This is a genomic window from Pseudomonas sp. NPDC089530, assembly GCF_050280705.1.
In the GTDB taxonomy this organism is placed as follows: Bacteria; Pseudomonadota; Gammaproteobacteria; order Pseudomonadales; family Pseudomonadaceae; genus Aquipseudomonas.
This window is the reverse complement of record NZ_JBNNVU010000029.1, coordinates 1-57,671: the sequence shown is the minus strand read 5'-3', so window position 1 is coordinate 57,671 and position 57,671 is coordinate 1. Positions and strand designations below refer to the sequence as shown.

Annotated in this window: 45 protein-coding genes (1 of these 45 running past the window's edge); 18 read left to right on the top strand and 27 right to left on the bottom strand. The window is 65.3% G+C overall.

Translation table 11 applies throughout. From position 1 onward, the window contains the following. From ACQKQA_RS13725 to ACQKQA_RS13660, 14 genes are all read right to left on the bottom strand, one after another. Nucleotides 1-521, bottom strand: the 5' portion of a protein-coding gene (locus ACQKQA_RS13725) for a FecCD family ABC transporter permease (RefSeq protein ID WP_427558084.1). The gene continues 511 nt to the left of window position 1, outside the view; the window shows 521 of its 1,032 coding nt (coding positions 1-521); the start codon lies at nucleotides 519-521; its stop codon lies off the left edge, out of view. Then, the gene (locus ACQKQA_RS13720) at nucleotides 514-1,503 is read right to left on the bottom strand and encodes a FecCD family ABC transporter permease (RefSeq protein ID WP_427558081.1); all 990 of its coding nucleotides are present in this window, start codon (nucleotides 1,501-1,503) and stop codon (nucleotides 514-516) included. Before ACQKQA_RS13720 ends, ACQKQA_RS13725 begins: the two co-directional genes overlap by 8 nt. Further along, the gene (locus tag ACQKQA_RS13715; protein ID WP_427558078.1) at nucleotides 1,500-2,393 is read right to left on the bottom strand and encodes an ABC transporter substrate-binding protein; all 894 of its coding nucleotides are present in this window, start codon (nucleotides 2,391-2,393) and stop codon (nucleotides 1,500-1,502) included. Before ACQKQA_RS13715 ends, ACQKQA_RS13720 begins: the two co-directional genes overlap by 4 nt. After that, nucleotides 2,383-4,251 carry an IucA/IucC family protein gene (locus ACQKQA_RS13710; RefSeq protein WP_427558076.1) on the bottom strand — a complete coding sequence of 623 codons (1,869 nt, stop codon included), beginning with the start codon at nucleotides 4,249-4,251 and terminating at the stop codon, nucleotides 2,383-2,385. The genes ACQKQA_RS13715 and ACQKQA_RS13710 overlap by 11 nt, the downstream gene beginning before the upstream one ends. Before the next feature lie 4 nt (nucleotides 4,252-4,255). Next, a complete protein-coding gene (locus ACQKQA_RS13705) occupies nucleotides 4,256-5,029 on the bottom strand; it encodes an HpcH/HpaI aldolase family protein (protein ID WP_427558073.1) in 774 nt (257 codons plus the stop codon). Then, nucleotides 5,023-6,885 (bottom strand): IucA/IucC family protein, encoded by a 1,863-nt coding sequence (locus ACQKQA_RS13700; protein ID WP_427558070.1) that lies wholly within the window; start codon nucleotides 6,883-6,885, stop codon nucleotides 5,023-5,025. The genes ACQKQA_RS13705 and ACQKQA_RS13700 overlap by 7 nt, the downstream gene beginning before the upstream one ends. A gap of 24 nt (nucleotides 6,886-6,909) precedes the next feature. Beyond that, on the bottom strand, nucleotides 6,910-8,322 hold the full coding sequence (locus tag ACQKQA_RS13695) for a DHA2 family efflux MFS transporter permease subunit (protein WP_427558100.1): 1,413 nt from the start codon (nucleotides 8,320-8,322) through the stop codon (nucleotides 6,910-6,912). Continuing rightward, nucleotides 8,322-9,542, bottom strand: coding sequence for a type III PLP-dependent enzyme (locus ACQKQA_RS13690; RefSeq protein WP_427558067.1), 1,221 nt, complete (start codon nucleotides 9,540-9,542; stop codon nucleotides 8,322-8,324). The genes ACQKQA_RS13695 and ACQKQA_RS13690 overlap by 1 nt, the downstream gene beginning before the upstream one ends. Continuing rightward, nucleotides 9,535-11,334 (bottom strand): IucA/IucC family protein, encoded by a 1,800-nt coding sequence (locus tag ACQKQA_RS13685; RefSeq protein WP_427558064.1) that lies wholly within the window; start codon nucleotides 11,332-11,334, stop codon nucleotides 9,535-9,537. Before ACQKQA_RS13685 ends, ACQKQA_RS13690 begins: the two co-directional genes overlap by 8 nt. Nucleotides 11,335-11,568: 234 nt before the next feature. After that, nucleotides 11,569-12,945, bottom strand: a complete 1,377-nt coding sequence (locus tag ACQKQA_RS13680) for a diaminobutyrate--2-oxoglutarate transaminase (protein WP_427558061.1) — start codon at nucleotides 12,943-12,945, stop codon at nucleotides 11,569-11,571. Nucleotides 12,946-13,298: 353 nt separating this feature from the next. Continuing rightward, complete coding sequence (locus tag ACQKQA_RS13675) at nucleotides 13,299-15,722, bottom strand: TonB-dependent siderophore receptor (RefSeq protein ID WP_427558058.1); 2,424 nt, start codon at nucleotides 15,720-15,722, stop codon at nucleotides 13,299-13,301. 83 nt (nucleotides 15,723-15,805) lie between these two features. Next, nucleotides 15,806-16,765, bottom strand: a complete 960-nt coding sequence (locus ACQKQA_RS13670; protein ID WP_427558056.1) for a FecR domain-containing protein — start codon at nucleotides 16,763-16,765, stop codon at nucleotides 15,806-15,808. Continuing rightward, nucleotides 16,765-17,277, bottom strand: a complete 513-nt coding sequence (locus ACQKQA_RS13665; RefSeq protein WP_427558053.1) for a sigma-70 family RNA polymerase sigma factor — start codon at nucleotides 17,275-17,277, stop codon at nucleotides 16,765-16,767. The genes ACQKQA_RS13670 and ACQKQA_RS13665 overlap by 1 nt, the downstream gene beginning before the upstream one ends. Nucleotides 17,278-17,614: 337 nt before the next feature. Continuing rightward, complete coding sequence (locus tag ACQKQA_RS13660) at nucleotides 17,615-19,759, bottom strand: phosphocholine-specific phospholipase C (RefSeq protein WP_427558051.1); 2,145 nt, start codon at nucleotides 19,757-19,759, stop codon at nucleotides 17,615-17,617. Nucleotides 19,760-20,049: 290 nt separating this feature from the next. Between ACQKQA_RS13660 and ACQKQA_RS13655 the strand changes: the two genes are divergently transcribed. After that, entirely contained in the window at nucleotides 20,050-22,740 is a 2,691-nt protein-coding gene (locus tag ACQKQA_RS13655) for a hypothetical protein (RefSeq protein WP_427558048.1), read from the top strand. Nucleotides 22,741-22,791: 51 nt separating this feature from the next. On the opposite strand, the gene ACQKQA_RS13650 is transcribed toward ACQKQA_RS13655, so the two are convergent. Continuing rightward, nucleotides 22,792-23,691 (bottom strand): helix-turn-helix domain-containing protein, encoded by a 900-nt coding sequence (locus tag ACQKQA_RS13650; RefSeq protein ID WP_427558045.1) that lies wholly within the window; start codon nucleotides 23,689-23,691, stop codon nucleotides 22,792-22,794. Between the two features lie 144 nt (nucleotides 23,692-23,835). Here ACQKQA_RS13650 and ACQKQA_RS13645 point away from each other — a divergent pair, with 144 nt between their 5' ends. From ACQKQA_RS13645 to ACQKQA_RS13630, 4 genes are all read left to right on the top strand, one after another. Beyond that, nucleotides 23,836-25,194 (top strand): glutamine synthetase family protein, encoded by a 1,359-nt coding sequence (locus tag ACQKQA_RS13645; RefSeq protein WP_427558043.1) that lies wholly within the window; start codon nucleotides 23,836-23,838, stop codon nucleotides 25,192-25,194. A gap of 233 nt (nucleotides 25,195-25,427) precedes the next feature. Continuing rightward, nucleotides 25,428-26,516: a polyamine ABC transporter substrate-binding protein gene (locus ACQKQA_RS13640; protein WP_427558041.1), complete on the top strand. Its 1,089-nt coding sequence runs from the start codon at nucleotides 25,428-25,430 to the stop codon at nucleotides 26,514-26,516. Further along, nucleotides 26,513-27,814 carry an NAD(P)/FAD-dependent oxidoreductase gene (locus tag ACQKQA_RS13635; RefSeq protein WP_427558039.1) on the top strand — a complete coding sequence of 434 codons (1,302 nt, stop codon included), beginning with the start codon at nucleotides 26,513-26,515 and terminating at the stop codon, nucleotides 27,812-27,814. The genes ACQKQA_RS13640 and ACQKQA_RS13635 overlap by 4 nt, the downstream gene beginning before the upstream one ends. A gap of 224 nt (nucleotides 27,815-28,038) precedes the next feature. Beyond that, nucleotides 28,039-28,344 (top strand): YceK/YidQ family lipoprotein, encoded by a 306-nt coding sequence (locus ACQKQA_RS13630; protein ID WP_427558097.1) that lies wholly within the window; start codon nucleotides 28,039-28,041, stop codon nucleotides 28,342-28,344. Between the two features lie 63 nt (nucleotides 28,345-28,407). Here the strand turns inward: ACQKQA_RS13630 and ACQKQA_RS13625 are convergent, their stop codons facing one another. Continuing rightward, complete coding sequence (locus tag ACQKQA_RS13625) at nucleotides 28,408-28,932, bottom strand: SgcJ/EcaC family oxidoreductase (protein WP_427558036.1); 525 nt, start codon at nucleotides 28,930-28,932, stop codon at nucleotides 28,408-28,410. A gap of 170 nt (nucleotides 28,933-29,102) precedes the next feature. Here ACQKQA_RS13625 and ACQKQA_RS13620 point away from each other — a divergent pair, with 170 nt between their 5' ends. Genes ACQKQA_RS13620 through ACQKQA_RS13605 form a run of 4 tightly spaced genes read left to right on the top strand, consistent with a single transcriptional unit; the run spans nucleotide 29,103 to nucleotide 33,743 of the window. After that, nucleotides 29,103-30,287 (top strand): sensor histidine kinase, encoded by a 1,185-nt coding sequence (locus ACQKQA_RS13620; protein WP_427558033.1) that lies wholly within the window; start codon nucleotides 29,103-29,105, stop codon nucleotides 30,285-30,287. Continuing rightward, nucleotides 30,284-30,955, top strand: coding sequence for a response regulator (locus ACQKQA_RS13615; RefSeq protein WP_427558030.1), 672 nt, complete (start codon nucleotides 30,284-30,286; stop codon nucleotides 30,953-30,955). Before ACQKQA_RS13620 ends, ACQKQA_RS13615 begins: the two co-directional genes overlap by 4 nt. After that, nucleotides 30,952-33,294: an ATP-binding protein gene (locus ACQKQA_RS13610; RefSeq protein ID WP_427558027.1), complete on the top strand. Its 2,343-nt coding sequence runs from the start codon at nucleotides 30,952-30,954 to the stop codon at nucleotides 33,292-33,294. The genes ACQKQA_RS13615 and ACQKQA_RS13610 overlap by 4 nt, the downstream gene beginning before the upstream one ends. Beyond that, the gene (locus ACQKQA_RS13605; protein ID WP_427558024.1) at nucleotides 33,291-33,743 is read left to right on the top strand and encodes a response regulator; all 453 of its coding nucleotides are present in this window, start codon (nucleotides 33,291-33,293) and stop codon (nucleotides 33,741-33,743) included. Before ACQKQA_RS13610 ends, ACQKQA_RS13605 begins: the two co-directional genes overlap by 4 nt. Nucleotides 33,744-33,757: 14 nt before the next feature. Here ACQKQA_RS13605 and ACQKQA_RS13600 read toward each other — a convergent pair whose 3' ends face one another. From ACQKQA_RS13600 to ACQKQA_RS13550, 11 genes are all read right to left on the bottom strand, one after another. Beyond that, on the bottom strand, nucleotides 33,758-34,999 hold the full coding sequence (locus tag ACQKQA_RS13600; RefSeq protein WP_427558022.1) for a DUF2235 domain-containing protein: 1,242 nt from the start codon (nucleotides 34,997-34,999) through the stop codon (nucleotides 33,758-33,760). A 179-nt stretch (nucleotides 35,000-35,178) separates the two neighbouring features. Then, the gene (locus ACQKQA_RS13595; RefSeq protein WP_427558019.1) at nucleotides 35,179-36,384 is read right to left on the bottom strand and encodes a DUF1624 domain-containing protein; all 1,206 of its coding nucleotides are present in this window, start codon (nucleotides 36,382-36,384) and stop codon (nucleotides 35,179-35,181) included. Nucleotides 36,385-36,600: 216 nt separating this feature from the next. Then, nucleotides 36,601-36,822, bottom strand: a complete 222-nt coding sequence (locus ACQKQA_RS13590; RefSeq protein WP_427558017.1) for a hypothetical protein — start codon at nucleotides 36,820-36,822, stop codon at nucleotides 36,601-36,603. Nucleotides 36,823-36,956: 134 nt separating this feature from the next. Continuing rightward, the gene (locus ACQKQA_RS13585; RefSeq protein WP_427558014.1) at nucleotides 36,957-37,856 is read right to left on the bottom strand and encodes a polysaccharide deacetylase family protein; all 900 of its coding nucleotides are present in this window, start codon (nucleotides 37,854-37,856) and stop codon (nucleotides 36,957-36,959) included. Between the two features lie 154 nt (nucleotides 37,857-38,010). Continuing rightward, nucleotides 38,011-38,697, bottom strand: coding sequence for a phosphoribosyltransferase (locus tag ACQKQA_RS13580; protein WP_427558011.1), 687 nt, complete (start codon nucleotides 38,695-38,697; stop codon nucleotides 38,011-38,013). 20 nt (nucleotides 38,698-38,717) lie between these two features. Then, nucleotides 38,718-39,605, bottom strand: coding sequence for a universal stress protein (locus ACQKQA_RS13575; RefSeq protein ID WP_427558008.1), 888 nt, complete (start codon nucleotides 39,603-39,605; stop codon nucleotides 38,718-38,720). Between the two features lie 142 nt (nucleotides 39,606-39,747). Further along, on the bottom strand, nucleotides 39,748-40,494 hold the full coding sequence (locus ACQKQA_RS13570) for an ABC transporter permease (protein WP_427558005.1): 747 nt from the start codon (nucleotides 40,492-40,494) through the stop codon (nucleotides 39,748-39,750). A 35-nt stretch (nucleotides 40,495-40,529) separates the two neighbouring features. Continuing rightward, nucleotides 40,530-41,729, bottom strand: coding sequence for an ABC transporter substrate-binding protein (locus ACQKQA_RS13565; protein WP_427558002.1), 1,200 nt, complete (start codon nucleotides 41,727-41,729; stop codon nucleotides 40,530-40,532). 152 nt (nucleotides 41,730-41,881) lie between these two features. Further along, nucleotides 41,882-42,682: an ABC transporter ATP-binding protein gene (locus tag ACQKQA_RS13560; RefSeq protein WP_427557999.1), complete on the bottom strand. Its 801-nt coding sequence runs from the start codon at nucleotides 42,680-42,682 to the stop codon at nucleotides 41,882-41,884. After that, entirely contained in the window at nucleotides 42,679-43,749 is a 1,071-nt protein-coding gene (locus ACQKQA_RS13555) for an acyl-CoA dehydrogenase family protein (protein ID WP_427557996.1), read from the bottom strand. Before ACQKQA_RS13555 ends, ACQKQA_RS13560 begins: the two co-directional genes overlap by 4 nt. A 62-nt stretch (nucleotides 43,750-43,811) precedes the next feature. Then, nucleotides 43,812-44,372, bottom strand: a complete 561-nt coding sequence (locus ACQKQA_RS13550) for a carboxymuconolactone decarboxylase family protein (RefSeq protein WP_427557993.1) — start codon at nucleotides 44,370-44,372, stop codon at nucleotides 43,812-43,814. A gap of 103 nt (nucleotides 44,373-44,475) precedes the next feature. Here ACQKQA_RS13550 and ACQKQA_RS13545 point away from each other — a divergent pair, with 103 nt between their 5' ends. The 9 genes from ACQKQA_RS13545 to ACQKQA_RS13505 form a co-directional block, all read left to right on the top strand. After that, entirely contained in the window at nucleotides 44,476-45,387 is a 912-nt protein-coding gene (locus ACQKQA_RS13545) for a cupin domain-containing protein (RefSeq protein ID WP_427557990.1), read from the top strand. Nucleotides 45,388-46,007: 620 nt separating this feature from the next. Continuing rightward, nucleotides 46,008-46,727: a hypothetical protein gene (locus ACQKQA_RS13540; RefSeq protein WP_427557987.1), complete on the top strand. Its 720-nt coding sequence runs from the start codon at nucleotides 46,008-46,010 to the stop codon at nucleotides 46,725-46,727. Between the two features lie 618 nt (nucleotides 46,728-47,345). Further along, on the top strand, nucleotides 47,346-48,020 hold the full coding sequence (locus tag ACQKQA_RS13535; protein ID WP_427557984.1) for a hypothetical protein: 675 nt from the start codon (nucleotides 47,346-47,348) through the stop codon (nucleotides 48,018-48,020). Between the two features lie 11 nt (nucleotides 48,021-48,031). After that, on the top strand, nucleotides 48,032-48,607 hold the full coding sequence (locus tag ACQKQA_RS13530; RefSeq protein ID WP_427557981.1) for an N-acetylmuramidase family protein: 576 nt from the start codon (nucleotides 48,032-48,034) through the stop codon (nucleotides 48,605-48,607). A 319-nt stretch (nucleotides 48,608-48,926) separates the two neighbouring features. After that, nucleotides 48,927-52,826, top strand: a complete 3,900-nt coding sequence (locus tag ACQKQA_RS13525; protein WP_427557978.1) for a hypothetical protein — start codon at nucleotides 48,927-48,929, stop codon at nucleotides 52,824-52,826. A gap of 51 nt (nucleotides 52,827-52,877) precedes the next feature. Then, nucleotides 52,878-53,057: a transposase gene (locus tag ACQKQA_RS13520; RefSeq protein WP_427557975.1), complete on the top strand. Its 180-nt coding sequence runs from the start codon at nucleotides 52,878-52,880 to the stop codon at nucleotides 53,055-53,057. 75 nt (nucleotides 53,058-53,132) lie between these two features. Further along, nucleotides 53,133-53,954 carry an aldo/keto reductase gene (locus ACQKQA_RS13515; RefSeq protein WP_427557972.1) on the top strand — a complete coding sequence of 274 codons (822 nt, stop codon included), beginning with the start codon at nucleotides 53,133-53,135 and terminating at the stop codon, nucleotides 53,952-53,954. Nucleotides 53,955-54,102: 148 nt separating this feature from the next. Next, nucleotides 54,103-56,931 (top strand): response regulator, encoded by a 2,829-nt coding sequence (locus ACQKQA_RS13510; RefSeq protein ID WP_427557969.1) that lies wholly within the window; start codon nucleotides 54,103-54,105, stop codon nucleotides 56,929-56,931. Then, a partial coding sequence (locus tag ACQKQA_RS13505; protein ID WP_427557966.1) for an EAL domain-containing response regulator occupies nucleotides 56,918-57,671 on the top strand: 754 nt, incomplete at its 3' end. The genes ACQKQA_RS13510 and ACQKQA_RS13505, both read left to right, overlap by 14 nt.

Here is a 57,671-nt window from a genome sequence, read left to right as displayed (position 1 = left end):
GCCGTCAGCAGCGCCGACACGCCGACGCCGATCAGCACCAGGCGCAGCGGCGAGGTGCCCTGCTTCCAGGCCAGCAGGTAAATGGCCAGGGCCGCCAGCCCGGCGCCGAGCATCGCCGCCAGCGGCAGGAAGCGCGCCCCCCATGCCAGCGAAAAGAACGACAAGTACAACACCGCCGCCGCGCTGGCGCCGCTGGTGATGCCCAGCAGGTCGGGGGATGCCAGCGGGTTGCGGACGATGCTCTGCAGGATCAGCCCGGACACCGCCAGCGCCGCGCCGACCAGGGCCGCCAGCAGCAGGCGCGGCAGCCGCAGCTGCTCGACGATGAACACCAGGCGCGGATCGCCGCCGTGCCACAGCAGCTCCAGCACCTGCAACGGCGACAGCTCGAGCTTGCCCAGGGACAAGGCACCGAGCATCACCGACGCCGTTGCCAGCAACGCCAGCAAGAGCCGCCACAGGCTCGACAGGTCGATGCGCCGCGAGAAGCCGGCGCGGCGCAGGGTCAGGGTATTACTCATAACGCCCTCCGCGACGGGCCAGGAAAATGAAGAACGGTGCGCCGAACAGCGCGGTCATTACCCCCACCGGCACCTCCTGCGGCAGGATCACCAGGCGGCCCAGGGTGTCGGCCAGCAACAGCAGGATCGCCCCCAGCACCGCACACCCCGGCAACAACCAGCGATGGTCGATGGACAGGCCCTTGCGCACCATGTGCGGCACCAGCAGGCCGATGAAGCCGATGCTGCCGGCCAGGGCCACCGCACTGCCCGCCAGGCCGACGATCAGCACGCTCATCAGCCAGCGGACCCGCCCGGTGCGCTGCCCCAGGCCGATGGCGATGGCTTCGCCGGCGTTCAGCACATTGACCTGCGCCGCCAGCAGCCAGGCGCCGAGCAAAGCCAGCGCCACCCCGAGCAACAGCGGTGCGGCGGTTGCCAGCTCCCGCTCGGACAGCGAGCCGGCGAGCCAGAACAGCACCGTGTCCAGACCCTCCTCGTTGACCACCAGCAACGCCTGGCTGAAGGCAGAAAACAGCGCGCTGATCGCCGCCCCGGCGAGCACGATGCGCAACGGGTTGAGGCTGCCCTGGCCGCGATTGCCGATCAGCCACACCAGGCTGCCGGCCAGGGCGGCGCCGATAAAGGCGCACCACAGCCACAGGTTCATCGACGACAGGGCAAACAGCGACGAACTGAGGATGATCGCAAAGGTCGCCCCGGCATTGACCCCGAACAGGCCCGGGGATGCCAGCGGGTTGCGGGTCAGCGCCTGCATCAGCGCCCCGGCCACCGCCAGGCTCGCGCCCACCGCGACCGCCATCAGGGTCCGGGCCAGGCGGTTGCCGAAGATCAACTGCTGGCCGGCGCTCAGGCTGTCCGGCTGCAGCAGGCCCTGGAGCAGTTGCGCGGGTTCGAGCCAGGTGGCCCCGGCCGCCAGGCTCAAGCCCACGCACAGCAGCATCACCAGCAGCGCCACGCAAAGTTTCAGGCCACGACTCATACCGGCGACACCAGGCGCGCAATGTCGTCCAGCATCAGGTTGGCCCCCAGGATCCCGCCGGAGAAACTCCAGGCGATACCGTCGACCCGCCACACCTGGTCCTGGCGTACCGCGCGCAGCTGTTGCCAGAACGGGTAATGCACCAGCCGCTCGTAGTTGCGCTGCACCGCCGGGCTGTCGGCGCGCTGGAAAACGAAAAACAGGTCGGCATCGACCACGGGCAAGTTCTCCTTGCTGGTGAGTTTCAGGTAGGTGCCCCGGGCTTCACGGGCGATCGGGTTCCAGGCGAAGCCCAGCTCGCTGAGCACCGAACCGGCAAAGCTGTCTGGCAGGTAGCTGCGGATATGGTCTTCGCGCACATCCAGCACCGACACCGTCAGCGGCCAGCGCCCGCCCAGCTGCGCCTGCAATTGCTGGCGCAGCTGCGCTACACGACGCTGCCACTGCCCCAACAGGCTGGCGGCCTGCTGCTGCCGGTTCAGGGCCGCGCCCATCAACGCCAGGGTGCGCTTGAACTCGAAGACTTCCTCCAGCATCAGCACCGTGCCGATGCGCTGGAGCAAGGGCTCGATGCGCTGGTGGCGAAAGCGCGAAGCGACTATCACGTCCGGCTCGAGCAGCACGATGTCCTCCAGGCTCGGCTGGGTCTCCAGGCCGACATGGGGCACGCCCGGCAGTGCCTCGCGCAGGTAGCGGAAGGTCGGTTTCTCGCTCGAGGACTCCACCACCCCAACGGGCGTCACCCCCAGCGCCACGGCACTGTCGGTGGCGCCCTGGAACAGGGTCACCACCCGCGGCTGGCCAGCCCGGGCCAGGGCCGGCAACGCCAGCAGGCCCAGGGACAGGCGCAGCAGCGTGCGCCGGCAAGGATGCACGGGCTCAGGCTTCACGCTGCAACCTGTGGAACGGGTTGACCACTTCGCCCTTGCCGAACGGCATGCTGCCCGGGCCGCCGGCGCGTTCGATCATCGGCGTCAGCAGCAGCTTCTGCGGCCAGCGCGGGGCTTCGAACAGCTGGCGCCGGATCATCCCCCGCGCCTCGTCGTCGAACTCGATGCGGGTCAGCAGGCCGTCCAGCACCTGGCGCAAGGTGCCCCACAAGGTGGTCGCCGGCACGGCGTAGACCTGGGCCAGGGTGTCGATGATCGCCCGCACGTTGACCTGGATCGCCAGGGTCTGCAGCCAGAACAGCAGGTCTTCGGGGCGCTGGTGGTACAGGGTGTTGGCGTGGCCCTTCTTGATCCGGTACTCGGGGTCGGCCATGCCGTTGCGTTCCAGCCACGGCACGAAGATCCGCAGCGAATCGTGGTCGCGCAGCAGCAGGCCCTGGGCCTGGCCGGCCTTCCACACCAGCACCGCGTTCTGCCCGTGCACCTCGCCGAGCATGCCCAGGCGGAACATCCGCAGGTTGACGTCGAAGAAGCGCTGGCACAGCTCGCCGAACAGGGTCAGCACCGAGGCGGAGGTCGCCGGCAGCTGGCGGTACTGCAGCCACTCGTCGAAGAAGTGGCGGTCGCTGCCGGGCAACGGCGTGCCCAGGGCGGCCATCGGCAGCAGGCGGCATTCCGGGTCGTCGAGCAGCGCCTGCGGGTAGCCGCGGACCATCGCCGACAGGTGCCGCGGCGCTTCGTCGAACAGGGTCGCCTGGGGCGGCATGAAGGCCCACCACTTGCTCTCGTCGCACAGGTGCAGGCTCTGCTCCAGCACCGGGTCGAGGCGCCGCACCTGATGCAGCAACGCCTCGCTGAGGCCGCCGTTGATCATCTTCACCGCCGGCAGGTAGCGCGAGGCGCCCAGGGAATAGATGGCCATCGGCAGCTTCAGGTAGTCGGCGCTGGGGAAGCACGGGGTCATGGAACGCAACGACGAGGTGGCGAATACCGTGGCTTCGCTGAAGTCCAGGCGCTGGCAGTCGCCGCAGGCGAAGGCCTCCCCCAGTTGCGCCTGCAACACATGGTCGAACTGCCACGGATGCACCGGCAAGGCCACATGGCTGTCGCCGATGCCGCGTTCGCGCAGCTCGCCCGCCAGCCGCGCCTGCAAGGATTCGGGCAACAGGTAGCGCGCCGGGTAGACCTGCTCCAGGTCCGTCACGCCCTCGCCGCCGTGCAGCAGGTCCTTGCGCACCGCCACCCAGTTCAGCGCCAGCGGCTGGGCGAACTCGGCCTGGTACTGCTGGTACTCGGCCTGCAGCAAACCCTGCTTGGCTTTGGCCAGGGGGTGGTACGGCCGGTCGCGCAGCGAGGCCCACTGCTCCATGGTGCGGAAAAAGGTGGCGCCGTCCTGGGCCATCAAGTCCCGGTGGTCGACCCGGTGCTCCAGGGACAAAGCGGTCTGCCAGACACTGATGTGCAGCACTTCGAGAAACAGCGTCAGGCCCTTGTCATTGTCCTGGAAACGCGGGCCCAGGCCGGTGAACACCCGCTTCATGAAGTCCACCGGCCCCAGGGCGGCCCAGCGCTGCTCCTGGCGGGCCAACACCGGGCTGCCCGGTACCTTCTCCCATTGCTGGGTGATGCCCGGACGCAGGGCGATGCTGATGAAGCGCTGTTCCTGGGCATCGCAGCACCAGTCCCAGATGCGCTCGTCGGCAGCACCGCCTCCCAGGGCCGGGGCTTCGGGATGGGCCTGGCGCCATTGGCCGGCGGCCAGCAGCGGCAAGGGTTCGCGGCCGAAGAAGTCTTCGGCCAGCAGGCAATCGATCAGGTCCTGCATCACCAGGTCGGCGGCCACAGAGGTGAAAGTCATCGGATCAGTTTCCTTCTAGAGAAAGGGTGGCCAACCTGGCCTGGAGGGCACGAAAGGCGATACCGCGCTCGTCGCCGAGGACAAAGGCCCGGACCCCGCGCTCGCGCCAGCGGCCGAGGTCGCCGTTCTGCCGGGGAATCGCGCAGTACGGCACGCCGGCGTGATCGGCCGCCTGCCAAGCCTCGAACAGGGCCTGCTGCACCGCCGGCTGGTCGATCTGCCAGGGCATGCCGAGGGACTGCGACAGGTCCGCCGCGCCTTCGAGGAGCATGTCCAGGCCCGGCACCGCGGCGATCTGCGCGGCGTTGCGCACGCCGGCGGCGCTTTCGAGCATCGCCACCAGCATGATCTGCTCGTTGGCCTGCGCCACGTACTGCGCCAGGCTGTGCTTGCCGAAACTGCCGGGGCGGCCGGCGTTGAGGCTGCGCTGGCCCAGGGGGTGGTATTTGCAGGCGGCGATCGCCGCCGCCAGTTGCTCGGCGGATTCGATCATCGGCAGCACGATCCCTTGGGCGCCGCCGTCCAGCAGGCGCAGCAGGGTTTTCGGATTGAGGTCGGCGACCCGCACCAGGGGCGTCAGCTCGTAGGCCTCGGCGGTGCGGATCATGTGCTCGACGGTTTCCGGATTGATCAGCACGTGCTCCATGTCGATGATCACGAAGTCGAAGCCGGCTTCGGCGATCAGCTCGACGGAGGCCGGCGCCGGGATCGATGCAATCAGCCCGTACACCGTCTGCCCGGCCGCGAGTTTGCGTTTGAGCTGGTTGGTTCTCAGCATGCTTGCGGCCTGTAGGCATAGAGCGGGTTGGGCACCGACTTGAACCGCCGCTCGCCGTCGCCCAGCAGGCGGCGCTTGGTCAGCTCCTCGACTTCGTAGCTCGGGGCGAACACGTCGAACAGCCCGAAGCGGTCGCGGTGCTGCGGGTGGGCGGCCTGGTAGTCGAGGATCACCTGCGCGGTCATCCGCCAGAACCGGCCTTCGTCCAGCCGGTAGTGCTGGCGCAGGAAGATCGCCAGCTCCGCCAGGCAGATGAAGAAGAAGCAGTCGCAGGAGAAGTCCCGCACCGCGTTGACGTCATCGGTGAGGATGAACGAGTTGCGGTTGAGCTTGGCGTGGCTGGCCGGCAGCGGCACCAGCTGCGGGCACAGCTCGGGGCGCGCCAGGTGCGCCGGCGAGTAGCGCACGCCGTCGTGGAAGTCTTTCAGGGCGATGCGCTGCGGCCAGCCCTGTTTGACGATCAGCACGATGTTCTGGCCGTGGGATTCCATGCCGATGCCTTCGGCGTAGAGCATGTGGATGATCGGCGGCACCGTCACTTGCAGCAGTTGCCGGGTCCAGGCCTCGAGGCCGTACTGGCGGATCCAGGCGTCGATGAAGGGTTGCTGCGGCCCTGTGCCGTAGCGGTTCTCCACCTGGCTCAGGCCGTTGAACGGTACGGCCTGCTCGTCCGCTTTCAGGTACCGATGGATACTTTCGCGCCAGATCGCCCCCAGGGTGCCGTAGGCCTGGGGCCCGCGGGATTGCGGGAGGTGCTGGTAGTCGAAGCTGACCCCGGCCACTTCGCCGAGGATCACGAAGTCCAGCTGGCGCGCGGTGCTGTCGCTGGCGATCAGATCTTGCAGCCAGTCGGTGATGATCGGCCCGTTCATCACGGTGTGGCGGGCGAGGATGCGGGTGCTGGAGGTGTTGGTCATGCTCATGGCCAGCTTGACGTAGGGCCGCTCCTTGACCGTGGTGTTGGCCAGGGTGCGGATCGACTGCTGGGCCTTGTACTGGTCGTCCGAGGCGCCGAGGCAGATCAGCTCGCCGCTGAGCAGCTCCGGGTAGAAGGTCGGGACAATCACGTTTTCCCACTGCCACGGGTGCACCGGCAGCAGTTGGTAGTCGTCCAGTACCCTGCCCTGGCTGGCCAGTTGTTGCTTGACCTGCTGCCAGCGCTCGGCACCCAGCTCCTGCTGGATAAAGGCCGGGAAGTCGAGGTTCCGCGAATGGTTGAGCGCCGCGCGATGGCGCGCCACCGCCAACCACACCACGGCGATCGGCGTGGCGAATTCCGGGCCGTAGGCCTGATTGTCCGCCAGGGAAAAACCGATCCGCGACTTGTAGCACGGGTGATAGCTGTGGGCGTCCATGAAGTGCTGCTCCAGGGCGTCCACGTCCAGCTCATGGGCCGGCCCCGGGACCTGGTAGCCCTGGCTGCGGGCTTGCAGGTCCTTGAGCCGGGTCTGCTCCAGCTCCTGGATGAAGCGCCCCAGGTGCGGGCTGTCCTGGTAGTCGCCGAGCAGTTCGGCCAGGGCCTGGTGCAGGTCCAGCACGCTGCGCCGGCCCTGGCTGTCGATACGTTCGAGGCTGCTGGAATCGAGACGGATCAGCTCGAAGCTGGCGCTGAGCAGGCCGTCGCAGCGGTATTGCACCCGCTGCTGCCGGTCATCGACGCCAGGCACCACAAAACGCTGCTGGCCGTTGTCCAGGGGCGCGCTGTCGAACGCCAGCACGCCTTCGTACAGCAGGGTCTGCAATAGCTGGCCCACCACCCGTCGCTGCACTTTCTCGTCGATACTCGAATCCACCGTGGCCAGCCAGGCACCAGGGGTGGCGCTGTAGCTGGAGGTTGTCGGGATTGCAGTCGCCATGTTCATACCTTGTGTACGGAAGGGTTAACGGGGTTCGAGGGCGCCGGGCACTGCCTCGGCGCTCTCGTCGGAAAGGGGAAAACGCCAGGCACAGGGCAGTGCCAGGAGGATCAGCAGGCCGGTGATCACGAACACTTCGCCGATGGCGCCCGACAGGCCTGCCTGGGAGGCCTGCGCCCCATCGGCGGCGAGGCGGAACTCCAGCCACAGCGAGGCGATGACGATGGCCAGGGACGACACCAGGCGCCGGGAGATGTTGTTCATCGCCGCGCCCTGGGTGACCATCGGTTCGGGCAAGGCATTCAGCCCGGCGGTGGTCACCGGCATGTACGACAGCCCCAGGCCGGCGCCGCGCAGCATCATCAGCCCGAACACCAGGCCGATGCCGGCACTGGCCGGGAGCAGGCCCAGGGCCAGGGTCGACAGGCCGGTCAGCAGCAACCCGACGGACACCACCCGCCGCGGCCCGTGGCGGTCCAGGGCACTGCCGCCCAGGCGCCCGAACAGGCTGGCGAACACCGCGGTGCACAGCAGCGCCAGGCCGGTCCACACGGCGCTGTAGCCGAGCACCGTCTGCACCAGCAGCGGCAGCAGCACCAGGCACTCGAACATGCCCACCGACTGCACCACGGCGATGATCACGCTCAGGCGATAGCCGCGCAGGGCGAAGATCCGCAGGTTGAGCAGCGGCGCCTCGCGGCGCAGCTCGACTCGCACGAACGCCACCAGGCACAGCGCGCCCGCCAGTAACAGGCCCAGATTCAGCGGCTCCGTCAGAGCGGCGGCGTGGTGCAGGCGGCTGATGGCGACCATCAGCAGGCCGATGCCCGAGGCGATCAGCAGGTAGCCGGCCAGGTCGAACGGCTTGCGCTCGGCCGGCTCGGACGCCGGCAACACGGCCAGGCCCATCAGCAGCGCGACGACGCCGATCGGCACGTTCATCAAAAACAGCGAACGCCAGCTGAACCCCTCCAGCAGCAGGCTGCCGCACAGCGGCCCCACCGCCGGCGCGAGCATCACCGCCGCGCCCCACAGGCCGGTGACCCGGCCGCGCTCGTCCTTGGCGTACACCGCGAAGATGATCGCCAGGGACAGCGGGATCATCAGCCCGCTGGCAATGCCCTGCACCACCCGCGCGGCGATCACCAGGGCGATGGAATCCGCCAGGGCGCCGAGCAAGGAGCCGGCGATAAACAGCGCCACGCCCCACAGGTACAGGCGCCGGCGTCCCAGGCGCTGGGCGAGGAAACTGGTCAGGGGCATGGTCATGCCCATGCTGGTCATGAACGCCGCGACTATCCAGGTGGCCAGCAGCGGGCCGATGGCGAACGCCTGCATGAACGCCGGCAGCGCCGGGTTCAGCGAGCTGTTGTTGAGGCTGACGGTCAGGGTGCCCAGCAGCACGTTGACCACCACCCAGCGGCGCGGGGCCTGGATCACGGCAACGCTCCCGCGAGCAACTCGCCCCGGTGCAGGAAGTGCTGCGCCGGGCGTGGGTGGCAGAGAAAGTCGGCGTGGGAAATGTTGTAGCCGTAGGCCCCGGCCATGGGCAGCACCAGCAGGTCGCCGACCGCCACGCCCTTGAGCGGCTGGGCCCGGCTGAGCACATCCTTGGGCGTGCACAGCTGCCCGACCACGGTCCAGGCCCGCTCCGGCGCCTGGGCCTGGCGCGGGCCGCGCGGCAGGTGGATCAGCGGGTGGTCGTGGCTCTGCGCCGCCGGCAGGCGGAACTGGTGGGTGCCGCCGCGGCACACCAGGAAATGCTCGCCATGGCTGGTCTTGGTATCCAGCACCTCGATCACGTAGTAACCGCAGTAGGCGCTGATAAAACGCCCGGGCTCGAAACGCAGCACCGGCGCGGCACCGCCCTCCTCGGCCAGCCGCCGTTCCAGGTAGCGGCACAGGCGCAGCCAGTCGAAGCGCTGGCCGCTGAGGTAATCGACGCCGATGCCGCCGCCGACATTCAGGTGGGTCAGGTGTTCGGGGTGCGCCGCCAGGGCTTTCCAGTGCGACCAGCGTTGCAGGTAGAAATCCAGCAACTGCTCATGGCGTTCCACCGACTGCTGGTGGGACATCGCGTGCACATGGAAACCCTTGAGGCGCAGATGGCTGGCCCGGTCCACCCGCGCCACCGCCTCGGCCAGCTCCGCTTCGTCGATACCGAACGGCGTGGCGGTGCCGGCCATGGCCAGCCGGCTCGACTGGTTCTGCGGCAGCTGCGGGTTGATGCGGATAAACACCGGCTGCACCCGCCCTGCTTCCGCGGCCAGGCGTTGCAGGCGCTCGATCTCGTTGAGGCTTTCCAGGTGCACCGCCTCTACCTGATTGGCCAGGGCCGCGCGCAGGTCGGAATCGAGCTTGCCGGGGCCGGAAAACACATAGGGCTTGCGGGTCGGGCAGGCCATCACCCGCCCGATCTCGCCTCCCGAGGAAATCTCGAAACCAGTGACCAGCGGCGCCAGCGCGGCCAGCACCGGGGCTTCGCTGTTGGCCTTGATCGCGTAATACAGCTCGACCCCGGCCGGCAGCGCCGCCATCACTTGGCGCACATGGTCCTGCAAGGCGTCCAGGTCGTAGATAAAGGCCGCCAGCGGGTCGGCGCTGCCGGCCCGGGCCTGGCCGATGGCACACAGCAGTGCCTGGGACAACTCAGCCATAACGGGCCTCCTCGCTCCAGGGCGAACACAGGTTGACGTAGCCGGCCTGGCGATCGGCCTTGGCTGCCAGGCGCACCTTGAGGTTGGTCTTGCAGGCGATCGGCTGGCCGGCGATCAGCGCATCCAGCTCCGGCGCCGGACGCACCAGCTCTTCGCGGATGGCGCGCAACTGCCGCTCGACCCTTTGCCACATGGCCGGCGCCAGGTGCGGGCGTTCCCAACTCAGGGCCAGCACCGCTTCCGACAGGTTGTTGATCAGCAGGCAATAGGTGATGCGGCTCCAGCCCTGCGCCCGGGAATACAGCAGCGACTGGCGCACCCGCGGGTGCAGACCGACCTCGATCTGCGCCATGCCCAGTTCGTCGGTGAGCTTGACCCCCTCGAAATCCCTGAGCAGCAGTTGTTGCGGCCGGCCCTGGTCGTGGATCAGCACGCTGTTCTGCAGGTGCGGTTCCATCACCACGCCGTGGTTGAAGAACAGCGCCAGCACCGGCCGCAGCAGCAGCGCCTGGTACTGGTCGAACCAGTCCAGCAGTTGCTCGTCGGCCAGCTCATGGGCGTTGAAGCCTTGCAGGAAGTCATGCACCAGCGGCCGCGAATGGATGTCCCGGGCAAACAGGGTGCCGGCCATCACGCTGCGCTCGGCGCCGGCGCGACGGCAGAAGTTCTCCCGCAGGATGGCTCCGGTCTGCTCGCGGAACCAGTGGGCATCGGCTTCGCCGGCCTGGGCCGGGGCCCAGCTCATGGAACCCGGTTCGGCCACCGCCGACAGGCCGCCCAGGGTCGCGGCCTGGGTCTGCTGCAAGCGCTGGAACAACTGGTCGATGATCAGCGTGCTTTCCAGCTCGTACCAGGCGTTCTTGCGCACGCAGTTGGTGATGCGCACGTTCAGCGAACCCTTGATAAAGAAGTCGTGGTCCTCGATGTACCAGGTGCGCATCGACGCCGTCGGGCTGGCCAGCGGCCCGCTCGCCCCGTGATCCACCACCTCGCCCAGTTCCAGCAGGCGCTGCACGCGGCGGTCCTGCATGAACAGCTCGGCCTGCACCGGGTGCATGCAGATCATCGCGTGGCCCGGGCGGGCCTGGCCCTGGTCGGCGAAACCGGCCATGACCTGCTCCTCGCTGAGGCCGTTGGCGGTGACCCGCAGGCCCTGGCGCGGCACTTCGAACAGGTGCAGCGCGGTCTGTGCCTGGAATTCCGGGGCGTAGGTTTCCTGGGCCAGGTGCGCCGGCCACAGCCGCGCCTTGGGCGCCGGGTGGTTGGGATGGCCGAACCACAGCCCCTGCTCGCTGGCCAGGTAGCCGCTCAACGGCGCCGGGCCTTGGCCGTCCATGTTGTGGGCGACGATGGCGGCGGTCAGCAGCTGGCTTTGCAGCACCTGGTCCAGCAGTTCGTCGTTGCTGGCCCGGGTCATGTGCTCGCAGGCGCCGAGCAACTGCTCGACGAACTCGGCGAAGGCCAGGCAGCGCCAGCTTTCCCCCTCGCGCCGGGCGTACACGTCCGACAGGTAGCGGTGGCTGCCCAGCTGGTCGCGGCGGTCCACCATGACGAAGAACTGCTGCCGGTTGGGCAGGTCGATGGTCAGCGGGATGCCCTTCCATTCCAGGCCGTCCAGGTAACTGCCGGGGGGAATGCCCTGCATCTGTGCCGGCCAGTGATAACCGAGGCAGTTTTCCGGCAAGGCGAACTCTTTGATCAGGCAATTGAGCAAGGCCCGGGTAGTTGCCAGTTCACTGACCATCTTCGATAAAACATTCTTCGATAAAGAATTGCGCTCTGAATAATTCATGGATGCTCCACAGTAGCCATGCACGCCTTGGTCACGTCATATCGCGACAAATAGTGAGTTGCTTGCCAGCCACACTGAAAAGCCGACAGATACCCGTCAGGCGAACTCGCCCGATTGCACTTGCAAATAAAATCCCTGCTGCCGGAAGTTGCTCAGCCGATAATTAAAAGTGTCAAAACCGACACACCTTCATCGACAGCTGTTATTTCTCCGGGACAACTTGCCCGCTCAACGTCAGGGGCGCGTCTGCAATAACGCCTCGGCCACCGCACGGCTGAACCGTGCAACCACTTGCTGGCACTGCTCGTCGTCGATCACCAGCGGCGGCAACAGGCGCATCACGTTGCCCCGGCGCCCGCCGCGCTCCAGCAACAGGCCCTGTTTGAAGCAGTGCTGCTGAATGGCCACGGCCAGGGCCGGGTCGCTCGGGAAATGCCCGTGGCGGTCGGCCGGCTGGCGTTCGTCGACGATCTCGATGCCGAGCATCAGGCCGCGCCCGCGCACCTGGCCCAGGGCCGGATAGTCCGGTTGCAGGGCGCTCAGCTGCTCCTTGAGCCACTGCCCGCGGCGCTCGGCCAGGGCCGCGATATTCTGCTCGCGCAACACGTGCAGGGTCGCCAGGCCCGCGGCCATGGCCATCTGGTTGCCGCGGAAGGTGCCGGCGTGGTTGCCCGGCTCCCAGGCGTCGAACTCGCGCTTGATGCCCAGCACCGCCATCGGCAGGCCGCCGCCCACCGCCTTGGACATGACGATCATGTCCGGCTCGATGCCGGCGTGCTCGAAGGCGAACATCTTGCCGGTGCGGGCAAAACCGGCCTGCACTTCGTCGAGGATCAGCACGATCCCGTGCTTGCGGGTCACCTCGCGGATCGCCCGCAGCCAGCTATTCGGCGCGCAGTTGACCCCGCCCTCGCCCTGCACCGCCTCGAGAATCACCGCCGCCGGCAGCGACACGCCGCTTTCCACGTCTTCGATGAACTGGGTGAAGTAATGGCTCAGCGCCTCGACCCCCGCCGCGCCGCCGATGCCCAGGGGGCAGCGGTACTCGTGGGGGTACGGCATGAACTGCACCCCCGGCATCAGGCCGGCGATGGCGTGTTTGGGCGCGGTGTTGCCGGTCAGCGCCAGGGCGCCGTGGGTCATGCCGTGGTAGGCGCCGGAGAAGCTGATGACGTTGTGCCGCCCGGTGTGGGTCTTGGCCAGTTTCAGCGCCGCTTCCACCGCGTCCGCCCCGGACGGCCCGCAGAACTGCAGGCAGTAGTCGCGGCCCTGGCCCGGCAACAGGCTGAGCAGGGTTTCGCTGAAGGCGTCCTTGACCGCGGTGGTCAGGTCCAGGGTGTGCATTGGCAGGCCCGAGGCGAGGAAGCTGTCGAGGCTGGCCATGATCGCCGGGTGGTTGTGCCCCAGGGCCAGGGTGCCGGCGCCGGCCAGGCAGTCCAGGTAGGTCTTGCCTTCGACGTCGGTGACCCAGACCCCATGGGCCTTGGCGATGGCCAAGGGCAACTTTCGCGGATAACTGCGCACATTGGATTCGAACTTGCCTTGCCGGGCCAGATAGTCGGCATTGGTTTTTTGCAGAGGACTAGTGAGCAATACGCCATCATTTAACATCTGTTCACCCTCGTTAAATTCGACATGCAAATTATTATCATTAGCAGGGCTGCGCAACTACTTATTCAAACTTATTCGGGATATTTACATAGCGCCTTTATAAACAAGTTAAATCTCGCGCGCAGGCCAATACCCCGACTTAAAAAAACCCGGAATAAAAGTTTAAACACACCATGCCATCGCCATCTTTATGACAACTTTCTTAGTTGCCATTAAATGGCCAGTTGCCTCATACAAGAGACGGCACGTTCTTCAGGTAATAACGGGCATGCATCCTTCCTCGACCGAGAGCCGGTCATGGTCGATCGACAGAGGATCGCGCCCTTCCCTGCGGCGCGTATCCGGGTGCTACTTCAGAACCCCACGGTGGCCGAGAGCAGCAAGGTCCGCGGCGTCGCCAGGGTCAGGCCGGGTTCGCTGTCGTCCGAGGCCCCGGCCGAACTCCAGTAACGCTTGTCCAGCACGTTTTCGACGTTGGCGCGCAGGGTGATGTCCTTCTCGTCGAGCTTGAAGGCATAGCGGGCGCCCAGGTCGAAACGCTCCCAGGAATCGATTTCCTTGCTGTTGGCCTGGTCCAGGTACTGCGAGCTGGAGTAAATGCCGCGGGCGGTCAGGGTCAGGCCCTGGACTTTCGGCACGTCCCACTCGGCCCCCAGGTTGACGTTGTACTTCGGCGTGGCCGGCGCGCGGTTGCCGTCGAAGGTGCCACCGACGGTGTCCTTCAGCTCACTGTCGATGTACATCACCCCGCCCAGCAGGCGGAAACCCTTGAGCGGTTCGCCGAACACACTCAGCTCCACGCCGTCGTTCTGGCGCTTGCCGTTGGGGCCGAAGACCCGGGTGGTGGCGTTGGTCTCGTAAGCCGGCTGCTTGATGCGGAACACCGCGGCGGTCAGGGCGAAGGCGCCGGCGTCGTACTTGGCGCCGGCCTCCACCTGGCGGCTGATGAACGGCGGGAAGATCTCGTCCTCGTTGATCGAGGTCGACGGCGCGATCTTGCCCTGGCTCAAGCCTTCCATGTAGTTGACGTACAGCGACAGCCGGTCGGTGGCCTTGAACAGCAGGCCGCCCGACGGCGAGACCTTTTCCTCGTCATAGGCGGTGTCGCCCTTGATGCCGTCGCTCCAGTCGTCGACCTTGACCCGCTGCCAGCGCGCGCCCAGGGTCAGCAGCAAGCGGTCGTCGAAGAAGCCCAGGGTGTCGGACAGCGCCACGCCGCTGAAGCGGTTCTCGGTGTAGACCTTGGGGTCGAAACGCGTCGGCCGCGATGGAGTCGGCGTCGGCCGCGGGTTGTAGAGGTTGCTCGGGGACGCGGCATAGCGCGCGCCGCCGTTTTCGAAGTCCATGTAGAAGTAGCTGGCGGCCAGGTTGACCTCATGGCTCACCGGGCCGGTGTGGAACCAGCTGCGCACGCCCGCGGTGGTGGTGCGGACATTTTCGTCCCGGGTGAAGTCCCGGGGCTGCACGCTGAAATCCCCAGCGTCGTTGGTGATCGACACGGCGTGACGCAGGAAGTCGTGGTTGCTTTTGCGCGCGCCGACGCCGCCGTAGAGCATCACCGAATCGCTGAGGTCGTATTCGGCATTCACCGTGCCGAAAGTGTCCTTGGTCCGCGCCTTGCTCCAGGCCTGCGCATAGTTGTGGCGCACGTCGTCGGCGTCCGGCACCTTGGCGTTGGCGCCGATCTGCACCCGCTCCTGGGGCGCGTCGGTATCGCGCTCGGTGTGGCCGATGTCCGTCGACAGGCGCAGGCGCTCGCCACGGAAATCCAGGCCCAGCACGGCCATCTCACGGTCGACGCTCTGGTGATCCCATTTGGTGTCGCCGGACTGCTTGACCGCGTTCAGGCGCACGCCGAACTTGTTGTCCTCGCCGAAGCGCCGGCCCACATCCACCGCACCGCCGAGCTGGCTTTCGGAGGCGTAGCTGCCGGTGAACTCGGTGATCGGCTTGTCGGTGGCGCGCTTGGGCACCACGTTGATGCCGCCGCCCACGCTGCCCCGGGGCGAGATGCCGTTGATCAGCTGGGTCGGGCCCTTGAGGATGTCCACCCGGTCGGCCATTTCCATGTCGATGGTGTAGGTCGGCAGCACGCCGTACAGGCCGTTGTAGGCCACATCGCTGTTGAACAGGCTGAAGCCGCGGATGGTGAACTGCTCGTAGCGCCCGCCCGCCGGGTTGGTGGCCCGCACCGAGGGGTCGCTGGCGATCAGGTCGCCCAAGGTCCGGGCCTGCTGGTTCTTCACCGCCTCGCTGGTGTAGGTGGTCATGCTGAACGGGGTTTCCATGAAGTCCTTCGAGCCCAGCAGGCCCTGGGAGCCACGGCGCGCGACCTGGCCGCCGGCGTAGACGTCGCCATCGCTGGCGGTACTGGCGCCCTGGATCGAGGTCGGCGCCAGTTGCAGGCTGCCGCCTTCGGGTGCCGGGGCCAGGATATAAGCCTGTTCCCCCACCGCTTGCAGTTGCAGGCCGGACCCTTGCAGCAGACGGGCAAAACCCTCCTCCACCCCGTACTCGCCGGACAGGCCGCTGCTGTTGCGGCCGCTGACCAGCTGCGGGTCCACCGACAGGTTGACCCCCGCCAGGCCGGCGAAACGGGTCAGCGCGGCGCTCAGCGGGCCGGCCGGCACCTGGTAGCTGCGCCGGGCGGCGTCGGCCGCCCAGCTGGACGGGATCAGCAACGGGCTGGAACTCAGGGTCAGCATGAGGCCCAAATGCAACAACGGACGCAGGCCCGGCGACACCGGGCGCAAACGGAAAGGCAATACTGCGGGCATGGGAGGAAGCTCTCGTTTTTTGTTCACTTACCTGGAATGACCGGCGAGGCGAAAAAAAGGGACAGGCTTCAGGCACTATTTTTTTACGCGGTGTTTTTGGACGGGTTTTTCTGTGGGACCAAGGTCACCCAATAGCGGGTGCGCGAGTGCACTTCCAGCGGCAGGCTGGCGGCCAGCAGCGCGAGCACGCGATCGGTGTTGTCGAGGCGGAAGCTGCCGGTCACCCGCAAGGTTTCCAGCTCCGGCTCCCAGCGCAGCAGGCCCGGGCGATAGCGGCTCAGCTCGCGCAAAAAATCCCCCAGGGGCTGGTTCTGCGCCATCAGCACGCCGTCGCGCCAGCCCGGCAGCAGGACGTCGAAAGCGTCGATCTCGCCGGCGCCGTCCGCCCGCAGCCGCACCCGCTGGCCTTCGCGCAGCACCAGCTGCGGCCCCTGCAAGGGGTGCAACTGCACCGAGCCGCTGACCACCGACACCCGGCAATCGCGCTCGTTGAGACGCACGCAGACTTCACAGCGGCTGACGACGATCCGGCCATAGGGCCCGTGGATGGTCAGGGGCGCGCTGCCGCCGACCTTGAGCGCCATTTCGCCGCGGACCAGGGTCACCTGCCGCGCGCCGAGGTCGATGTTCACCGCGCTGGCGGTGTTCAGTTGCAAGAAGCTGCCGTCGGCCAGAGACAGTTTGCGGTGCTCACCGGTGCCGGTCTGCAGGTCGGCGCGCCACACCTCCAGGGGCAGCTGGCGACTCAGTAGCCAGGCGCTCGGCACCAGCGCCGCGACGCCCAGGGCGCGCTTGAGCACCGCGCGGCGCGACGGGTCGGGACGGTCCAGGGTGGCCAGCGCCAGGGCCGAGGGCAAGGCGGAAAAGCGTTGGCGCAGCAACTGCGCCTTCTGCCAGGCGCTCTCGTGCTGGCTATGGCTGTTGCGCCAGTGCTGCAACCGCGCATGGTCGTCGGCATCGGCCGCGCCGGACTCCAAGAGCGCCAGCCACTGCGCCGCGGCGCGGGCCACTTCGCGGGTTTCGCTGGACGGCGCGGCGCGCATCACAGCAGTTCCGCCAGCAGGCAATGTTCGTAGGCCTGGGCCATGTAGCGCTTGACGGTGCGTTCCGATACGTCGAGGCGCTCGGCAATCTCGCGATAACCCAGGCCTTCCAGCTGGCTCCAGAGAAACGCCCGGCGCACCACGGGTTGCAGGCCGTCGAGCAGCTCGTCCAGGGCTTGCAGGGTTTCCAGCAGCACCCAGCGCTGTTCGGGGGACGGCACGCTGTCTTCGGGCAGGCTGGCCAGGGCGTCCAGGTAGGCCTGCTCCAGCTTGCGCCGGGTGTGGAAGTTGCTCAGCAGGCGCTTGCCCACGGTCACCAGGTAGGCCCGGGGTTCGCGCAGGTCGACGATCTGCTGGGAATTGGTCAGCACCCGCAGGAAGGTGTCCTGGCTCAGGTCCGCCGCATCCCAGGCGTTGCCCATGCGCCGGCGCAACCAGCTTTCGAGCCAGCTTCGATGATCGCGGTACAGGGCATGTAGGCTGTGCTCCGGTGGCGTCGCTGCGTCAATCATGTCAAGAGGCCCTGTGCGAAGGGTGGCTTAAATGAGACTGATTCTAATTAATATTCATATCGCAAACCAAGCCCTTTCGTGTAATCCGCTGCGGGTTTTCATGTGGCTGGAAGAATCGGCGGGCGCCCTGGAACCAGGGTCCCAGGGCGTGTAGCCAGCCAGGCGCAAGGTCCTGGCTGTGTCTGAAAGCAGTGCCCGGCCCACGGATTGGCGACCGCTGCGCGGTCGAGCGCAGCCTCGCTGTCACTCGGCAGCGAGGCTGCGAACGGCAACGCAGTTGCCGCAACGATCGGCCTGGAGAAACGCAGTGTCTTGCGGGCCGGGCACCCCGGCCTCGTTACACGCCCATCAACGGGTCGCTGATGCTGTGGGCACCGGTCTCCAGGCGCCCGGCCAGGCGCCGCAACCAGCCGCCCTCGGCGCGCACGGTGAGGTCGTACCAGCCGCCGCTGGCGTGGCAGGCGAACATCTGCTGCACCTCGCTGCGCCCGGGCACCTCCAGATGCCATGGCCCCTGCTGGGTATAGGGGCAACGCTCGATGGTGACCGACACCGCTTCCCTGGCCGGGTTGCTCAGGGTCAGCTGCAGGTTGTTGCCACGGCTGAACAGCGACACCTCGGGCTGACGCAGCAGCAGGTTGCCGTGGAAGCTGCGGTGGAAACCGTTCGGGCCCAGTAGCCACAGCTTGTAGTGCCCGGCGGTCTGCCAGCTGTCCTTGAGCTGCTTGCCTGCCTCCACCGTGTAGCGCCGGGGCACGTCCAGCAGGTGCAGGCGATCGTAGACGTGGAACACCGCGCCCTGCTCCCCCGTGTTCTGCAGGTTCAGGGTCAGGGACAGGGCCTTGCGCTTGGCCTTGGCCTCGACATTCAGCCGGTACGGCAAGGCCCGGGACGGCCGGGCCACGCGCTGTTGCTGCGGCAATTGCTGGCGGCTCGGGTCCGGCAGCGGCACCTGGGCCAGTTGTTCCTGGCGCTGGCGCAGCAGGTCCGCGGCCTGGCGGGTGGTGGTATGCAGCGGCGGGAGGATTTCGCTGTTGGGATTGACGAAGTTGAAGGCCGAGGTCAGGTCGCCGCAGACCGCGCGACGCCAGGCGCTGATGTTCGGCTCGCGCACGCCGAAGCGCTTCTCGAGAAATTGCAGAACCGAGGTGTGGTCAAAGGCCTGGGAGTTGACCCAGCCGCCGCGGCTCCAGGGCGACAGCACCAGCATCGGCACCCGTGGGCCGGGGCCGTAGATACCGCCGTCCGGACGGGGTTGCTGGGTGGTGCCCGGCGGCGCCAGGTGGGTGAACACCTCGGTGTCGAAGTCCACCGTGGACTTGCCGGCGAAGCTGCCGTCCAGGCGCCGCGACGGCGCCGAGGGCGACGGCACATGGTCGAAGAAGCCGTCGTTCTCGTCGTAGTTGACCAGCAGCACGGTCTTGCTCCAGACCTCGGGATTGTCGGTCAGGGCCTTGAGGATTTCCTGGGTGAACCAGCCGCCCTGCACCGGGCTCGACGGCCCCGGGTGCTCGGAATAGGCGGCCGGTGCGACGATCCAGCTGACCTTGGGCAGCTTGCCCTGCTGCACGTCGTTGCGAAACCCGGCGAGCATGCCCTCCAGGTCGCTGCCGCCGCGGGCCGGCAAGGTGTTGCCATTGCCCTTGTACAGCGGCACCCGGGCATTGAGCGCATCGCTGTAGGGCACGAAGGCGGTGAAGTCTTCCGGCGGCTGCGCAGGGTTGCCGGCCTGCACGCTGGCGCGGCGGTACTGGCGGAAACCGGCCAGGGGGTTGTCGCCGAAGTTGTCCGGCAGGTACTGGTAGATCTTCCAGCTGACGCCCCGCTCTTCCAGGCGCTCGGGGTAGGTCTTCCAGGTGTAGCCGACGTCCACCGCGCCCGGGCCGTCCCATTCGTTGACCACCGCGGCCACGTTGGCGCCGGTCGGGCCGTTGGTGCCGGTCCAGTGGAACAGGCGGTTGGGGTTGGTCCCGGCGTGCACCGAACAGTGGTACGCATCGCACAGGGTGAAGGTGTTGGCCAGGGCGAACTGGAACGGCAGCTCCTGCTCGCGGTAGTAGCCCATGGAGGTGTTGGTCTTGAAGGTCGGCCAGGCCGCCATGCGCCCGCTGGCCCAGGCCGCGTGCTCGTCGATCCACGAATGGGGCGTGCCGTTGACGCGCTGGGCGTTGCCCCGCGAACTGTCCAGGTGATACGGCAGCACCACGCGCCCGATGCCCTGCTGCTCCCACACCGAGCGTTTGCCGGGCAGCGGGATGGTGAAGCGGTCGCTGAAGCCGCGCACCCCGGGCAAGGTGCCGAAGTAGTGGTCGAAGGAGCGGTTTTCCTGCATCAGGATCACCACGTGCTCGACGTCGCGGAGGGTCCCGGTGCGGTTGTTGGCGGGGATCGCCAGGGCCTGGCGGATGGAGTCTGGCAGCAAGGTAAAGGCCGATCCGATAGCTGCGGCCTGCATCAGCTTCCTGCGGGTAAGAGTAGGCATACGCGGTTGAATTCCTTGAAGTTACAGAGCGGGAAAAAACGCCCCACGCAAAGTAGTGACCTCAAGTAACAGGCAAGTTACACCGCGATTGCAGGCCAGGGTCAAACCATAGATGACGATTGATATAACGTCATTAACGCCATAAGCACATGATTTTTAATAACATTTCAAAATAAATAATATTTCGTGAACTTCACTTTCGATTGAGCCCGGCCATCGCAGAAATGTGACGCCGTTCTGCTTTAATCCAATAAGCAGATTGCCACTACTTCCCATGCAAGGAGCGCATCATGGAACCGACCCAGCACTACGAGGGAGAAAGGCAACGTATCGAACAGCGTCGTGCAGTCCTGGGCCTCGAACCCGCGCCTGCTGCCCAGGGCCAGCCCCGCAAGCCCTGGGGCCTGGCGTTGTCCGGAGGCGGTATCCGCAGCGCCACCTTCTGCTTCGGCGTGCTGCAGGCGATGGCGCGGGCCAGGGCGGCCGCAGCCCCGGCCGAGAAGCTGGAACAGGAGCAGAAGCAGCCCGACACCCTCGCCACCACCCTGCTGCCGCGCTTCGACTACCTGTCCACGGTCAGCGGCGGCGGTTATATCGGCAGTTTTTTCTCCAGCCTGTTCATGCCCAATCGCCTGCGCAAGGAGCCGCCACCCGGCTACGCCGCAGCCCCGGGCGGCAGCCATCCACAATCGCCCTCGCAGCACGCCGCCTGGGTCGCGGCGGCCAATGCCTATGAGGTCCTGCGCTACGAGCCGCCGGGGCGCATCAGCACCAGCATCGACTACTCCAGGGAAGACGTCGGCATGGCGTCCACCGCCTGGCTGCGGGAAAACGGCCGCTACCTGACCCCGACCGGCTCGGGGGACACCCTCTACGCCCTGGCGATCACCTGGCGCAACTGGCTGTCGCTGCACTTCGTGATCGGCATGCCGATCATCCTCACCCTGTCGTTGCTGATGCTGCTGCAACTGCTGTGGGTGCCCAACCTGTACGTGCTGCCCGTGGCGGTGTTCATCCTCGGGCTGTTGCCCTGCTGCCTGGCGTACTGGCTGGTCTTGCCGACCAGCAGCCTGGGCAGTCCCCCGGCCCTGGGCAACCTGGCGGCCCTGGCCTGCGGCGTGGCGGCCCTGGGGTTCTTCGTCACCTCGCTGATCGTGGGCCAGGGCCACAACGCGCCGAACGTGGGCGACCTGTTCCTCGGGTTCGCCGCGATCGCGGTCCTGGGCCTCGTCTATGCCAGGGCCTTGATCCACATCCTGGGAGACCGCAACCGCAAGGCCAACGAGCAGGATGGCATCTTCACCGTGCGCAACTACCGGGTCGAGGTCACCCGCCTGCTGGCGCGGATCATCATGTGCCTGGCCGGGTTGCTGTTCGCCGCATTCCTGGTGTCGCTCTCCGAAGAGATCTACTTGCACCTCAAGATCCTGACCCAGGGCGCCGTGGGCACCCTGCCGGTACTGATCTGGCTGGTGCGGCGCCTGGCCCTGTTGCGCGACGAGAAAACCCTTCCGGCCTGGCTGCGGCTGCTGCCCCTGGAAATCATGATGCTGATCGGTGGCATCCTGCTGCTGGCGGTGGTCTGCCTGGTGTGGATGCTGTTCGTGGTCTGGGTCAGCGCCGACGGCAGCATCCGCCTCGAGGAAAGCGGCCATCTCTCCCGGCTGCTCCTGCTGGTGGCAGTGGCGGCAGGGCTGACCTGGGTCAGCAGCCTCTTCGTCGGCTTCCTCAATACCTCGTCGTTGCAGTCCTACTACAGCGCCCGCCTGGTCCGCGCCTACATGGGCGCGTCCAACGGCAAGCGCTTCAACGGCACCCCCGAGCAGCGGCGCAAGCACATGAGCGTGGCCGAGCCGCTGGGCAACGACGACATCAGCGTCGAGCACTACTACGACACGCCGAACGCCGGCCCGCTGCACCTGATCAACGTGACCATGAACCTCACGGTGGACCCCGCCGAGCAACTGGTGCAGCGCGACCGCAAGGGCAAGCCGCTGTGCCTGGCGCCGGGCAGCGTCAAGGGTGAAGGCACTTTCATCCTCGATGGCAAGATCTACCCGCGCCAGCCGGATGGCCAGCTCAAATCGGAAATCTCCTACCCCCTGACCATCGGCCAGTGGATCGGTGTTTCCGGCGCCGCGTTCACCACCGGCCTGGGGCGCGCCACCAGCCTGGGGACCTCGCTGTTGCTGGGCCTGGCCAACATCCGCCTGGGCAACTGGTGGCCCAGCCGTTTTGTCGACCCCGGGCACCAGGGACTCCAGGAGACCCAAGAGCCCCAGGAAAACCTGGGAGCGAAAATGTCGCGCTGGCTGCCGACCCAGACCTACCTGTTCTATGAATTGAGCGCGCATTTCCATGGCCTGCGGCGCGCCTACCAGTACCTCTCCGACGGCGGTCACTTCGAGAACACCGCCGCCTATGAGCTGCTGCGCCAGGAACGCCAGGTCGAGCTGATCGTGCTGTGCGACTGCGGCTGCGATCCCGATTACCAGTTCGACGACCTGAGCAACCTGATCCGTCTGGCGCGCATCGACCATGGCCTGGAAATCCGCGAGGACACGGCCATCGTCAAGCAGAAGGTACTGGACAAGGTGTTCGCGCCCATGGCGCAGTTCAAGACCCAACCTTCGGCCACCGACCAGCATTGCGCGCTGTTGCTCAACGTCTACGCTGGCGATGCTGCCGACACCCCGGTCAGCCGCATCCTGGTGCTCAAGCCGCGGCTGATCGGCTCGGTGTCGCTGGACGTCCAGAACTACGCCCAGGCCAACACGGCCTTTCCCAACCAGACCACCATCGACCAGTTCTTCGACGAGGCCCAGTTCGAAAGCTATCGCCAGCTCGGCCTGAGCATCGGCCAGCAGGTGTTCGGCGGCGGCCCCGACGGCGATGCCGTGGCCCGGGCGCTGTGGGCTTATCTCGAGGGGTCGAAGGCAAAGGTCAGGACCGCCGAAGCGCCCACGAGCGAGGACGGCTGAGCCCGCTGACGCCCGCGGGCAACGCCGCGCCGTCCACCGGACTGCTCAGCGTTACCCGCGTTTCAGGGTCTCGCTGGGCAGTTCCTTGAACAACGCCCGGTAGCTGCTGGAAAACCGCCCCAGGTGCCAGAACGACCAGCGCATCGCCACCTCGGCCACGGTGGTGTCGTCCGGGCCCCGAGCCAGCAGTTCGCGGTGCGCGCTGTTCAGCCGGCGCAGGCGCAGCCACTGGGTCGGCGCCATGCCGGCGAAGGCCTTGAAGGCGCTCTGCAACTGGCGCAGGGAGACTCCGGCCACCTGGGACAGTTCTAGCAGGTTGAGGCTGTCTTCCGGCTCATCCGCCGCCCATTGCGCGACCCGCTGCATGATCGCCCGCTCCTCGGCGCGCCGGCGCAGGCTGCCGCCGTCGAGGCGCGCGCAGGCGTTGTCGAGGATGAACAGGCAATCGTCGAGCAACTGCTGGGTCAGGGCCTCGCGGCTGGGCGGATCGAGGGTCTGGGACAGCTGGGTCAAAGTGCTGCTGAGCCAGCGACTGAACAAGGCGTTCTGCCGGCAACTGAGGGGTGCCAGGAACAGGCCGTCCAGGCGCTGCGCCTCGAGGCCATGGCCGCGGACGAACTCCGGGCCGAACACCACGGCGATTTCCTGGTAGTTCTCCGGGGTGATCCAGATGTTGCGGCTTTCGCCGTTGAGCAGGTACAGGGCGTTGTCGCTGCGGTCGAAACAGAACGCCAGGGAATCCCGCGGCGCGCTGAAATTCTGCTCGACCCGGGTATTCATGCATTCCTCGTAGACCTGCACCCCCTGCAGGTCCAGATAACGCACCTGCCCGGCGAAATGCCCGGGCGACATCTGCTGGTAATGCTGGACCCAACCCGGGGTGGCACGGATCTGATCGGCCACATCGAAGGTGTTGAAGGCCTGGACCTGAAGAGCTGTCGACGCTGTCATGGGAGAACCTTGCGCACTCTTTTGGTGCGCTCCGGTGCTGCTGAAAGTGGATAGATGGAACCGCAAGGCTTGCCCAAGATAGTCGCCAACGCGCCACAGAGGAAGCGGCTGGGCGCGTCATCGACAATCATTTACGAGGTCTTTATGAATGCCCCTTTCGATCAGCTGTCAGCCTGGCTGAAAGAACACCAGATTACCGAAGTGGAATGCGTGGTCAGCGACCTGACCGGCGTCGCCCGCGGCAAGATCGCGCCCACCAACAAGTTCCTGCATGAGCGAGGCATGCGCCTGCCGGAAAGTGTGCTGCTGCAAACGGTAACGGGGGACTTCGTCGACGACGATGTTTATTACGACCTGCTGGACCCGGCCGACATCGACATGATCTGCCGGCCGGACGCCACCGGCATCTACCTGGTGCCCTGGGCCATCGAGCCGACCGCCATCGTCATCCACGACACCTTCGACAAACAAGGCAACCCCATCGAGCTGTCGCCGCGCAACGTGTTGAAAAAAGTCCTGCAGCTGTACGCCGACAAGGGCTGGCAGCCGATCGTCGCGCCGGAGATGGAGTTCTACCTGACCCAGCGCTGCGAAGACCCGGACCTGCCGCTGAAGGCGCCGCTGGGCCGCTCCGGCCGCGCCGAAAGCGGTCGCCAGTCGTTCTCCATCGACGCCGCCAACGAATTCGATCCGCTGTTCGAGGACGTCTACGACTGGTGCGAGGCCCAGGGCCTGGACCTCGACACGCTGATCCACGAAGACGGCCCGGCGCAGATGGAAATCAACTTCCGCCACGGCGACGCCCTGGACCTGGCCGACCAGATCACCGTGTTCAAGCGCACCCTGCGCGAGGCCGCGCTCAAGCACGACGTCACCGCCACCTTCATGGCCAAGCCGGTGGCCGACGAGCCCGGCAGCGCCATGCATTTGCACCAGAGCGTGGTCGACAGCGCCACCGGCAAGCCGGTCTTCGCCGACGCCGAGGGACGCATGAGCGAGCTGTTCCGCCATCACATCGGCGGCCTGCAGAAGTACATCCCCCAGGTGCTGCCGATGTTCGCGCCCAACGTCAATTCGTTCCGCCGTTTCCTGCCGGACACCTCGGCGCCGGTCAACGTCGAATGGGGCGAAGAGAACCGCACCGTCGGCCTGCGCGTGCCGACCTCCGGCCCGGAAGCCATGCGCGTGGAAAACCGCCTGCCCGGCGCCGACGCCAACCCTTACCTGGCGATCGCCGCCAGCCTGCTGTGTGGCTACCTGGGCATGGTCGAAGGCATCGAGCCGAGCGCGCCGGTGGAAGGCCGGGCCTATGAGCGGCGCAACCTGCGCCTGCCGATCACCATCGAAGACGCCCTGACCCGCATGGAAGAGAGCCCGACCATCGAGCGTTACCTGGGCCGCAAATTCGTGCGCGGCTACGTGGCGGTCAAGCGCGCCGAACACGAGAACTTCAAGCGCGTGATCAGCTCCTGGGAACGGGAATTCCTGTTGCTCAGCGTCTGAGGCTTGCACAGTTCCTGTAGCCGCTGCCGAGCAGCGCGAGGCTGCGATCGGCGGCGAAGCCGTCGTAAACCCAGCCCCCCGTTGCATCAGGAACACCGCGTGCGCTGGTTTGGCGATGGCTGCGCCATCGATCGCAGCCTCGCTGGCGCTCGGCAGCGGCTACAGGGCTACAGGGCAGCGCCACAGGGCTACACCCGCAGTTCACAATAAAAACCGAAACAAGGGGTATCGCTATGCGTCCATGGAAATCAGTGGCTCCTCTGGCTCTGACGGTGCTGTTCGGCGCCACGGCCCAGGCGGAATCGAAAGTCAGCGTGTACAACTGGACCGACTATATCGGCGAGACCACCCTCGCCGACTTCCAGGCCACGACCGGCACCCGGGTGATCTACGACGTCTTCGACTCCAACGAGACCCTGGAAGGCAAGCTGCTGGCCGGACGCACCGGCTACGACGTGGTGGTGCCGTCCAACCACTTCCTGGCGCGCCAGGTCAAGGCCGGGGCCTTCCTCAAGCTGGACCGCGAGCAGTTGCCCAACTGGAAAAACCTCGATCCGAAACTGCTGGCCCTGCTGGAGCAGAACGACCCGGGCAATCAGTACTCGGTGCCCTACCTGTGGGGCACCAACGGCATCGGCTACAACGTCGACAAGGTCAAGCAGGTGCTGGGCGTCGACCGGATCGACTCCTGGGCGGTGTTCTTCGAGCCGCAGAACCTGAAAAAGCTCAGCCAATGCGGGGTATCGATGATGGACTCGCCGGACGAGGTGTTCCCGGCGGTGCTCAACTACATGGGCCTGGACCCGCGCAGCGAAAACCAGGAGGACTACAAGAAAGCCGAAGCCAAGCTGCTGGCGATCCGGCCTTACATCACCTACTTCCACTCCTCCAAGTACGTCTCGGACCTGGCCAACGGCAATATCTGCGTGGCCTTCGGTTATTCCGGCGACGTGTTCCAGGCCGCCAATCGCGCCAAGGAAGCCAGGAACGGGGTGAAGATCGCCTACTCGATTCCCAAGGAAGGCAGCAACCTGTGGTTCGACCTGCTGGCGATTCCGGCGGATGCCGGCAATGCCAAGGAGGCCCATGCCTTTATCAACTACCTGCTGGACCCGCAGGTGATCGCCAAGGTCAGCGCCTCTGTCGGCTACGCCAACCCCAACCCGGCGTCGCAGCCGTACATGGAGCCCGGGCTGGTGAGCAACCCCGAGGTCTATCCACCCCAGGCGGTGCTCGACAAGCTGTACATCTCCAGCACCCAGAGCCCGCAGATCATGCGCCTGATGACCCGTTCCTGGAGCAAAGTGAAGTCCAACCAATGAACCAGCACAGCCATGCGCAACACACCCGCTCCTACTACGCCGCCTCGGCCAATGCGCTGCCGGACTACCCACCATTGAGCGCCGATCTGGACGCCGATGTCTGCGTGATCGGCGGCGGTTTCACCGGGGTCAACAGCGCCATCGAACTGGCCCAGCGCGGTCTCTCGGTGATCCTGCTGGAGGCCCGGCGCATCGGCTGGGGCGCCAGCGGGCGCAACGGCGGGCAACTGATCCGTGGCATCGGCCACGACGTCAGCGGCTTTACCCGCTACGTCGGCGCCGAAGGCGTGCGTTACCTGGAACGGGCCGGCATCGACTCGGTGGCCCTGGTCGGCCAGCGCGTGCGCGAACAGGGCATCGACTGCGACCTGCGCTGGGGCTTCTGCGAGCTGGCCAATACCCCGGCGCAGTTCGCCGCGTTCCAGGCCGAGCAGGAACATCTGGCGGCCCTGGGCTACGTGCATGAAACCCGCCTGGTCGCGCCCCGGGACATGGCCCAGGTGGTGGCGTCCCCGGTGTATGCCGGGGGCCTGGTGGACATGGGTTCCGGGCACCTGCACCCGCTCAACCTGGTGCTCGGCGAGGCGGCTGTAGCCCGCAGGCTGGGGGTGCGGATCTTCGAACAGAGCCCGGTACTGGAACTGCTCCACGGCGACCGCGTGCAGGTGCGCTGCGCCAACGGCAGGGTGCGCGCCGGGAGCCTGGTGCTGGCCTGCAACGCCCACCTCGACGACCTGGAGCCGCGCCTCGGTGGCAAGGTGCTGCCGGCGGGCAGCTACATCGTCGCCACCGAGCCCCTGGCGCCGGCCCTGGCCGCCGAGCTGATCCCGCAGAACCTGGCGCTGTGCGACCAGAAGGTCGGCCTCGACTACTACCGGCTCTCGGCGGACCGGCGCCTGCTGTTCGGCGGCGCCTGCCATTACTCCGGGCGCGACCCGGCGGATATCGGCGCCTATATGCGGCCGAAGCTGCTCAAGGTGTTCCCGCAGCTGGCCGATGTGCGCATCGACTACCAATGGGGCGGCAAGATCGGCATCACCGCCAACCGCTTCCCCCAGGTCGGGCGCCTGCGCCAGTACCCCAACGTGTATTACGCCCAGGGTTATTCCGGGCATGGGGTCAACGTCACCCACTGGACCGCGCGCCTGCTGGCCGAAGCCATCCACGCCGGGCACAGCCAGGGCCTGGATATCTTCAGCGCGGTCCCCCACCTGACCTTCCCCGGCGGCCCGGCCCTGCGCGCGCCGCTGCTGGCGCTGGGCATGTTGTGGCATCGGTTGCGCGAGGTGCTGGGCTGACAGCGAGAACGCAGGTGAACGGACCACCGCTATCGCCGGCAAGCCTGGCTCCTACAGGTTCGCGGGTCCCGTGGCATCGGCACCTGGCACCGGCCTTTGTAGGAGCCAGCGGGCGGCGATCCGACTTGCCGGCGATGGCGTTCTCGAATGCACCACCGGCACCGGCAGCAAAAGCAGCTGGCCCACAGCCGCCACCGATGCGAACATGCGCGCCGCAAATCGGCTTGCTAAGGAATGGCATCATCAAAGCGCTCACCTCCCTCGTCCTGCTCGGGACACTCGCCCTCTCGGGCTGCGGCACCCTGATGGCCCGGGCCAACGATCAGTACATCTCTTACGATTTCTATAAAGGCACCCAGCAAAATATCCAGCTGCTGACCATGCGCGGCGCCAGAGGTTATGACGGCTATGCCACGATTTATTGCTGGATGAGCATCGTCTGCCCTGTAGTGGCGGTGGTGAGCCTGCCGGTGGACGCAGCGGTCGATACCGTACTGCTGCCCTACGACGCCAAGGGCATCTATTACTGACGCCGCCATCGCAAGACCGCAAAACCTGTAGGAGCGAGCACGCTCGCTCCTACAAGACCGTCCTCAGCGATGGCTGGCCTGCAGTTGCGGCTGCGCCTGGGGCATGGCCGAAGAGTGGTGGTTGAGGATCTTCCACTGACCGTCAACGCGCTCGTAAAGGAAGGTGTAGCGCGCCTGGACCTGGCGGGTCGCGCCGTTGGCCTCGTGCAGGGTGAAGGTGTAGACGCCGCTGTCCATGGCCGCGTCCGGGCCCAGGTGGCGGATTTCCCGGTAGTTGATCTGGCCCACCGGCTTGCCTGCGAGGAAATGCTCGAAGTAGTCCTGGATCTGCGCCGGGGTGGTGCGCACCTGGTTCGACACGGTCGGCTGCAGGATCGCGTCGGCGGCGTAAAGACTGGTTACGTTTTTCGCGCTGCCGGTTTGCAGGGCCGCGTTCCAGCGGTCGAACAGGCCGGCGATCTCCCGGTCGCCCTGGTTCTGCGGCTGTTCGGCGACGGTGCGATACACATAAGGCGTGGCGTCCAAGGCCTGAGCCAGCGGGGCCGTCAGGGCCAGCAACAAGGCGATGGCGGTGGTTTGCAGTTTCATCCGGATGCTCCAGTGGGTTTCAATGCGCCCACTTTGCCCACCCGCCCGCGCCTCGCCATCGGCCAACCGGTGCCCGCGGCCTATGCCATTCGGCAGATAGGCCAGCGGCCGGCAACCGGGTCTAATGCCCGCTCGCGAGCGCACGCCCTTCAACGCTGGAGCCTTCTTTCATGCCAAGCCCGACCCACGATCCCGGCAGCGCCCTGGCCATCCGCACCCAGTACCGCCAGGCGCAAAGCCGGGCGGCGCGCCTGCGCCTGCTGGTGGACACCGGCCAGGAACTGACCCAGCTGCCGCCTTGCGCCATGCGCCGCCGCGCCCTGCAACGGGCCTGTGCCTTCATGGCAATGGACCACGGCCTGCTGCTGGAATGGCGCGCCGCCGAGCCGCCCCGGGCCACCGCCGAGCACGGCGGCAGCGAACGCCTGGCGGCCCTGCACGGCCTGGGCCGGGCCACGACCCTGCACCCCGAATGGCTGGCGCAACCGGAGAGCGCCCTGCCCCAGGTGCTGCGCATTCCCCTGCCCGGGGCCGACGGCCAGGCCTTCGGCGCCCTGCTGCTGGCCAACAGCATGCCCCTGGCCGCCGCCGACAGCGAGGACCTGGAGTCCCTGCAACTGCTGGCCACCCTGCTGGCGGCGCACCTGGAAAACCAGCGCCTGCTGGAGGCCTTGCTAGCCCGGGAGCGCACCATGTCGGAGCTGGTGCACCGCCTGTTCACCGCCCAGGAAGACGAGCGCAAGCGGGTGGCCTACGACCTGCACGACGGCCTGGCGCAAACCCTGGCTGGGCTGCATCAGCGCCTGCAGGGGTTCGCCGGGCGCTGCCCGCAACTGCCCGAGGCGCTGCACGGCGAACTGCAGGCCATCCTCCACCTGGCCCAGGGCTGCGTCGGCGAAGGCCGGCAACTGATCGGCGGCCTGCGCCCCAACGTGCTGGACGACTTCGGCCTGTTCAAGGCCATCGACAAGGAAGCCGACCGCCTGCGCGACGCCGGCATCCAGGTGCACTGGCGGCAACAGTCCGACGCGCGGCTGCCGGGGGCCAGGGAAATCGCCCTGTTCCGCATTGCCCAGGAAGGCATCAACAACATCCTCAAGCATGCCCGGGCCAGCCACGCCCAACTGAGCCTGGAAGTGACGGACGCCCAGGCCATGCTGGCCCTGGAAGACGACGGCGTCGGCTGCACCCTGGACCACCTGCCACCCGACGGCGACAACCAGCACCTGGGCCTGGCGGCGATGCGCGAGCGCGCCAGCCTGCTGGGGGGCGAACTGTCCTGGCGCAGCGCCCCCGGCAGCGGTACCCGGTTGCTGGCTCGGGTGCCGCTGGGCCTGGTCGGAGAGCAACCATGAGCCCTGCCCTGCGCCTGGTCCTGGCGGACGATCATGAAGTCACCCGCACCGGCTTCGTCGCCCTGCTGGCCGGCCACCCGGAATTCGAGGTGGTCGGCCAGGCCCGCGACGGCCAGGAAGCCCTGGAACTCTGCGAGCGCCTGCAACCGGACATCGCCATCCTCGATATCCGCATGCCGCGGCTCAACGGCCTCGGCGCCGCGCGCCTGCTGCACCAGCGGCAACCGGCGATCAAGGTGGTGATCTTCACCATGGACGACAGCCCCGACCACCTGGAAGCGGCGATTGCCGCCGGCGCGGTGGGCTACCTGCTCAAGGATGCCAGCCTCGGCGAAGTGCTTGACGCCCTGCAACGGGTGGCCCGGGGCGAGGAAGCCCTCAACAGCGCGGTCAGCGCCCGGCTGCTGCGGCGCATCGCCGAGCGCAACGCCAACGGCAGCGGCACCCAGGCCGCGGCCCTGACCGCCCGCGAACGCCAGGTGCTGGGCCTGGTGGCCGGCGGTTTCAGCAACCGCGAGATCGGCGAAAAGCTCGGCATCACCACCGGCACCGCCAAGGCCCATGTGGAGCGGGTGATCGGCAAGCTCGGCGCGGCGGACCGCACCCAGGCCGCGGTGCGCGGCATCGCCCTGGGGCTGGTGGCGCAACCCGCGGGAGAATGGCCATGAGGCTCCTGGCCAGCCGGCATTGGCTCGACCTGCCCCTGCGCGGCAAGGCCCTGGTGGTGATTTCCCTGCCCCTGGTGATCCTGCTGCTGTCCCTGGTGCTGATCTACATCACCGAACGCCAGACCGCCCGCGCCGAGGAAGACGTGCGCCGGGTGCTGCTGGTGCAGGGCGATATCCAGACCGTGCACACCCTGCTGGCCGAAGCGGCGGCCAGCGTGCGCGGCTACCTGCTGACCCGCCGCGAAGACTTCCTGCCCAGCTACGAGCGCGCCCAGCCGCTGATCCGGGCCGCGCTGCAACGCCTGGACAGCAATATCCGCGACGCGCGGATGCGCGATCACCTCAAGGCCATCACCCCGCTGATCGGCAACAAGCTCGACGGCCTGGTGGCCCTGCGCAACGGCCGGCCCGACGACAGCGCGCGCATCACCGCGATCCTGATCGAGAACAAGCAGGTGCTGGACGTATTGCGCGAGCAGATCAGCGCCATGCGCATCCGCGAGGACGCCTTGCTCGCCGAGCGCAGCGCCGCGGCCTCGGCGACCCGCATGCGCCTGCTGCTGGCCACGCTGCTGGCGGCGGTCTGCGGCCTGTTCGGGGCAATCGTCGCGGTGTTGTTCCTGTCCAAGGGCATAGTCGCCCGGGTGCAGCAGGTGCAAGGCAACGCCCAGCGCCTGGCCCTGGGCCAGCCGCTGCGGCCCCAGGCCCCGGAACAGGACGAGATCGGCCAGCTCGGCACCCGCCTGGTGGAGGCCGGGCAACTGCTGGCCGAACGCGAACGGGCCCTGCGCGACAACGAGGAACGCCTGCGGCTGATCATCGACGGGGTCAAGGACTACGGGATCTTCGCCCTCGACACCCAAGGCCGGGTGACCACCTGGAACGCCGGCGCCGAGCGCATCAAGGGCTACACCGAACAGGAAATCATCGGCCGCCACTTCTCGCTGTTCTACCTGGCCGAAGAATGCCCGGCGCACCCGGACATGGCCCTGCGCGAAGCCACCCGCGACGGCCATTACATGGAAGAAGCCTGGCGCTGCCGCAAGGACGGCAGCCGCTTCTGGGCCAGCGTGGTGATCACCGCGCAATACGACGCCAGCGGCGCGCTGCGGGGGTTTTCCAAGATCACCCGGGACATCACCGACCGCCGCGCCGCGGAAATCGCCCTGCGCACCGCCCGGGAAGAAGCCGAAAGCGCCAGCCGCGCCAAGAGCGAATTCCTCTCGCGCATGAGCCATGAGCTGCGCACCCCGCTCAACGCCATCCTCGGTTTCGCCCAGCTGCTGGACATGGACTCGCCCAGCGGCCAGAGCCCCCAGGTCGGGCATATCCTGCGCGCCGGCCAGCACCTGCTGACGCTGATCAACGAGGTGCTGGACATCGCCCGCATCGAGGCCGGGCATTTGCCGTTGAACGTCGAGCCGATCGCCCTGGGCTCGGTGCTGCACGAGGCCCTGACCCTGGTTTCGCCGATGGCCACCGACGCCGGCATCCGCCTGGCCGCCCTGCCCGCGCTGGGCGAGCACAGCGGGGTGATCGCCGACCGCCAGCGGCTGATCCAGGTGCTGCTCAACCTGCTGTCCAACGCCATCAAGTACAACCGGCCCCAGGGCCAGGTGCGCATTACCGTGAACGTGCTCGATACCCGGGTCGAGGTGGCAGTCAGCGATACCGGCAGCGGCATTCCCCTGGAGCGTCTGGACCAGCTGTTCCGGCCTTTCGAACGCCTGGGCGCCGACCCGCGGGTGGAAGGCACCGGCCTGGGCCTGGCCCTGAGCAAGAGCCTGCTGGAAATGATGGACGGCAGCCTGCGGGTGCACAGCACCCCGGGCCAGGGTTGCTGCTTTACCCTGCAACTGCCGTTCGTGCAGGTTGCCACTGCCGGTGCGCGCCTGGCGCTGGAACAACAGGCGCTCGAGCAGCCGGTGTCGGCCCTGCCGCCCCGCGTCGAGGCCGTGGAGTACCGTGGCCAGGTGCTGTGCATCGAAGACAACCTGTCGAGCCTGGCGCTGATCGAAACCCTGCTGCAGCGCCGCCCGGGCATTCGTCTGCTGTCGAGCATGCAGGGCCAGATGGGCCTGGACCTGGCGCGCCAGCACGGGCCGCAACTGATCCTGCTGGATGTCAGCCTGCCGGATCTTACCGGCCTGGAAGTACTGCGCCGGCTGCGGGAATCGCCGACCACCGCCGGCACCCCGGTGCTGATGATCACCGCCGACGCCAGCGCCCTGACCCACCGCGACCTGCTCCAGGCCGGGGCCACGGCGATCCTGACCAAGCCGATCCATATCCCGGCGTTTCTCGCCCACCTTGAGCAACATTTACCGGAGCCTGCATGAACCACGATCTGCGCATCCTGATCATCGACGACCAGCGCCCCAACCTCGATCTGCTGGAACAACTGCTGGCCCGCGAAGGCCTGCACAACGTGCTGAGCAGCACCCAGCCGCTGCGCACCCTGGACCTGTTCAACAGCTTCGAACCGGACCTGGTGATCCTCGACCTGCACATGCCCGAGTTCGACGGTTTCGCCGTGCTCGAACAGCTCAACCGGCGCATCCCGGTCAACGACTACCTGCCGATCCTGGTACTGACCGCCGACGCCACCCGGGACACCCGCCTGCGCGCCCTGGCCCTGGGCGCCCGCGACTTCATCAGCAAACCCCTGGACGCCCTGGAAACCCTGCTGCGGATCTGGAACCTGCTGGAAACCCGGGCCCTGTACAAAGCCCTGCGCCAGCAGGTGCCGGCGCAACAGATCGAGTGGCTGCGCCGGCATCGGCAGTGAGTCGGCTGGCCACCTTACAAGTTGTGCTCGGCCAGCCTGGGCGAGTCGGCAACCGGCTCGATCAGCGCGGAATCGATGCCCAGCAGGTTTTCCGGCCGGTAACTCAGCTGGCGGCCCCAGGGCTGGTCGCTGCTTAGCGGCCCCTTCAGCCGCACGACCACGGAGTGGTGCACCCGGACTTTCTGCCCGGCTTCAGGCGTGGGAATCACCCGCGACCGGGCTTCGCCGAACGGCGGCCGTGAACCCTGCTTGAGGGTTCGACGGTGGGTCTGCGGGTCCCACACCAGGCGTGGCACCCACTCGGCGATCAGCCAGTTGCGGGTCAGGGAATCGTGGGCCTGGGCCAGCGGATCCTGGAGCACGGAGGATGCGGGATAGAGTTCAGCGCGACAGGCTTCGACATCGATCCGCAACCCGGCTTCCAGGCACTCGCCGATCATCCAGCGCAAGGCAATCAGCGCCAGCTGCGATTCACTGGCCGGGTAACCGCCGCCCACATCCGCATGCACACCGGCGAACCAGACCTGCTTCAGGTTCACGCCTTCGCCTGCTGTCCAGAGGTTCTGCCGGAAAAAGCTGCGGCGTTCGTCCAGGGACACTGCATGGCGGATGATCTTCACGTCCTTGTTCCTCCGGGTGTAAGGCACGATCAGCGGGTCATACACCCAGCCCACAGAACTGACGGTATCGAACAGCCCCAGGAAGTGAACGCCCACCGACCGTGAAAAACTGGCCTTGAAGCTGCCCATCAGGTCGAAGTCCGGCTTTTTGTCCCCGCTCATGCGCCACCAGGCGTAGCTCAGGACGCGTTTGCGATCGGGTTGGGCGCTACCGCCGGGTTGCAGGCGAGCGGTCAGCAACGACCAGGCAAAATCCATCAGCTGGGTCTGATGGGCCGGCAACAAACCTATGGTATGCAGCAGCGCCGCCAGGACCCGCACCGCATAGGAACCGCGGGAGAAACCGAAGAGGAAGATCTGGTCGCCTTTGCGGTAGTTCTCCATCAGGAAACGATAGGCATTGAGCACATTGCGCTTGATCCCCCAGCCAAACATCAGCCCGGCGACTCGCGACGGCACCTTTTGCCATTCGAACAGGGTTTCGCTGAGCCCGAACGTGCCCACGCCCTGATCGTAATAGGCCAGCAACGTGTCGCTGTCCTTGGGCAAGGAGCGAAACAGGCGAACCACGTTGGTCGGTTCATCGCTGAAACGGTTGTTGGTGCCATCGATACACACAATCAGTTGGCGCGCCATGATCTTTGTCTTCTCCACAATCCTGTTGCCCGAATAGCTGTCCAGTGGGGTTCCTGCGCAAGGCAAAAACCGGTGTCACCCTGCGTCCGTGTCATGACAACGTGCGGTAAATCGTGGAGGGTTCTTCAAGGCATAGCAGCATTCATGGCGCCTGGCCATGAAGGCCCCCGGGATCAGCGTCAGAGGTACTTGAGGATCGCGATATCCCGGCGGCGCTGCTTGAGGCCCGCGAACCAGCGGGTCGGGAAGAACAGCAAGACGCCGAGGATCAGGCTCCACAGCCAGACCCCGGACAGGTGGTCGAAACCGTAGTAGGCGCCCTGGTTGGTGCCCCAGACGGCCACGGCCAGCAGGTACAGGGCCTTGAGCACGTACAGGTGCAGCAGGTAGAAGAACATCGGCGCACCGCCGTAGATCGCCAGTTGCGCGGTGGACCAGCGTTGCTGGGCCTTCTCGAAATACGCCAGGAGGATCAGCCCCAGGCCCAGGGTTGGCATCAGGAACATCAGCGACGGCGGGTACTTTTTCGCGCTCATGAAGCTCATGAAGGTGCGCAGTGCATCGCCGGTCTGCACCCAGGGTTGCTCGCCGTAGACGTTCAGGTAGCGGATGAACACGAAGGCCAGCAGCAGGCCCACACCGAGCTTGAGCAGGCGGGACATGCGCGCCGCCGGCGCCACGCCCTTGCCGAACCAGGGGCCTATGGCCCAACCCAAAAGGATCACGCCGATCCACGGCAGCACCGGATAGGTAGTGCGCGCCCGGGTGAACTCGGTGATGTCGATGAACACCCGCTGATGGAGGATCGACCAGGGCACATAGAACGGCGACTCGGGGCCCAGCACCACGTCATCCAGCAGGTTGTGCCCGGCGACTATGGCCACCCCCAGCACGATCAGCCAACCGCGCTTGAAATGCAGCAGGCCGGCCAGCACGATCATGCAGAGACCGATGCACCAGATCACCTGCAGCCACAGGGTCCTGGGCGGGAATTCGGCGTTCCAGGCAAAACACACGAAAGTCAGCTCGAGGAACACCAGGAACAACCCGCGCTTGAGCAGGAACACCGAGGTCTCCCCGAGGCTGTGTTTCTGGCTGTAGAGCCAGGCCGACAGGCCGGTGAGGAAGATGAACACCGGGGCGCAGATCGCGCTGAGCAGGCGGGTGAAATACAAGTCCGGGGTCACGCTCAGGGCGTCGATCGGGTCGCTGACCTGACGATGCAGCAGGAAGGTCTCACGCACGTGGTCCAGCAGCATGCACAGCATGACGAAACCGCGCAGGGCATCGATGGCCAGCATTCGCGCGCCGGCCTTGGCGGTGCTGCCGGCGAGCGCCTGGGGCGCGACGCCCGCCTGCCCCGTCAATCCAGTAGAAAGAGTCATATCGCTCACTTATGTCGAAGGTCGTTTGACCGGGGCACGGCGTGTCCGGGATAAAACGACAAAATGTTATCAGATAACATTTCACAGTGAGCGATATACCAGCCAGCGACCTTGGAACTCATGCCACGGCGGCATGGGCTTCCAGCAGCGCCCGGAACAAACGACAACGGCGCCCACAGGCGCCGTTGTCATCTCGAGCGAAACCGCCCGCGGGACTCAATCATCGTCGTCATCGTGACGATGGTGCCGGTCGTGATCACGCCGGTAGTCGCGGCGGTCATACCAACCATTGCCCTGATCGTTATCGCGGTAATAGCGGCCATGATCGCGCCAGCGGTCGTGGTCACGGTAGTAGTGGCCGTCGTCATCCCAGTAGGTGTAACAGCCTCCTAGCAGCAAGGTACAAAGGGTCAGGGTAAGTATCGCGAGTCGCTTCATTGGAGTGTCCTGGAACCAGGGGCAGAACGGTTGATGGCAACGCCTGGGGCGTATTCATACGACTCTGGAAACCGTCGATGATTCACTGCGGGCGGGCCCGGCCACGGCCCCGACGGATCGACGGTCGGCAGCGCTCAATGGCTGTTCGAGTCCCACCACCAGTTCCAGATTCCCGGCAGACGCACCGGCTGCTCGCTGTTCTCGACGGTGCGGGTCATGACCGCCCGGCGCAGGGCCGCGGTGTCGTCGTAGAACGGCTTGGGCGCGGTGGCCAGGCCCGTGGCCTTGGCGCTGTCCAGCAGGATCTGCAGGTACTCCTGGGTATGCCGGGCGGTGTAGCGATTGAGGTCGTGGAAGGTCACCACCACCGGAATCGCCCCATCCACCGTCGGCAACTGGCCCAGGGCGATGCGTTCGCGCACCTCCGACAGCTGGCGCAGCATATTGGCCCGGCGCCGTGGGCTGGCGGTAAACCCCCAGACCTTGCCGTCGTTGGCGCTGAGGTCGGTCAGCAACACGTGCAGGCCATGCCGGCGGTAGGCGGCGAAGGTGCGCTTGTCGTAGTTCCAGAATGGCGGCCGCACCAGGACCGGCGGCACGCCGCTGATCAGCGCGATATCGGCGCTGCCGTTGCTCAGGGACGCCTCCAGTTCCTGGGGGTCGAGGGAGCGATGGTTGGTGTGCCAGGGCGTGGCCGTATGAAAGCCCAGCAGGTGGCCCTCGGCATGTTCGCGGGCCATCAGCTCGCGGCCGATCTCGCTGCCGCCGGCCCGCGGGGCGCGGGTCTGGACGAAGAACACCGCCTTGATCGCCGGTTGCAGCGGGTTCACCAGCAGGTCGTCGAGCACGCGCTGGGTCGGGTTGTAGAGACTGGAAGCACTGGGGCCATCGTCGAAGGTCAGCAAAAAGCGGATCGGCGCCTGGGCCCGCAGGCGCTGTTCGGTCTGCGCGGTCATTTCGATGGGGGCGGCAATGCAGCCGGCCAGGCCGATGGCCAGCAGCGACAGGAAGAAAACCTTGAACCCTCGTTTCATATCTTGCCTGCTCAGGCCCTTGCGACCGTCACGTCAATGGCAAAATCCCTCGCCCGTGGCTCCCTCGCCCGGCCGACACCAGGCGCCGGGCACAGCTTGGAGGGGCAACGGCGATTTTGGTTCCGGTGCGCCGGGTATCGACCCGCCCGAGGGGCTATCCGCCAGGGCCTTCGCACGGCCGCTGCCACGCCTGTTGCAACAGCTCGATCACCTCTTCGTCCGCGGTCTGGGAAAAGTCCACATAGCCGTTGCCGATCGACACGAACCACAGCGGCGTGATCGGGCAGATCAGTTCGTCGACCTCGAAACTCAGGGCGTCCACGGTTTCCTGGGGCGCCAGGGGCACGGCGACCACGATTCGCGCCGGGTGCTGCAAACGCGCCGCCTGTACCGCGGCGTGCATCGAGGCGCCGGTGGCCAGCCCGTCGTCCACCAGGATCAGCACCCGCCCGCGCAGTTCGGGAACGGCCCGGGGGCCGCGATAGGCCTGCTCGCGGCGCCGCAGCTCCTGGGTTTCCCGGGCGGTCACCGCCTGCAGCACGGCATCGCCGATATGATGGCTGCGCAGGATGTCCTGATTGAGAATGCGGATGCCGCCACTGGCGATCGCGCCCATCGCCAGTTCTTCATGGCCGGGCACGCCGAGCTTGCGCACCAGCAGCAGGTCCAGGCGCACGTCCAGGGCCCGGGCGATTTCCCAGGCCACCGGCACCCCGCCCCGGGGCAACGCCAGCACCAGCACCTCGGGCCGGCGGCTGTATTTCTCCAGCGCGGGCACCAGCCCCTGCCCGGCGGCCTTGCGGTCGCGCAGGGTCATCTGCAATGACGGATATTCGCTCATGGCTTTCCTCCCCTGCCCGGCTACAGCGCCAGCAGGCTGCAAGGCACCTGATACAGGGCATGTTCGGTGGTGCTGCCCACCAGTTTCTCCAACCCCTGGCGATGCACCCGGCCCATGACCAGCACATCGGCCTGGTGTTCGGCGACGAACTGCGCCAGCACCGTGACCGGCTGCCCAAGGATGAAATGCCGGCGCTCTTCGGGCACGCCATAACGCTCGGCGAGTTCGAGAAAGGCCCGTTCCAGGGTCACCCGCAGTTCGTGGGTCAGGTCCGCCAGCATCAGGCCGCCGCCCCCGGCATCGCCCAGGTAGACCGACGACACGTCATAGGCGTGCAACAGGTGCAGCTCGGCATCGCATTGCAGGGCCAGGCTGTTGGCTTCGTGGATGATGCGGTCGTTGAGGCCGTTGTGCTGGTACTCCGGCCGCGGGTCGACCGCCGCCACCACTTTCTGCGGCAAGGCATGGCCCAGGCGGCCCACCAGGTACAGCGGCACCGGGCACTGGCGCAGCAGGTGCCAGTCCATGGGGGTGAGAAAGGCGCGTTTCAGCGCCGGCTCGTGCTGCACGTCCTTGAGCAGCAGGTCCGGCTGGATTTCCGCGACGTGCTGCAGGATCTCCGCCAGCAGATCGTCGGCCCAGGCCACCTCGCCGTGGACCGTGACGCCATGGCCACGCAGCCGTTGCACCTCGTCCTGCAACCAGTACTGGTGCTCGCGGCGGTAACGCTCGCGGGCCTCGGCGCGCGCGCTGTGTTCGAACAGGGAAAGAATCGACGCCGGCTTGAGCAAGGCGGCGATATGCAGGGCCGCGCCGCTGGCCTTGGCCAAGGCGGCGGCCCGCTGGATCGCGGGGGAATGCCGGGCTGCCGGGTCGATCACCAGCAGCAGGCGTTGATACTGGCTCATGGCGCACCTCCAGATAGGCTGGACGCCCACGCCGGCCACCGGCGGCGCTCATGCCCGAGCATCCCGCGCGCCGGTGCGTCAACGCCGGATCGAACGCCAGCATGACTTCAGACTGCTCACTGACAATGCGCCCGTCGCGGCATTACGGCAAGTGCGTCCAGCGCCGGTGCAGACCACGGGCCAGGCTGTCCAGGGCAAAGCCCAGGGCGCCGATCAGCAGTACCATGGCCATCAGCTCCGAATAGGCCAGACGGTCGCGGGTATCGAGGATGAAATAGCCCAGGCCGGCGCTGACGCCGAGCATTTCGCAGGGTACCAGGACGATCCACAGGATGCCGATGGCCAGCCGCACGCCGGTCAGCACGTGGCCCAGCACCCCGGGCAGGATCACCTTGCGCAGGGTTTCCCAGCGGGTGGCGCTGAGGCTGCGGCTCAGTTGCAGCCAGCGCGGGTCGAGCTGGCGCACCCCGGCCGCGGTATTGAGCAGGATCGGCCAGACCGCGGCGAAGGCCAGCAGGAAGTAGATTGGCGCATCCCCTACCCCCATCAGCATCACCACCACCGGCATCCACGACAGCGGCGAGATCATCCGCAGGAACTGGAACGCCGGGGTGGTGGCCGCCTCCAGGTGGCGGTAGCTGCCGACCAGCAGCCCCAGGGGCACGCCGACCAGCAAGGCCAGGGCCAGGCCGACCAGGATGCGTTTGAGGCTGACCAGCACGTGCTCGTACAACTCGGCGCGGCCCAGCAGTTCCACGAGGCTGGCCAGGGTCGCCGCCGGCGCAAAACGCGCCGCCAGCCCGTCGGCGCTGCCGAACAGCCCTACCCCCAGCCACCACAGCGCCAGCAGGCCCAGCAGCCCCGCCGCGCCGAGGAGCCAATGGGGCATCGCGGGGAATCCCTTGAATGTAGATCCCTTGGCCATCAGAGACTGAACTCCTCGCTGCGCTCGAAACTGTCGGGCAAGCCGAACGCCTGGAGCCCGCCGACGGCGGCGATGGCGTTGCGCACGAAGCGATCGTCCACCAGATCACGGGCCGCGTACTGCGGGTCGAGATTGTCCAGGAAGCCCTTGTCGCCCTCGATCAGGGTGTCCTTGAGGCGCTTGACCAGTTCCTCGGTGTAGCTGGGGAACGGGTACGGCTGGAAGTCGATGCGCTGCTCGTCCCAGTGTTCGTGGCGGATCGCGCCGTCCGCCAGGTACTGCTGGCGTTCGCCGGCACCCGGCGCCAGGACCCGGCCCAGCACCTGGGGCGTGTGCGGCGTGTAGCGGTTGCTGCCGTCCCGGGACAACAGCCGGGCCGCCTCGGCCCGGTTGTCGCGGGTCCACAGCTGGGCCTTGACGATGGCGTTGACCACCTTCTGCGACCATTCGGGGCGCCGGTTCAAATCCTGCTCGTGCATGAACACCACGCAGCAGGCGTGGTTGCGCCAGATATCCCCGGTGAAGCGCTGCACCCGGCCGACCTTGAGCTCCTCGGCCAGGGCGTTGAACGGCTCGGCGACTATGTAGCCAGCAATGCGTTTGCTGGCCAGGGCCGGCGGCATGTCCGACGGTGGCAGCACCAGCAGGTTGACTTCGTTGACGGCCAGGGCACTGCTGGCCGGCCGGCTCACCGGGACCAGGCCGTTGTCCCGCAGCAATTGCTGCAGCACCACGTTGTGAATCGAGTACCAGAATGGAATCGCCAGCGTCTGCCCGCCCAACTGGCGGACCTCGGTGATGCCCGGCGCCACGGTCAGGCCCGAGCCGCCGACATGGTTCCAGGCCACCACCTTGGCCGGCACCCGGCTGCCGTAACGGGCCCAGACGGTCATGGGCGACAGCAGGTGAATCACATTGACCTGCCCGGAAATAAAGGCCTCGATCACCTGGGCCCAGCTGCGCAGCAGCACCGGGCGCTCGGAGCGGATGCCCTCGGCCTCGAACAGGCCGTTGTTATGGGCCACCAGCAAGGGCGTGGCGTCGGTGATCGGCAGGTAGCCGATGCGCACCGGCGCGTCCGGTTCCGAGGCAGCGCGAGCCTGCAGGCTATTGAGCAGCGGCAAGGCGCCCCCGGCGGTGAGCAAGGCGCTGAGTTTGAGAAAGTCGCGACGGGTGTGGGTGAAATCGTCCAGGCACATGGTTGTTCTCCGTGCATTCGGGCAAGGGGTTGAACCCAGCCTTCAACGCCGCCTCCCGTAGGAGCGAAGCTTGCTCGCGAAAGGCATCACGGCTGGCGGGGTGTCAGGGACACTGCGCCGTTCCGAGGTTTTTTCGCGGGCAAGCCTCGCTCCTACACAGGCAGGGCCGAGGCTTGGGGTTGTGGAGTGCGGCTCGCCCGCCGAAGGGTTTTGAGGATCTCGATACGCAGGGCGCCCAGTTCTTCCACCCACTCGGCGCGGGGCTGAGGCAGGTCGATGCGCCACTCGCCGAGGGTCCGCGCCGGGCTGTTACCCAGTAGCAGGATCCGCTCTGAGAGCAGCAGGGCTTCGTCAATGTCATGGGTGATCATCAGCGCCGCGGTGCGGTGCTCGGCAATCACCTTGAGCAGCAGTTGCTGCATGTCGGCGCGGGTCACTTCATCCAGGGCGCCGAAGGGTTCGTCCAGCAGCAACACCTGGGGCTGGCGGGCCAGGCAACGGGCCAGCGCGGTGCGCTGGGCCATGCCGCCGGACAGCTGCGCCGGGTAATGGCCACGGGCATGTTCCAGGCCAACCTCGGCGATAGCCCGGTCGATCCGCGCCTGGCGCTGCTGCGCGCTCAATACGGGCTGGCGGGCGAAGTCGAGGCCGAAGGCGACGTTGTGCTCCAGGTTCAGCCAGGGCAGCAGGCTGGGGTCCTGAAAGGCCACGGCCACCCGCGGGTGCGGCCCGTCCAGGGGCTGGCCCGACAGGCTGACGCTGCCGCCGCAGGAAGCCTGCAAGCCGGCCAGGACCCGCAACAGGCTGGACTTGCCGACGCCGCTGGGGCCGAGGATCGACACCACCTCCCCCGGCTGCAGGCGCAGGTCGAAACCTTCCAGCACCGCTTGCCAGCCGGCTTCGCCGGAGTAGCCGAGGCTGATCTGCCGCGCTTCGAGCAAGGCCGCGCTCATGCCGTCGCTTCCCGGGCCTGACGCTGCAATTCGGCGCGCAGTTGCACCAGGCTCGGGGTGACGATCGGCACGAAGGCCGACTCGCGCCAGCGCCGGGCAAAACCGCTGCCATGCTCGTTGAGGTAGGCCTTGCCGCCGCTGGCCTGCAGCTCCAGCTGCACCGCATTGGCCGCGGCTTCGGCCAGGGCGATGCGCACCTGGAACAAGGCCGCCGGCTGACTGAGGAAACGCCCCTCCAGCAGGCCACCCTTGAGCGCATCGACACTCTGCTCCAGTTGCTGGCGCTGTTCCTGCAACGGCTCGCGCAGGATCGAGCGCCCGCTGGACAGATGCCCCTCCACCTCGTCCAGCGCGCGCCGGGCCAGACCGATGGCCATGCCGCATTGCAGGCCGAGGAAGGCCGGGCGCACCGCCGGCAGAAAGACCTTGGCATCTTCATGCAGCAACCAGCCGCGGTCGACCTCGACCTGTTGCAATTCCAGCGCCGCGGTGTTGCTCGACTGCAAGCCCATCAGTTGCAGGTCCTCGGAACGCCGCAGCCCGGCCAGGTCCCCGGGGATCGCCAGGACAAAGGGCGCCGCGCCCTGCTCGTCCTCGATGGCCGCCGCCACCACGAAGCCGCTTTTGCGCAGGTTGGTCACCCAGTGCAGGCGCCCGTTCAGGCGCCAGCCGCCGGTCCGGGGCTGGGCGCGGACTTGCAGGGCCTCGATACCGGACAAGAACTTCATCGCGTTGGACAGCCCGGTCGCCCCCGCCAGTTCGCCGCTGAGCAGGTCCGGCAACAGGCGCTCGCGCAGCGCCCCGTTGGGGCTTTGCAGCAGGTATTCGATAAAGGCCCGCTGGCCCCAGAACACGAAGGCCGCCGCCAGGGAACGGCTGGCCACCGCGGCCACCGCTTCCACGGCATCGGCCAGATCGCCGCCGCTGCCGCCCTGCTCGGCCGGGATGCCGATCCGCAGCACCTGTGCCTCGGCCAGGCACGCCAGCACCTGCTGCGGGTCGCACTGGCCCAGATCCAGGGCCAGGGCCTGGGCGTCCAGCCATTGACTCAATGCGGGATTGAGCATGTGGTTCTCTCCTTTTCACGGGGCATGGGCCAAACCGCCCTGCCTTCAATCAAGCCATCAATTCACTGCTGCGGCGCCTGCCAGCGGTACTTGGCCAACTCCGGGTTCAGCGGCGTGCGGGCGAACACGTTGGCGAAGTTGCACAGGGTCGCCAGGCTCACCCCGAGAATCACTTCCAGGGCATTGCCTTCGCTGTAGCCAGCGGCCTTGAACGCCTCGAAGGTCGCCTCGCTGACATTGCCACGAGTGGCGATCACCTCGGCGGCGAAGGCCGCCAGGGCCTGCAGTCTTGCCTCCGGCAAAGGGGCCAGCTCACGCAACGCGCTGACCACTTCGTCCGGCAACCGGGCCTTGTTCTGCGCCACCGCGGTGTGTCCGGCCACGCAGAAATCGCAACCATGGGTGGTGGCGGCCACCAGTTGCACCACTTCTCGCTCGCCCAGGCTCAGCTCGGCCTTGCCATTGAGCGCCGATACCGTAACGTAGGTCTCCAGCGCCGCCGGGGCATTGGCCAGGATGCCCAGCAGATTGGGAATGAACCCCGAGTTGTTCTGGGCGTTCTGTAGAAACGGCCGGGCCGCTTCGGGGGCGCTTTGCAGGCTGTGCAGGGTGATGCGCGACATGGGGTGACTCCTGTTGTAGAGGTGTCCGACCAGTCTGTTGGTTATAAGAATTCCGATCCATATTCTAAAGTAGCGATTACTTGCTCCTGAGTGTTTCCCTTAGATGATTTCGTCCAGCCCACTGGTTGATTGGTTATTAGAAAGCCTCGAACTCGATGCCAGCCTGTTCCATGTCGGCCGCTACTGCGGTGGCTGGCACGCCAGCACCCACGGCCTGGCCCGGGCCAGCTTCCACCTGATCGTGCAAGGACATTGCTGGCTGCATATCGAGGGGCAGGCCCAGGCCCGGCGCCTGGATGCCGGGGATGGGGTGTTCCTGCTGCGCGACCTGGACTATCGCCTGTCCAGCGCCGAAGAATGCGGCGCCGCCCATGCACAGCCGAAGATGACCATGCAGGCGCTGGATATCAGTGCCGAGGACGGCGTCGGGCTGGTCTGCGGCTTCTTTCATTTCAAGCCGGGGTTGTCGTCGCTGATCATCGACGGCCTGCCGGACTGGATCGTCCTGCGCGCCGGCGATCCGTCCCTGAGCGCGGCCCGGGCCCTGTTCGAGCTGATCCTGGACGAGTGCCAGCGCACGCCCGCGCCCTCCTCGACGCTGCTGGAGCGCCTGAGCCACCTGCTGTTCCTCTATGTCTTGCGCCAGCAGGTGGCCGACAACCAGGGCCTGGGCGGGCTGGTGGCACTGGCCCGGCACCCGGCGTTCGCGGCGCTGCTGGAACAGCTGATCGAGCGCCCGGAACAACCCTGGCCCCTGGAAAGCATGGCGGCCTGCACCGGGCTGTCGCGCTCGGCCTTCTTCAAGCGCTTCAACGAACTGGCCGGGCAATCCCCCGGCCAGGTGCTGCTGGCGCTGCGTATGCGCCATGCCTGCCAGCTGCTCAAGGCCAACCACACCGTGGAACAGGTGGGCGCAGCGGTGGGTTATCAATCGGTCGCGGCCTTTACCCGCGCTTTCGCCAAGGCGGTGGGCGTGCAGCCGGGGGCTTACCGGCGCCAGCACGAAGGGCGGTGAGGGCTAGCGCTTCGCTGGCTCAGGATCTGGGTAGACGACGTGGTGTGCCGGCGAGTACCTGATCTACCGCCTCGCGGTTGAAGGATTCGGGAAACGTCTTCTGGTCTGGGTCATGAACGCTCCTTGCGGTGGACATTATCCACTGTGAGTCAGTCTCCACTCAGCCCGGGACAGACCACCCTAGCTCTTGCAATTACCGAGGTCGGCAATTATCGGAAGCGCTTCTTACCCCCATCTTTTTCTGCCTGCGTGGTCATCGCGCACAACGGGTCACGGTCAATATCAGCAACAACTTTGCGCTTACTGGGCTCGCACAGATTGCGACGTCCACGAGGTCGCAGAGCCAACGCATTGGTACTGGCAAGGTTCCAAAACCGCTAACTAGCGTCCTCACCGTCGGACCAGTTCCTCCGGGGAGTTCACCAGGCGAGAGGCCTGAAATCACTCTTTTGGGATTCACATTCATTGCTCTCAGCACGATCTCCATACACGTCCCTGAGCGGGTTGCCTACGGGGTAACCGACTTCGTCTAGCGCTCGAGAAGGGACCGATCGAACGCGATGGTGAGTGCGCCCGGCAGGACGACATCCGAGTCGCTGTGACTTCTATGGAGAAGGACTATGGACGGTCGTACTTTACTGTGCTGCAGGGCTCAAAACAGTTCGGAATGGAGCGTAATTCAGAGAGGCTATTCAGCATTATCCTCACAAGAGGTATCAGCTGCATTGAGGATGATCAACGATGAATTCTCGAGAGAATTGTTCTGCTACGTCTGGTGGCCGGATAGCGCATCCCACAACAAACGAGACATAGAGCGAATGCTGTTGCGGCAAGTGCTGGACCAATGCAAGACACGTGCGATTCAGGCTTTAACTACCCAGCTGACTCATGACATAGCGGAGCTCGAGCTGACCGCGTTCAAGCATCGCTCGCAAAACCCGGCAAGTAGCCTTACTTCCTATCGAAGCGCGATGGAAGAGGCTAAAGAACAACGATGGCCCTCTCCCAGCCCCGTCTATCAACGCCTTACTCGTGGCGTGTTGGTCGAGTTGAGTACCGCGGTGATTTGCTCGATATGTCAGGGAGCCGGATATCAGCTTGCTCATGGACGCTCCGGGCCCTGTCAAAAGTGCCTGGGCAGTGGTCGTCGCCCTTGTTCAGATTTGGCTCGCGCTCAGACCCTGGGGATTACTTGGCATGCCTATGCCAAGGCATGGAAAGCCCCGTTCGAATGGGCATTGAAGCGATGTGAGCAGGCGATCCAACTGGCCAGTGATGTCCTGTGCCGCAATCTTGGCATCGCAGGTGAACGACACAAGACAGCGGAAGTCTTGAGCTAATGCTCTGGCACTGAATGCTCCCCCCTGCCACATCGAGTCGAGCCATCGCTGGTTCTCGTTCTACCGCTCCTTGGACCGAGCAATCAGCGACGACTCAATCCCGGTGAATCTGTTCCACCACTTGTTGAATGCCGCTGAACTGACTCGGTGTCTGTAGCAGTGTTCTGGTGCCAGCGTCTGGGCCTCGCCCTCCCCCCTTGAGCACCGCGGTGATTCAGCGACCGACAATGCGGGACTCTGCAAGTCGGACGGTAAGAAAGTCCCCCCGCCGAGCCAAAGGCTTTCCCAACTTGTTCGCCACGTCGACATCCCGGCGCACTGTTCTGCAGTGTTGGCGCCGACGTCGATGTCTGCGGTTCAGGATACGAGAGCAGTGGAAACGTCGTTGGTACTAGCGAGGTTCCAAACGCTCGAACTAGCCTCCTGATCGTCGAACCAAATCCTCTGGCGAGCTCATTACCGCCCCGCGGTATGCCGTCATCCACTGGCTTCAGGTGAAGGGAAAAGGCGGCTGAAAGTCGATAGCAACGGAGCTGATGCTACAGCTGGCTATCTGCATGACACCACGCCGAGAGGTTCGCAGTGCAACGTCTCAATTGCGAGGAGAGAACACGGACCATGAACGCTCCCATCGAAACACTGCCGGCGACCAACGACCAATGGCAATTGAAGGTCCTCCCCTTTATGACTCGAGCCATTGCTGTGATGGGGCTTCTGTTCTTTCTGAGTAGTTTTATCCAGATACACCTGATGCGCGTCGAGCTGCAAACTGCCCCTGAAGTCGAGGAAGCACCAGCATCCTTTGGCGGCTTGGAAAGCACAGCCAAGGCCGAGCTGATGCGATGGAACGCCCTGGTGACGCTCGAGCGTGAAACGCTTCGAGCAAGAGAGCAGGCCACCAACGCGGTGATTCTGCGTCAGGCCTCGTTGCTGAACCTCGGCTTCTTGACCGGAATGGTGCTGTGCCTGGTCGGTGCGGTCTTCGTGCTGGGTCGATTACAAGAACCAGCCACCTCCCTCAGCGGAGAAACACCGCAATTGAAGGTAGCGCTGAACACGTCCTCTCCCGGCATCGTTCTGGTTGTGCTTGGAGCAGGACTGATCTGCGCCACGCTCTTCCATCACTATCAGTTCAACCTGCCCGACAAGACCGTGTACCTGCCGCCGGTCCAGTACACGCTGTCAATACCCTCGGGTACCCCACAGACGTCAACCGCCATCCCTCTGCCAGTTGCCACTGCGCCGAGGGAATCTACCGGCGACAACACGAGTTCACCTGCACCACTACCTTAGAGGAAACAAGCATGAGTCTAATTATCTCGGATCAGGCATGGACCGCATCGGCACAAAATCTTGGCGTGGAAGTCGCATGCCTGCAGGCCGTCGCCAGCGTTGAGTCGGCTGGCACCGGCTTCCTTCCACCGCCGTCCAATGAACCGAAGGTGCTCTTCGAGGGGCACATCTTTCACCGACTTACGAGCGGGCGCTTTGATGCCACTGCTCCCGACCTGAGTTATCCGCACTGGGACAAGTCCAAGTATGCCGGTTCGCTGGAAGGAGAATGGGCCAGGCTTAATGCCGCTATGGCCCTGGACCACGACGCTGCATTGGAGTCCGCCAGTTGGGGGACGTTCCAGTTAATGGGCTTCAACTATCCCACATGCGGCTTTTCGACAGTGCGCGACTTCGCCGAAGCACATCGTGCAGGAGCAGATGAACAGCTGGCGGCATTCGTGCAGTTCATCGATCGGCCTCCGTTCCGCGACGCGTTGAGGACGAAGGACTGGGCCGTTTTTGCAGCTGCCTACAACGGACCCGATTACGCAAAGAATCAATACGACATACGGCTGGCCACTGCTTATTCGCAGCACTGCGGATAAGTGGCCTCTGTGTACTGGGGCTCAGACGGCTGCACGCCCTCGCATTATCAGTGCATTGGACATGGGCTTCTTCATCGACCGCTGAACGGTGTTCGTCGAGGACCGCATCGATCATGCGGAAAGAGAGTTGTAACGGGTGGGCACGGTAAGTACACCCCAGAAGTAGATGTACGGATCATGGTAGGCAGGCTCTGTGGTTGAAGGTGATGTAACACTTTGATCTTTTCGCCTGCACGCTAGATTGCCGAAGCAACATTATTACGGCCACGGACGGGCGACGCAAAGTCCATTGGCTGTTGCGAAAACAAGGAGAAATATCATGGCATTTGGTATCACGGCGACAGTCACTGTGGCGGAAATGGTGGCCGCAGACCTGGGTTTCGTATTTATCGATGGTGGTGAAACTGCGGCAGTGACAGCAGGGAAAATTAGTTTTGGCATAGTGAAATCCGAAGGCGCGGATGCCGCTAAAACATGGGGTATTGGCCCAGCACTGGAGGGCCTAGAGTTGGCTAACGCGATAACGGATGCCCCGTCAGCCGTCAACTACAACAACGTGAGTTATGTATTCACCCAGAGCGGGGGAATACTCCAATATTCTACCTGCAGTGGGAGCGGCTGGTCCGCAAGCACGACGTTGGTTCAGTCTGGCCTCTGCCTCACCGATACGCCAGAACCCACCAAGTTCACCCCAGAGTTCGGGCCCTCCGCAGTCGTGTTCAACGATCTGTTGTATGTCTTCTACCAGGGCACGCCTCTCGGGAGCACCACCCCCGGGCTCTATTACAGTGTGTTCAATGGAACAACCTGGTCTGACGCCATTCAGGTTGATAACGTGAGTATTTCCTGTTCGCCGTGCGCCGTCGTGTTCAACTACCAGCTCTATGTGTTCCACCAGGGCGGGGGTAATAATGGACAACTGTGGTACAGCGTGTTCAATGGCACCAGCTGGGCGGCCAACAAGCAGGTAGCGGGAGTTGGTATGTCTGTTTCGCCGGCCGCCGCGGTGTACAACGGCGAGCTGTATGTCCTGTACCAGGGCAGTGGTAACAATGGGCAACTGTTGTACAGCACATATAATGGAAACTGGAGCAACTCCAATAACACCGATAGCAGCGGGGGCATTAGTGCCGAGCCATGCGCCATCGTGTACGACGGTGAACTACTTGTGTTCCATCAGGGTTCTGGAAACTCTCGGAATATCTATGTCAACGCTTTCAATGGCAGCAGCTGGGTCGGCGACACCCAAATGGCCCCGATAAGGCTCTCAAACTCCCCCGCCCCCGTCATTTTCAACGATGAACTGTATTGCTTCTGGCAAGGCCCAGGATCAAATGGACAACTGCAATATAGTGGAAGTGATGGCAGCAGCTGGATGCCAACTACGACGCTGAGCGGCGCCCAAATGTCGTGCAGCCCGAGCGCCACGGAATTCAACAATCAGCTGTATTGCATGTATCAGGGCCCGGGGCAAAGTGGCTACCTTTACCAAAGTGTTGGCACTGTCCAGTCGACCTGGTCTTCGCCAAGCACCGCAAGCCCGATTAGCCTGTCCGCGTCACCTTCTGTGGTCGCCGTCTCCGACACGCTGCTTTACTCCTTCTTCCAGCAGGAGGGGCAGCTCTGCTATACCACCTGTAGTACCAGCACCAATGCGTGGACATCGCCCTACCTTGTCGGGTGGTCGTCATCGGCCACCCAGCTCAACACCATCGGCCTCATGTACACCCCCTCGGCCGTCATGTTCACACCGAGCGGGGCCACCTCGGCCCAGCTCTACATCTTTTACCAGACCGCCGATAACACCGTCTCCGGGCAGCTTTGGTATGTGATCTTCGATACCGCCACGGGAACCTGTTCGCCCCCGATTCAGGTAGCCAACGTTAGCCTGTCGTACTCACCTTCGGCAGTTGTTTTCAATAACCAGCTCTACGTCTTTTACCAAGGCGGCGCGGGTGGGCAGGGCAATAGCGGGCTGTACTATGACTGTCTGTCGACTGCAGGAGCCTGGTCCGGCAGCCAACAAGTCCCCGGCGTTGGAATTGCGTACTCGCCGGCGCCTGTCGTCTACAACAATCAGCTCTACGTCTTCCACCAGGGCGAAGGAGGCGGACAACCCGACAATGACCTTTTCTACGACTGCCTGTCGAGCACTGGCAGTTGGTCTGGCGACACCCAGGTTTCTTGGGTCAACCTCTCGTACTCACCGTCGGCCGTCGTCTGCGATAATCAGATCCTTGTCTGCTACCAAGGCGAAGCAAATGGTCAACCCGATGGCTGCACTTACATCGCATCGATGACAAGCTCCGGGGGTACCTCGCTTGAGGGCTACGTCGATAAAGTACCTGCGACCCCCTTGGTCATGAATGGGCCACCGCCGGCAGCCGCGCCCATTACCTATGCACCCGCGGTCGCTGTGTGCAACGACAATCTCTATATCCTGCACCAAGGGGGCGGTGCTAGTGGCCAGCTCTGGTTCAACGTGATGAACAGCACCAGCTGGAGCGGTGCTACCCAAGTGAATCCGCAGGTACTGTCGGCATCGCCGTGTGCGGTGAACTTCGGCAATGTGATTTACAGCTTCTACAATCAAGGTGGTCAACTGTGGTGTAACGGCAACGCCGGTGGGGCGGCCACCTGGTTGCCTGAAACCCAGATCCCCGGTGTCATGCTCTCCGGGACACCGTCCGCGGTCGTGTTCAAAAACGAGATCTACGTTTTCTACCAGGGGGCCAGCAATAACGGGCAGCTCTGCTACGTGACCTACAATCCGAGCACGAGCAGTTGGGCCTCGCCAGTTTGGATAAACTCTGCGGGCGAAGTACTGATGGAAAACTCTCCATCCGCAGTGGTTTTCAACGATGAACTGTATGTCTTCTATCAGGGGGTTGGCGTAAGTTGGTGCTACAACACCTGCAGTGACGGGTCGACGTGGGGCGGGCAGGTCCAGCCGCCCGTTGGTGGTGGGTCGGCCTCGCCGTCTGCTGTGGTGTATAACAATCAGCTTTACCTCTTTTATCAGGGGGGCGGGTACTGCGGCGAACTCTTTTACAATGTATTCAATGGAAGCAGCTGGACCTCGAACATCCAGGTGAGCCCGGGCAACATGGCAATGTCGAACTCGCCGTCTGCTGCGGTGTACAACGGTGAACTGTATGTCTTTGTGCAGGGCTCAAGCGTCGGACAGCTCGGCTACTGCCTGTTTAATGGCAATAGCTGGACGGGCTGGAACCAGATACCGAATGTCTCCATGTCCGGATCGCCAGCGGCGGTCCTACTCAACAACTACGCCCTCTGGGTGCTGTATGAAGGGGGCGGCAATAACGGCGAGCTGTGCTACGTAGCCTACAACGGCCAACTCAGCTGGAGCACGCAACACCAAGTGGTCCCCACCGTCTCCTCAACCTATTACTCCGGTCAGAATGCCATTCTGTCGTGGTGTCCGAATCTGTTGGTCTCGGACAACCTCCTCTATGTATTCATGCCCGCATCGAAAGAGGGAGATGTCCCCTACTACCTGTGGTCTGCCGACGGAAGCAGTTGGAGCACCCTGTACAAGGTCCCCGGTACGGGCATGTGGGACTCCCCATCGACCGTCGTGTTTAATAATACGATCTACCTCTTCCACACGGGCACCAGTGGCACCTCATCTGGCACTGACAGTCAGCTTTGGTGCAACAGCGCACCCTGCAACCCTGCCGGCCCACTGACCTGGTCCGGCGACAAGCAACTTGTGAACGGGGCCACAGGGCAAGCTATGGGGCTGATGGCTAACCAGTCGCCTTCTGCGGTGGTGTTTAACAACAACATCTATTGCTTCTTCGCGTCACCGAACAATACGCTCAGCTATGTCATATTCAATGGCAGCAGCTACAGCCCAAACGTTAATCATATTATTCCCAGTTCGGGCTCAAACGAGATAGCGAGTTCGAGTCCGGCGGCGATCGTTTACAACAACCAGCTTTACGTCTTCTTCCAGGGCGTTGGTAGCAATAGCCAGCCGGATGGGCAACTTCTGTACGTCACCTCCTCTAACGGATCTAGCTGGTCTGGTGTCCAACAAGCTGGGTACCTGCAAGCGGCGACCGGACTCTCCGTCTGGAATATCCTGTCGACTCAGGTTCAATCCTTGGTCCCTCCAGTGATGACGAACCTCTGGGGCCAAGGCCCCATTGATGATGCAGATATTTTTGGACCAAACCTGTTTCCAGCGCCTTGATGAAACGGAACGCCTCGATAGCTGGAGAACGCATCTATCGAGGCGTTTTTCATGACCGACAAACGCAGAACATTCGACGACAGCTTCAAGCTGGAAGTCATGAGGAGGATCAAGGACAAGGGCCTGGGCGTTTCAAAGGTTTGTCGTGATCTTGATATGGGTGATACGGCCGTTCGGTGCTGGGGACAACAGTACGAAGCCGAGCCGTTAGGGCTGGTCGGGGATGGGTAAGCCGTTGACCTCTGAGCAACAGCGGCTGGGCATACGCGATATCGCTGACCTGCCCGCCTGAAAATAGGAATAGTCATGCGAACACTCGATCTGGCGGGCGTGCCCGTCCCGGTGATAGGCCAGGGCACCTGGCGCATGGGCGAGGAGCGCCACCAGCGCAACGCCGAGATTACCGCCCTGCAGGCGGGTATCGAACGAGGCCTGAGCCTGATCGATACCGCCGAGATGTACGCCGAGGGCGGCGCGGAAGAAGTGGTCGGGGCCGCCATCGCCGGCCAGCGCGACCGGGTGTTCCTGGTCAGCAAGGTGTACCCGCACAACGCCAGCCGCAAAGGCATTCCCCAGGCTTGCGAACGCAGCCTGCGGCGCCTGGACACCGACTATATCGACCTGTACCTACTGCACTGGCGGGGGCAATACCCCCTTGAGGAAACGGTGGAAGCCTTCGAGCGCCTGCGCGAGGACGGCAAGATCGGCCGTTGGGGCGTTTCCAACCTCGACCTCGATGACCTCGCTGAGCTGGCGAGCCCGGCCTGTGCCACCAACCAGGTGCTGTACAACATCGAAGAGCGCGGCATCGAGTTCGACCTGCTGCCCGCCGCGCAACGCCAGGGCCTGCCAATCATGGCCTACTGCCCGATCGCCCAGGCCGGCAAGCTGCTGCGCCACCCCACGCTGCGCCAAATCGCCGAGCGCCATGGCGTGACCACCGCCCAGGTGTCCCTGGCCTGGGTCCTGCGCCAGGAAGGGGTGATCGCCATTCCCAAGGCGGTGCATCCCGAGCACGTGCGGCTGAACGCAGAGGCGGCCGGACTGCGCCTGGACGCCGAGGACCTGGCCGCCATCGACCGCGCCTTCCCCGCGCCGCTGGGCAAGCAGCGCCTGGCGATGGTCTGAGGCTGTCGTTGCCCTTGAAGGACCCGGTCGAAAGGACAGCTGCGCGAGCACGTCCTTTCGGTCTGGACCGGGCTGTCCACGATGAAAGATAACCGACTTTAAGGATCGTCCTATCCCGGATTTTTGAGGCTTTATTTAGAGTGGGTCCATGAGATTAAAGACCTACCTCCATCAGATCAGTCCCGTGTTTTCCAGTCCCGAAGCCGCCAGCCGGTTGTTGCGTCTTTTCGCCCTGATTCTGTTGATCGGGATCCTCGGCGCGGCCTACAACTTCCTCAATTCCACCCTCAGCAACGACATTTCCCGGCGCCGGGGCTACATGAGCAGCGCTATCGCCGAAGCCCAGACCTTCTTCACCAATCGCGAAGCCTTGCTGGAAAGCCTCAGCCTGTCGGCGGTGCGCGAGTCCAAGCAGGCCGTGCCCTTGACCTATCAGCCCGACAGCGAAGAGCTGCGCCTGGAACTGGGCGACAGCGACGATCGGTGGAGCCTCTGGCTCAACCTGCGCATGCGCGAGTACTTCAAGGAGCGCCAGGTCAACCTGCTGTATGTCGGCCCCGGCCCCAAGGCCCAGGTCAAGCGCCTGTACAACAGTAACCCGGATGCCCCGCCGCTGCCCAGGGTCATTCTCGACAAGCTCGCCCTGCTGCAGTACGACGAGCTTTCAGCCACCAACGAGCTGTGGCTCACCGACCAGTCCACGCAGAACTCGCAGCTGTACATTTTCACCCGCGTCGACGATCGTGCCGAAGCGTCCGGCTGGCTGGGCCTGGAAATGAACGGCCGGGAAGTGCTGAAGGCCCTGAGCGACCAGAGCGCCGGCGAGTTCATGATGTTCAACTCCGAAGGCGCCCTGCTGTTCACCAACACCCCGTCCGCGCGCCTCGGCCAGGCGTTGCAACAATTGCAGGGGAACAACTTCTTCGGTTTCGTCGGCAGCGGCTGGTGGCCCGACCACCTGGTGATCCGCAAGCAACTGATGACCTCCGACTGGCAACTGGTCTACTCCTTCAGCCTGCAGGCCCTGCTGCGCGCGCTCTGGCCGCAGCTGGCCGGCACCCTGGTGTTCTGCCTGTTCAGCATCAGCCTGATCGGCCTGCTGACCCGGCGTATCGAGCACCGCTTCATCACCCCCGCGCTCAGCCGCATCCAGGCCCTGGTGGAAAGCGAGCTGTTCAGTCGCGATGTGATCCAGACCGCGCCCGTGGCCCTGTGCGTGCTGCGCCGTACCGATGGCCAGGTGGTGCTGGAAAACACCCTGGCGCAACAATGGCTGGGCAACGGCATCGAACGGGAAATACTCTGCGCCGGCTGGATCCAGCAAGCCTTCAAGAGCCATGAGCCGAACCGTTTCGACTACTTCGAGACCGCCGACGGCCGCCACCTCTACCTGAGCTCCGCCCCTACCCGCTACAAGGGCGAGGATGTGCTGTTCTGCGCCTTCAGCGACATCAGCGCGCGCAAGCAGGTGGAAGCCGCCCTGGAAGAAGCGCGGCAGATGGCCGACGCCGCCAACGAAGCGAAAACCCTGTTTCTCGCCACCATGAGCCATGAAATCCGCACGCCGCTGTATGGCGTGCTGGGCACCCTGGAACTGCTCTCGCGCACCCAGCTGGACCTGCAGCAGCGCGACTACCTGCGCGCCATCGAATCGTCCTCCTCGACCCTGCTGCAATTGATCTGCGATGTGCTGGACGTGTCGAAAATCGAAGCCGGGCAACTGGCCCTGGAGCTGACCGAATTCTCGCCGCTGGACCTGGTCCACGAACTGGTCCAGGGCTATGCCGCGGCGGCCTCGAACAAGGGCCTGCTGCTCTACGCCTGCGTGGACCCGCAAATCCCCGAGCGGCTGATCGGCGACGTCACGCGCATCCGGCAGATCGTCAGCAACCTGCTCAACAACGCGGTGAAGTTCACCGACTTCGGACGCATCGTGCTGCGGGTCAACCTGCTGAGCCGCGATGGCGAGCGCTCCAGCATCCTGTGGCAGGTCTCCGACACCGGCAAAGGCATTGCCCAGGACCACCAGCCGTTCATCTTCGAGCCGTTCTACCAGACCGGCGGCAACGCCAACGTGGTGGCGGGCACCGGCCTGGGCCTGCCGATCTGCCAGCGCCTCACCCAGTTGATGAATGGCAGCCTGCGCATGGTCAGCGAACTCGGCCTGGGCAGCAGCTTCTCCCTCACCCTGCCCCTGGAGGCCGCGATCGACGAGCCGGTCACCCTGCCCGGCACGCAGCTGCTGCCGGAAACCCTCTATGTCATGTCCAGCGTGCGCGAACTTGCGGAGTCCATCGGCGGCTGGCTGAGCCAGTGGGGAGCGCGGGTCCAGCTTTGTCATCCGTCGAAGGGCAGTCCGGTCGGCGACTGCCTGCTGATCGAGATCCATCCCGGCGAACTCGAACAGCGCCTGCAGCCCGACTGGACCGGCCCGCTGATCATCGCCACCGGCACCGGCACCAACGAACCGCAGTTCCAGGACGGCGCCTGGCACGTGAACCTCAACCACCTGCGCTCCATCCATCGGGCGGTCAGCCAGGCCCAGGGGCTCTGGGTCGCGAAAACCGAGAACCACAACGAGCACTGGGCCCTGAAGCAATTGCAGCTGAACGTTCTGGTGGCCGAAGACAACGTCATCAACCAGTTGATCCTCAGGGATCAGCTGGAAGAGCTGGGCTGCAACGTGGAACTCGCGTCGAACGGCGAGGAGGCCCTGTCGATGTGGGACCCCGAGCGCTTCGATCTGGTCCTGACCGACGTCAACATGCCAGTGATGAATGGTTATGAACTGGCCAAGGAGCTGCGTCGCCGCGGCTGCTCGGTGCCGATCATCGGCGCCACGGCCAATGCAATGCGGGGAGAAGAAGAACAATGTCTGGCGGCCGGGATGAACCATTGCCTGGTCAAACCTTTTGCACTGCGCGCCCTGTTCAATTACCTAGCGCCCTATGAAAGAGCGAAACATGAAGCCCTGTAGCATATTGATCGTTGAAGACCACCCCTTCCAGCATATGTACCTGCAGCATCTGTTCGGTGAGCTGGGCCCCTATTACCTGGAAGGCGCAAGGGATGGCGAAGAGGCGCTGGAACGCTTGAAATGGCGCAAGTTCGACCTGGTGCTCACCGACCTGCTGATGCCGGGAATGGACGGCGTGCAGTTCATCCAGGGCCTGGCGACCCTGCCCTACAAACCCGCCCTGGCGATCATGAGTTCGGCTTCGCGGCGCATGCTGATGAGCGCTAGCCTGGCGGCCAAGAACCTTGGGGTGAAAGTCATCGGCCTGATTTCCAAGCCGGTGAATCTGGCCGCCCTGCAGACCCTGACCACCCAATTGAGCGTCTCCCAGCCCAGCTCGCCGCACCCCCTGCCCACCGCCCTGCTCACTCAGGCGACACTGGCCCAGGCCATCCGGGACGAGCAATTCGAGGCCTGGTTCCAGCCCAAGAAGTCCCTGTTCAATGGCCGGATAGTCGCCGCCGAAGCCCTGGTCCGCTGGATGCATCCGACCCGGGGCATGTTGCTGCCCGACGCCTTTCTGCCCGCGATCAAGTCCTACGACCTGGAGGAAGACCTGCTGTGGCTGGTGCTGCGCCAGACCATCCAGGCCCAGGCGCGCTGGCGCCAACAGGACTACGACATCCCGGTGTCGATCAACCTGCCGACCCACCTGCTCAACAGCCATGACCTGGCGGATCGCCTGTTCGACTTCGTCCTGG

Bases quoted from the DNA above. Each gene is read 5' to 3' on its own strand.
- ACQKQA_RS13720 (WP_427558081.1), bottom strand. From the start codon at position 1,503: ATGAGTCGTGGCCTGAAACTTTGCGTGGCGCTGCTGGTGATGCTGCTG.
- ACQKQA_RS13710 (WP_427558076.1), bottom strand. From the start codon at position 4,251: ATGACTTTCACCTCTGTGGCCGCCGACCTGGTGATGCAGGACCTGATC.
- ACQKQA_RS13705 (WP_427558073.1), bottom strand. From the start codon at position 5,029: ATGCTGAGAACCAACCAGCTCAAACGCAAACTCGCGGCCGGGCAGACG.
- ACQKQA_RS13700 (WP_427558070.1), bottom strand. From the start codon at position 6,885: ATGGCGACTGCAATCCCGACAACCTCCAGCTACAGCGCCACCCCTGGT.
- ACQKQA_RS13690 (WP_427558067.1), bottom strand. From the start codon at position 9,542: ATGGCTGAGTTGTCCCAGGCACTGCTGTGTGCCATCGGCCAGGCCCGG.
- ACQKQA_RS13685 (WP_427558064.1), bottom strand. From the start codon at position 11,334: ATGAATTATTCAGAGCGCAATTCTTTATCGAAGAATGTTTTATCGAAG.
- ACQKQA_RS13680 (WP_427558061.1), bottom strand. From the start codon at position 12,945: ATGTTAAATGATGGCGTATTGCTCACTAGTCCTCTGCAAAAAACCAAT.
- ACQKQA_RS13675 (WP_427558058.1), bottom strand. From the start codon at position 15,722: ATGCCCGCAGTATTGCCTTTCCGTTTGCGCCCGGTGTCGCCGGGCCTG.
- ACQKQA_RS13670 (WP_427558056.1), bottom strand. From the start codon at position 16,765: ATGCGCGCCGCGCCGTCCAGCGAAACCCGCGAAGTGGCCCGCGCCGCG.
- ACQKQA_RS13665 (WP_427558053.1), bottom strand. From the start codon at position 17,277: ATGATTGACGCAGCGACGCCACCGGAGCACAGCCTACATGCCCTGTAC.
- ACQKQA_RS13660 (WP_427558051.1), bottom strand. From the start codon at position 19,759: ATGCCTACTCTTACCCGCAGGAAGCTGATGCAGGCCGCAGCTATCGGA.
- ACQKQA_RS13655 (WP_427558048.1), top strand. From the start codon at position 20,050: ATGGAACCGACCCAGCACTACGAGGGAGAAAGGCAACGTATCGAACAG.
- ACQKQA_RS13650 (WP_427558045.1), bottom strand. From the start codon at position 23,691: ATGACAGCGTCGACAGCTCTTCAGGTCCAGGCCTTCAACACCTTCGAT.
- ACQKQA_RS13645 (WP_427558043.1), top strand. From the start codon at position 23,836: ATGAATGCCCCTTTCGATCAGCTGTCAGCCTGGCTGAAAGAACACCAG.
- ACQKQA_RS13640 (WP_427558041.1), top strand. From the start codon at position 25,428: ATGCGTCCATGGAAATCAGTGGCTCCTCTGGCTCTGACGGTGCTGTTC.
- ACQKQA_RS13635 (WP_427558039.1), top strand. From the start codon at position 26,513: ATGAACCAGCACAGCCATGCGCAACACACCCGCTCCTACTACGCCGCC.
- ACQKQA_RS13625 (WP_427558036.1), bottom strand. From the start codon at position 28,932: ATGAAACTGCAAACCACCGCCATCGCCTTGTTGCTGGCCCTGACGGCC.
- ACQKQA_RS13620 (WP_427558033.1), top strand. From the start codon at position 29,103: ATGCCAAGCCCGACCCACGATCCCGGCAGCGCCCTGGCCATCCGCACC.
- ACQKQA_RS13615 (WP_427558030.1), top strand. From the start codon at position 30,284: ATGAGCCCTGCCCTGCGCCTGGTCCTGGCGGACGATCATGAAGTCACC.
- ACQKQA_RS13610 (WP_427558027.1), top strand. From the start codon at position 30,952: ATGAGGCTCCTGGCCAGCCGGCATTGGCTCGACCTGCCCCTGCGCGGC.
- ACQKQA_RS13605 (WP_427558024.1), top strand. From the start codon at position 33,291: ATGAACCACGATCTGCGCATCCTGATCATCGACGACCAGCGCCCCAAC.
- ACQKQA_RS13600 (WP_427558022.1), bottom strand. From the start codon at position 34,999: ATGGCGCGCCAACTGATTGTGTGTATCGATGGCACCAACAACCGTTTC.
- ACQKQA_RS13595 (WP_427558019.1), bottom strand. From the start codon at position 36,384: ATGACTCTTTCTACTGGATTGACGGGGCAGGCGGGCGTCGCGCCCCAG.
- ACQKQA_RS13590 (WP_427558017.1), bottom strand. From the start codon at position 36,822: ATGAAGCGACTCGCGATACTTACCCTGACCCTTTGTACCTTGCTGCTA.
- ACQKQA_RS13585 (WP_427558014.1), bottom strand. From the start codon at position 37,856: ATGAAACGAGGGTTCAAGGTTTTCTTCCTGTCGCTGCTGGCCATCGGC.
- ACQKQA_RS13580 (WP_427558011.1), bottom strand. From the start codon at position 38,697: ATGAGCGAATATCCGTCATTGCAGATGACCCTGCGCGACCGCAAGGCC.
- ACQKQA_RS13575 (WP_427558008.1), bottom strand. From the start codon at position 39,605: ATGAGCCAGTATCAACGCCTGCTGCTGGTGATCGACCCGGCAGCCCGG.
- ACQKQA_RS13570 (WP_427558005.1), bottom strand. From the start codon at position 40,494: ATGCCCCATTGGCTCCTCGGCGCGGCGGGGCTGCTGGGCCTGCTGGCG.
- ACQKQA_RS13565 (WP_427558002.1), bottom strand. From the start codon at position 41,729: ATGTGCCTGGACGATTTCACCCACACCCGTCGCGACTTTCTCAAACTC.
- ACQKQA_RS13560 (WP_427557999.1), bottom strand. From the start codon at position 42,682: ATGAGCGCGGCCTTGCTCGAAGCGCGGCAGATCAGCCTCGGCTACTCC.
- ACQKQA_RS13555 (WP_427557996.1), bottom strand. From the start codon at position 43,749: ATGCTCAATCCCGCATTGAGTCAATGGCTGGACGCCCAGGCCCTGGCC.
- ACQKQA_RS13550 (WP_427557993.1), bottom strand. From the start codon at position 44,372: ATGTCGCGCATCACCCTGCACAGCCTGCAAAGCGCCCCCGAAGCGGCC.
- ACQKQA_RS13545 (WP_427557990.1), top strand. From the start codon at position 44,476: ATGATTTCGTCCAGCCCACTGGTTGATTGGTTATTAGAAAGCCTCGAA.
- ACQKQA_RS13540 (WP_427557987.1), top strand. From the start codon at position 46,008: ATGGACGGTCGTACTTTACTGTGCTGCAGGGCTCAAAACAGTTCGGAA.
- ACQKQA_RS13535 (WP_427557984.1), top strand. From the start codon at position 47,346: ATGAACGCTCCCATCGAAACACTGCCGGCGACCAACGACCAATGGCAA.
- ACQKQA_RS13530 (WP_427557981.1), top strand. From the start codon at position 48,032: ATGAGTCTAATTATCTCGGATCAGGCATGGACCGCATCGGCACAAAAT.
- ACQKQA_RS13525 (WP_427557978.1), top strand. From the start codon at position 48,927: ATGGCATTTGGTATCACGGCGACAGTCACTGTGGCGGAAATGGTGGCC.
- ACQKQA_RS13520 (WP_427557975.1), top strand. From the start codon at position 52,878: ATGACCGACAAACGCAGAACATTCGACGACAGCTTCAAGCTGGAAGTC.
- ACQKQA_RS13515 (WP_427557972.1), top strand. From the start codon at position 53,133: ATGCGAACACTCGATCTGGCGGGCGTGCCCGTCCCGGTGATAGGCCAG.
- ACQKQA_RS13510 (WP_427557969.1), top strand. From the start codon at position 54,103: ATGAGATTAAAGACCTACCTCCATCAGATCAGTCCCGTGTTTTCCAGT.